A 57,671-nucleotide genomic window follows, 5' to 3' on the forward strand; every position below is an offset into this window, starting at 1 on the left:
GTAAAGCCGTTCACACGGCCTACCCCTTCTCCGTCATGACCTAATCCGACGATATCCGCTATATATTCGCCGTTCTTCTCGACCGGCAGGTCGAGTCTGTCCGCGACGGCAGCCGGTGTTTGAGCGTTTCTTTCGCGCGCCGCACCTGCTGCAGACGCAGATACGCGCTGCCCGCTTCGGCGGGAACCCGCATGATTTCCGCCGGCTTGACGGTTCGCTTGATTTCCTTGCCCGTTCGGCTTCCCTCTAAATCCTTGCTTGCTCATCGAATCACTCCATGTTTGCTGCGGTAGGAGGAGTTGCCGGACTCGTCCACGATAATGTTGAGATGCGACGGAAGTACGGAGAACACGCAAGGCAGCGTGCCACCGAACTCGCCGTCGAGGTTGATTTGGACGTAATCCGGCGACGTCACCTGGATATGGTCGGTTTTGAAATGAATGATGTTCGGGTCGTTCAGATGCTCGCCGCGCAGCGCTGCGGAGACGACGCGGATGAGCTCGACGAGGTTGCATTTCTTCAGAATAAACACGTCGAACAATCCGTCGTCGATGCTCGCGTCGGGCGCAAGCTTCTCGAAGCCCGCCACGGAGTTGCTGTTGGCGATCAGGAACACCATAACCTCCTCGTGCAGGTCGTGCTCCTTCGACTTGATGAACAGCTCGATCGGCCGCAGGCGTGGCAGCTTCTCAAGCCCTTTCATATAATAAGCGAGCTGGCCTAGAACGGTCTTCAGCTTGCTCGGCACTTCGTAGGTGAGCTCTGTGAGCGAGCCGCCGCCCGCAATATTGATAAAATAGCGCTGATTCACTTTGCCGAGGTCGATCGGCCGCGTGTAGCCCTTGACGATAAGATCGCATGCCGCTTCCCAGTTGCGGGGAATGGCCATAGCCCGGGCAAAATCGTTCGTCGTCCCGAGCGGCAGCAGGCCAAGCGGCGGCCGTACCGCTTTCTCCGCCATGCCGTTGATGACCTCGTACAAAGTGCCGTCGCCGCCGGCCGCGATGATGAGGTCGAAGCCGCGCTCCACGGCGTCCGCCGCCGCGAGCGTGGCGTCGCCCTCGCCGATTGTGGCGTGGGTCGACGTTTCGAGTCCGCCGCGTTCAAGCCGCTGCAAAATGTCGTGCAGCCGCCTTTTCATCTCCTCCCGTCCGGAGGTCGGATTGTATATCAGTCTTGCTCGTTTGGCCATTCCTTAATCACCTGTCCGTTCGTAATTGGGCGCGCCCGCCGATGTCAAGAGTGCCGCGATCTGCTTCTCCATCCACCGGGAGACAAGCGGACTAGGCAGCAGCGCCCTGCCGTTATATCGATAATCGAATCCCTGCAGCCGGGATGGGATGACGTTCCGTGTAAAGTATCCTTCGCTCAGAAAAAAAGGCGCGATCACAACCGCAGCTTCCGGATTTCGGCTCTGCAATTGCTCCATGCGCTGCTTCAGCTGGTCGGGCAGCAGCATCGCCGTCCCGGCCTCCCTATACCCGCCAAGTGCGCAAATACGCTCAGCCAGAAGGTTCAGCCCCTGCTGCCACTTCTCGTGAAAGCCGGGCTCCACGCTGCCGTGGCCGACGACCAGCACGGCGTCCTCTGCAGGATTCGCCGACAGCGGTGCAATGTTCGCATAGATCAAGGAGGCCGTATCCGGATCGTCGTCGATCGGCCACCCCCAGTGCAGCTTCGCGCGAACGCGAAACGGCTCAAGCTCAGTCGGCAGCATCGGCTCAGCTTGCAAGCCTAGCGCATAACGAATTTCGTCGAGATGGGTGCTGCCCGAGGACAGAAACAGCGGGACGACCGCAATGTCCGTAACGCCCTGCTCCTCCAGCGCCGTTATGCCGTCCTGAATGAGCCGTCCGTCGACGAGCTCCAGATACGAGGCGAAGACAGGCACGCCGTACGGCGCCTGCACCGCAGCGACCGCATCGTCGACGAGCCTCACCCAGTCCGCGCTGCGCGAGCCGTGGCTAATGATGAGAACGCCGTAGGTAGACGAAGACGAATGATCCGACATGATTATTCTCCTGCTCTGCTGAGGTTCTAACAAGCGCCGGAAATCGACGCGCCAAAAACCGCGGATCGCTGTCCCGGCAATCCGGTTTGCTATATTTTTCATGCTATCCAAACGAAAGTAGAAAGTCAATTGAACGACAAAATCCTACCCCGCAAGCGGAGGAGGATTTCGTCACAGGCGATGGCCCGGAAAGGCCGGCAGGTTCGCCGAATTATGTGGAAAATACGGTAGCGTCGCGGCGTCGGCAGCTCGCTCGGATATTTCTTACATTTATGTGACGTGGCCGTCCGTTCCGGCGGCAAGCCGACGCTCGCCGTCCTTCGGGGGCTAGCGGTTCAATCGCTCGAGCGCCAGCTTGTAGCCGTCGTTGCCGTAGTTCAAGCAGCGCTTGACGCGGGAGATTGTCGCCGTGCTGGCGCCGGTCTCCGCTTCGATCTGATTGTACGTGCATCCCTTGCGAAGCATGCGCGCTACCTCCAGACGCTGAGACAACGATTGAATTTCGTTTACCGTGCACAAATCGTCGAAGAAGACGTAGCATTCCTCGACGCTCTTAAGCGTCAATATTGACTCAAACAGTTGGTCGATCGCTTTATCGTTTAACTTCTTAAGCTGCAATTTTTTCAACCCCTGACCGTACATCCATTTGTTTGGTTGTTGTTTTCGACATGCACGATGCAAATCCCTGCTTATGTTTGCAGATCTGTAAAATTTTCATGCGGTAGTGAGTTAAAACGGATCTCCACGAAAATCCCAAAAACCGTGACATGCGTCCAATCCAACCACTAGACTAACACATAAATTATATAAAAAATACCCCGCAAAGTGAAGTCAAGCCAAAGCTTGCTGCTTTCCGCTGTGTCCGAACGCGATTCCGGCAGCCATAAGTTCGTTCGACGACCCCAACGGCCACTAGTGCATCACGGCATTCTCTTCACGCGGGCTTTAAACGGCTGCTTCCTATATGCCGATTACTTGAGAAAAAGGATGTGAGTCCAGTGAAACCCAAACAACGGGCGCAAACGGTCGTGTACCAGCCGCAGCCGCAACCTCAGCCACAATCGCCACCTCAACCCCAGCCCCAGGCCTACGTCCAACAGCAGCCGCATTACGGCGGCGACAACCTGTTTGGCTACCCGCAGCAGCAGCCTCAGCATTTTGATGGCCGGCCGCAAGGAGGCGGCGGTTTTTTTGGCGGCGGCCATGGGGGCGGAAGCCCTCTAGGCAACGGTTATTCCGGCGGCTTTCCTGGCGGACGGCCGGACGGTCTTTTCTCGCCGAACGCACCTTCTCCCTACTCGCCTCACGCGATGGTGCCCGGCAATATATCGGCTCCCGCTTCTTCCGATACGGATTCGGGATCGGGTTTCAACATGAGCCAGATCCGAGGACTGATCGACAGGGTCGGCGGCATCGACGGCATCGTCGGCACGATCGGCAAGGTTCAGAAGGTGTTTCAGGGCATTCAGCAGGTTTCTCCAATGCTGAAGCTGCTTATGGGCGGTCTCGGCGGCCTTGGCGGCAAAGCCGCCACAGCGACGGCGGACGACGGCTTGCTTGCGCCGCGGCGCCGTAAACGCAGACGGACCTCCTCGACAAACGGCAAACGCAGAAAAAACGGCGGCCGTTCCGGCAGATACTCCCCGTCAAGACGGTAGCCGAACTTGGCGGGGCCGGTTTGTGCAATCGTCGTTATCCACAGACATGCAGGCTGAAAAATAATATCTTCCAAATAACTCACCAGAACCGGAACGAGATCCGCCGTCCTTTCCGTCGAAGCTACCCATCCGTTCATCCGGAGCTAGCCTGCATGCTGTGGATAAATAAATAAAACGGGCGATTTTATCCACAGCGTTATCCACATTATACCCAAACTTATCAACAAATTGTTCACAAGTCTGTGTACGATTCTTTTTTCTTGTTATTTACAAAACATCCGGACCGATCACGGCTTCGGGCTGACCGTAGACTATGCGAACGGTGGCTAAGCGCTTCAGGCGTTCGAACGAGACAAGCCGGATATCGAACCGTTCAACGGCAACAGGGAATACCGAAATTCACACAAAAAAGCCCAAGCCGCATACAAGATGCGGTTTTGGGCTTTTCGCTTTATTGGTTTATGCCAGTAGACATGCATGCAGTCCGTTATTCCCCGTATACGTTTTCCCCGACGGACGGCCCCTTTGTAGGAGTTGGAGTCGGCTTCGGCGTTGCCTTTGGCGTCGGTTTAGGAGTCGCTTTCCCGCCTGTTCCGGTTCCCGTACCAGTGCTGCCGCCAGTGCCCGTACCGGTCGCTCCGCCGCCGCTTGTTGGATTTCCGCTCGGCGATGGCGATGGCGTCAGGGCAGGAAGATCAAGCTGCTGCCGGAGCGCGCTGCGGGCGTTGTCCAGATCTTCGTCGGAAACTTCGATATAAGGGCTGACCCAGTCTCCTTCGAGATGGACGAAATTGATATTTTCGCGATTGATGTTGAAATATGTCGTCAGCAGATCCCGGATTTGGACGCTCGGAATATCGGTTTTGATGCCGTCGCCGACCGCTTGCATAATTTCCGTCATTTTCAGCACGCCGCCGAACGATTTCAGCTTTTCCAGCGTCTTGTCGATGACCTGCTGCTGGCGCATATTCCGCTCCGTATCGCTCGACTCCTCCGTGTTCCGGTTCGATTTGCGGTAGCGGACGAAATCGAGCGCCTGCTTGCCGTTCAGCAGCTGCGTTCCTTTTTTGAGGTTGATGTCGGTGCCGTCTTCATTGTCGACATAGCGCATATCCATGTCTACGTCGATCGTCAGCCCACCCAGAGCGTCTACCGTTTGCTCGAAGGCATGAAAGTCGATCGTCGCCATGTAGTCGAAATTGAAGCCGAAGAAATCGCCGAACGTTTTCTTCGTTTCCGTGAACGCCGTATTTTTGTCTTGGTTATAAAAATACGGATAATAATAATTCGCTTTGCGTTCGGGCAACCCTCTCGGGTCCATATGCAAATCCCGCGGCAGCGATACGATGGTCGCAGACTTGCGTTCCGGGTTCACGGTTACCGCCATGATGACGTCGGAGTTCATGCTCGCCGTTTCCTTCCGGAAATCGACGCCGAGCAGCAGGAAAGAAAGCGGCTTCGTACGCGCCATAGAAGCCTCCGGCACAACCTCGGGCGTACCGATCTGATCGATCACTTCGTTCGCTTTATCGTACACGGTATATAGGTAGCCGCCTATAACGGCTAGAATGACGAACAAGACAGCTGCCGCAATCAGCCACCCTTTACGGCGGCTCGCATTTCCGCGGGGGGGAAGGGGCGAAATGGGCAGGGTTGTTTGGGACATAGGAACCCTCTTTTCTGGCAAACGTTTATGCCGATCGTTCAAAAAGCGGCCTATGGTCACGCATACAATAGGTCCTTTTGTCGAAAATTGGCTTTTTGAACAAAGCGATTTTTGAGTAGATTCCTCCATCTTACATCCTAAACCTTAAAAATAAATTACAAAAAGGTTAAAATCTTATGACTAAACGCCGCCAATTTTACCCAATATTCGCCGCATTCCCCGTTTTTCCGCCAAAAACACCCCTGTTTCAGCTTCTTTGCTATTACCGAAACTCTCGAAATAGGCGCAAATACCCGCCGTTATTTCAAGTCGATTTGTGTCCCTTCGGGTACGATTTGAACCCAAGTGCGCCCCGGCACAAGCGGCTGCTCCTCGCCTCCCGCGTAAGCGCGAATGAGGCCTCCCTTGCGTTCCCATACGACGTCCTGCCGTCTGCCCTGCTGCAGGAGCACGCCTTTACCCGGGCCGAATACGTCGACATCCCGCCGTCCTTCGCTATCCAGCACCCGATGCTTCGCTTCGACGATCAGTACGTTCGCCGCCGTCAGCTGCTTCCGCGTAGCCGCATCAAGATGCGGTTCGCCTTCCATCGAACGATTGTACAGGCCAGTCTCGGCGTCGTAGTCGTAGGAAACGTTGTATCCGCGCAAATACGGAATCGTAACATGCGAAGCGGCGAAACCAGGCGCCTGCTCTCCGGGGGCGAGAAACTCGAGGATCGGCCCGTTCCAGTCGTTCCTCAGCTTCTTGTTCGCGATGCCCCGCCGTATTTTGTCGATGCCCGTATACAAATTATGCGGCATTTTGCGTTCGCCCGAGCGCCAGTAATACGTACCGTCACCGTATACCTCGTCGAAATGCGCCAGATTGCGCTTCGCAATCATATTGATCGCATCCTGGCTCCAGCCGGCGTGAACCAGCACCGCATCCAGTCCGTCACCGATTTCCACGAAGTACGGACGAATGCTGCGCACAGGCCCGATTTCCTCCGGCGACTGGCCTTGAAACACCGCCAAAAACCGGGTGATTTCGCCTTCGGCCAGAACCTCGTAGACAATATCGGCTTGATTCAAGCCGGACTGCGGCCGCGCTTGCGGCGAATTTTCGATCATGACCATGACGGGGCGGTCCTTTACCTCGCCATCCGACGGCAGGCCCGTCAGCGGCTGGGTATAGGGCTTCTTGACTTTGCCTTCGGACGAAGTCTCCTCCGCTTTCCCGCTGCCACCGCCTTGCGGCACTGTGCCTGCCGGCGGCTTTTCACTTGCATGCGGTTTGCCTGCAGCGGGCATGTCTTCGCCATTACCGGAGCACCCTGCCGTAATAACCGCCCCGCACAACAAAATGACGGCAGTTAGCGCCAGCCGGTTCGGAGCCTTTTTCCCCTTATTGCCGCTACTATTATCCACATTAAGCTTGCTTTGCCAAATCGGCATGTCGCATATACTCCCCTTCCAGGTTGTCATATCCAAAATGTTGACTACAGGAAACGTAAAAGGCTTCATTGCGCCCGCCGTTTCCCCGCCGCCCGCAGCTCTAGTTTATAAGGACTCAAACGGCGCCCTTTTCTATGAACCTATCCTATGTGAAATCGCGTTCACATATACGTCATTTGTCGTGACAACCTCCATTTGCTACAATAAATCGGGAGGGAGGCCGCACAAATGAAATGGAAAGCCCTGCTTATTGTTACCGCCATGGTCGTATTGTCCGTTGGCGCCGTTTTTCTGCTGCTGTACGGCTTCGGCCGGGACGATCAATCGGTTAAAGCGGCGATGCTGCCGTCCGATGAAGAAGCGAAACAATATGTACTTGACAATAAACTGCTGGCCGATGTCCGCGAGCTCCAAAAAATTCGCGTAGGCGGTCCGACATTTAAGATGGTTACCGGCTTCGACGAAAAGGGACAGGAGAAAATCGTTTGGCTGACGCTTGAGAAAAAAGCGATCAAATCTTACGGCTCCGTCTTCCCGAAGGACGGCGTGGCGAAGGAGCAAATCATCGCCCAAGTGAAAGAGAAGGGCATAGAGCAAGAAAACATCAGAGACATATTCATTGCGCCCTACGACTATATTTCGGATAAAATCGTCTGGTTCGTTCTCAAGAAAGGTGAGAAGGGACATATGATCTGGTACGATTTCAAAACCGGCGCCCCTGTTTGGGAAGCCTATCAGGAACCGACTTCCTGGAGTCTTAAAAATCATGAATAATACGATCATGCTTAGCCGTCCGGCACCGTGCCGGGCGGTTTTTTCAACCCCGGGCCTTACATAAGCGGCACGCCGAACGGGAACCCTTTTCATAGCAGCACGCGATAATGAAACCCGCATTCGGTTTCGATTGTCGCAACGGGAAAGGGGGCAACGCCATGAAGGAAGTATTCGCCTATGTGCGCGATCATTGGCTGCCGCTAACGCTAATCGTTGTGGCCGCCTACGCGGTCGTCTGGGTATACCGAAACAGAGACAAACTGCAGCTGATCAAAAAAAATAACGATTGATTCCTCGCCCCACGTTACTTACAATGGGCTTGAGTATTTGAGCAAGCTCATTGGAGAGGCGAATGCCGACTAAGGGAGGAATCAGGACACGATGGAATTAAAGGTATTCAAAGCTTTGTGGGGAATGGAAGGCACGCTTGAGCAGCAAGTTAAGCGCATAGCCGCCGCAGGTTATGGCGGAATCGAGGCGGGTTTGCCGGCCCCGGACCAGAGACAAGCTTTCAAGGAGCTGCTGGCCGAGCATAAGCTTGATTATATTTCGATGATCTACACGCAAGGCCCGGACCATCTGGAATCCTTCTCGCAGCAGCTCGACGCCATCGCCGAATTCCGCCCATTGAAGATCACGTCGCACAGTGCGCGGGATTCAATGGATTATGCGGATCAGACGGCCTTTTTCGCCAAAGCTCTGGAGCTGGAGAAACAATACGGCATCCCGGTCGGACATGAAACGCACCGGATGCGTGCGATGTTCACCCCGTGGACGACAGCCAGGCTGCTTCGCGAGTTTCCCGATCTGAAAATTGCGGCGGATTTCAGCCACTGGTGCTGCGTCTGCGAATCGCTGCTCGGTGATCAAGCGGAAAACTTGGCGCTCGCGTTCGAACGCACGATACATATCCACGGCCGCGTCGGCTATGCGGAAGGACCGCAGGTGCCTCATCCGGCCGCACCTGAATATGCCAAGGAGCTTGCGGCTCACGAAAGCTGGTGGACGGAAATCATCCGTCTCCAGGAAGCCAAAGGCGCTCCGCTCGTGACGTTCACGCCGGAATTCGGCCCTCCGGGCTACATGCATACGCTGCCGTTTACAAACCAGCCTGTATCGGATCTGTGGGACGTTTGCTTATGGATGGCCAAACGGTTCGAAACCGCCGTATGGGAGCCGGCTCTGGCGAAATAATTACCGGGAGGCCGATGCTTTCCCCGTCTTTGACGGCTGCGTTACGAATGCACAGAGCGGCTTTAACGTTACACGTTCTTGTTATATGGAGAAAAAAGACCGTTCCTGTCTCTCAACGAGATGGAGAAACGGTCTTTTTTTGTATGCATATTTGCGATCCGGCTGCGCCGCATGTGATCGACCGTCCGCAACACCAGACACTGGGAGCTGCGGGCGACGCGAAACAGCTGCCATGCTAAGCGGCTTGCCGAGTGAACTAGCGCAAGCCGGAGCCGTCCCCCGCCAACCGCTTCAAAGCGATGCCCGCGAACATGGCGGCGCCGAGTGTTATACAGCTTTCGTCCGGGTTAAAGCGCGGGCTGTGCAAGCCCGGAGCCAGCTCGGCCTGCTCCTGCGGTCCGGAGCCGAGCCAATAAAAGCCGCCCTTGGCAAACGCCAAAAACTCCGCGAAATCTTCGCCGTACGTCATCGGCAGAGGCAGCGTACGATTATGCCTGCCGACAAGCGAGTCGGCGACCTCGGCAAGATATTCGGCGCATGACTCGTCATTGATGACCGGAGCTACCTGCTCGATATACGTCACGGTGCCCTCGCAGCGGTACGCCCGGCAAATGTCGCCGACGATTCTCGTTATCCGCTCCGGCATCGTCTTCCGCCATTCCGCGTCCAGATGCCGCACCGTACCCGTCATTTCCACAAAGTCGGGAATAATGTTGTTCGCCGTCCCGGCTTGAATCGTCCCGATCGTGACGACCGCCCCCGTCGTAGGCGGAATTTCCCGGCTTATTGCCGATTGCAGCCCCATAATGACGGCGGAGGCGGCGACGATCGGATCGATGCAAGCCTCCGGATAGCCGCCATGCCCGCCTCGGCCTTCGACGCGAATCTCGATGCGGTCGATCGAGCCCATGACGACGCCCGGCTTCACGCCGATTTTGCCGGCCGGGAGGCTAGGCAAATTATGTACCCCGTAAACCTCCGCGATCCCTTCCATCGCGCCTTCCTGAATCATCGCTTTAGCGCCCGCGAGAATTTCTTCGGCCGATTGAAACAGGAAGCGCACCGTCCCGTGAAGCTCTTCGCGCCGCTTGGCGAGCAGCATGGCCGCACCGAGTAAAACGGTCGTATGAATATCATGCCCGCAAGCATGCATAACTCCTGCCCGCTCCGACGCATAGTCAAGTCCCGTTTCCTCGGTTATCGGAAGTGCATCCATATCCGCGCGAAAAGCGATCGCCGGCCCGGGATAACGTCCTCTCAGCTCGGCCACGACGCCGTGTCCGCCGATTCCGCTTTGCACCTCGAGCCCGAGCTTTTGCAGCTCCTCCGTCACCCGGCTCGCCGTGCGGAATTCCTGAAAGCTCAGCTCGGGAAACCGGTGCAGCTCCCTGCGCAGCGCGATAAGCGACTCCTCCAGCTGCTGCGCCTGCTCCCTTAACTCGTTCATCATCGGTAAACGTCCCTCTCTTTATTCAGCTATTGGCTGCGGTCCATAACCATCAAATATTGCTCGTAACGCGTTTCGAAGCCGGCCGCTTTCAGCATATCGATCACTTCCGGATTCGCGGTAGACAAGTTGGCCGTGCTGCGCGAGCATTCCCGGTCAAACGGCCCGTAAATGTCCCTTAAAGCGAAAGCGAACAGCGCGTCGCGATCCTCTCTTCCCGGGGCGGCCTCGCATTGGAATAAGGTTGCGGACTCCATATTTCCTTGCTTGTCGAAGGTTCGGCTAAACAAGGCATATGCCGCCGCTTCGCCAAACTGATCGCGGACGATCAGCGCTTCCCCGTTCTTGATGTTATGCCACATGCATTCCCAAGCGGCCACCTCCCGGTAAAAATCGAGCGCCGCCGCAGCCGAAGCTTTGCCGTAATCCGCCTGCAATCCCCAGGCCGAATCCGGTACCCGGAAGCATTGTTCGTCAAGCATGCCCTTATGCGCAAGTCCCGCTATTCGGTCCGTTTTGTGAAAGCCGCCGCTCTCGTAGGCCGAAATCGCATGCTCATTCTTGCAAACGACCTCCAGAATCGCGCAATCCACGTCTTCCTCCGCAAAAATCCGCTGCGCCTCCCGCATCAGCGCCTTCGCGATTCCCTTGCCGCGGTATTCCGGCGCTACGCCGGTGCCTCCGTTCCAGGCCCATTTGCGGCCGTCGACGATTTTCGTGGCGATAAATACGAAGCCGGCGGGATCGTCGTCCACGAACGCGGCCACCGACAGCTCGGGCTTGATGGAGCTCGCCGCAAAGCTGTTTATCAATTGCTCCATGTTCCTTGTCATATCCGAATAATAGCCGGTAAAGCCGCGATTCCACAGCGATAAGGCCTCGTCAAACGTACAAGCGTTCAGCCGCCCGAAGCGGACAGTCCCGTTCTCCATAGGAACACCTCAATTTTTAAGGAATGTGCTATGACATGCAATCTACATACGTTATTCGGCCTGCTCGCCGTTTATCCTGCTCAGCAGCTCCGCCGCATGCTGCACGAACTGCTCGCCTATTCCTGCAGGCAGGCGGCTGTTTGATGTGATCTTCGGCTCATAGCTGCCGTTAGCGAACGCTTCGCGGGTGCAAACATAGCCGGTGGCGGATCCGTTGCTCAGCTCGTTGACCGCGGTGTATGGGAACGGAGATGCCGCTTTGATCGCCAGCCCCAGTTCGACGAAAAGCTCGCCGGGACAACCGACGACGGCAAGAGGTCCGAGCTTGATCGCTTGAATCTCGATGTCCGCGACCGTATCGCCATTCGTTTCCGCCAACAGAACCTCCGCAGCGAACGCCTTCCTTACTTCGCTTTCCGTATCGGAGGCGACGCGCTGCCTCGCTTTTTCCACTTCCTCATCAGTAGGGCGCCTGCAGGCCGTCTGGAAAAACAGCTGCGCTCCGCCGATTTCAACGTCATCCGTTAACGCCGCTTTTTCCCTTGTCTTCAGCACCTCGCCTGCAAGAATACGCCCCAATACCCGATGATGCTCACGCTGTATGGGCCACTTGCCGCTGACGTCGATATGGTTGATATTGCCGCTGGCACCCATCAGGAAGAGGCTGACGACATGCTCCCCAAGCGAACGTTTAAGCGACGCGCTCAGCTCTCCGGGATAATCCGCGCTGTACAGCGTGCCTCCGACCGTATCGGTATGGCAGGCGTAATTGGTCACGACCCCGATCGGCTTACCGTCAAGCTCGTCGATCCGGACGACAAGCACCTGCGGGTCGATCGGTCCCTCCGTCCGCTCGATATCGGGATTGCCGATTCCCGGGTTCATCCGTACTCTGCCGTCCTTCATCCAAAACCGCCGGTTAAATGCGATGTCCGCTTCCTCGCCGGAGGCGAAACCGATTCGCGCCGCTTTCCTTGTCCGGTAGGCGATGATGGCCGCGTCCGCCGCCTTCTCCGTCATCAGCTTCAAATACGTCTCATCGGCCGTCATAAACGAACATGTGACAACCGGAGGGCCTGTATGCGTATGCGTCGCGGACACCATGATGCTGGATGCCGGTATGCCCGTTTCTTTATGTATTCGCTCCCTGATACCGAGCACGACACGGCGGGGCAGGTCGATGCAGTCCAAGGCGACCCATGCCGCTGCCCCTTTATCGGTCTCGACGACAAGCGATTTCGCGTATAACGCATCCAGAACGCCGGTCGATTTGCGGTCGTGAAAATAACCCGGCATCGAGCTGTCAAGCGGCGGCGTAATATCCGTTTCCGCCATTCCACATGTAAGCACAATCCATCATCCTTTCCGTAGCTAACGATTAACGTGCATGATTATTAACGCCGTTCCGGTCAGAACGTCTAAGATGAAAGGCTTTTGCAAGAACGGTGGCCTGAAACCGGTTACCTTTATTATAATAGATAACGCATTCGAAATATCGGCGGCGCTCAATAATTTTATGCTTCAATTTCGTGCCGCTTCGGCATTCGATGCAAGCTTTCACCGGCACCCGGAAAGCGTTCCGGTATACGATGCATGCCGTCGTTCGAAACCGCAGCCGTCATAAGCATCGGACCAGTTTCTTGCCTATTTTAGCATGCCGGAAATTCGCGCGGTTTGTCCGTTTGCACAAAAAAACGGCTCTTTTTTCATGTTTTGGGATAAAGACGGATTCATTCATTTTTTTGTATACTGGAAACAACTTTTTTGGCAGGAAGGAAGACGCTCTTGGATATGGCGGACACTTTACATCATTCGAACGGTACCAAACGCGAACAGCAATATCGGCATACATGGGCCGATATTTCGCTCGACGCCATCCGGCACAACGTGCGCGCGTTTCAATCGCTGCTGCAGGACGGCTGCCTGCTGATGGCAGTCGTCAAAGCGGACGGCTACGGACACGGCTCCGTTCAGACGGCATCGGCCGCATTGTCGGCGGGAGCCGCGTATTTGGCGGTTGCGTTCGCGGATGAAGCGTTCGCGCTCCGCCATGCGGGGATTACCGCGCCGATCCTTATCCTCGGCTATACGGCGCCGGAATTTGCCGCAGAGACGGTGGATCAAGGCGTCGCCGTTACGGTTTTTGAGCGCGATACGCTGCAAGCCGTTATCGAAAGTGCAGCACGCTTCGGCAAGCAAGCTCGCGTGCATTTGAAAATCGACACCGGCATGACCAGACTCGGGGTGCGTACGGCTGAAGAGGCCTTGGAGCTGGCGCGGATGGCGGCCGCTTCTCCGCATGTCGTATTGGAAGGCGTCTTTACGCATTTTGCCGATGCAGACCGTTCCGGCTCCGGTTATACCGAGCAGCAATTTGCGCGCTTTATGCAAATCGTCCGCCTCCTGGAGGCGAACGGTATAAGCATTCCGCTGAAGCATTGCTGCAATACGGCCGGAACGATCCATTATCCGCATATGCATTTGGATATGGTCAGAGTGGGCATCGGCCTGTACGGCTTGAACCCTTGCGAAGACCGTTCGCTGCAGGTTTTGCCTTTGCGAAAAGCCATGCACTTGAAGAGCCGGATCGCGGCGCTAAAGCAGATTCCCGCCGGACAGCATGTCAGCTACGGCTGCACGTACCGGGCGGAGAGCGAAAGGCTGCTGGCCGTTCTCCCCATCGGGTACGCGGACGGCCTGCCCCGGGCGCTCTCGAACATCGGCGCCGTACTGATCAACGGCCGTAAAGCGCCGATCGCCGGCAATGTCTGCATGGATCAGACCATGGCGGACGTTACGGGCATCCCCCATATCGCGCTCGGCCACGAGGCAATCCTGCTTGGGGACTGCGAGAGCGGCAATGCCATATCGGCCGACGACATCGCGGCGCTGGCGAGCACGATCGGCTATGAGGTGCTTTGCGGGATAAGCAAAAGAGTGCCGCGTTTTTACGGCTAAAACAAGGGTAAACGGCTTGCGGCGTCCTTGACGTAAGATATGCGTTCGCGCTTCCGCTCGAACAAACGGTTTCCGCACCGCGCGACCCCGGTGGGCGCACGGTACCCGATCGCACGGCGGCTGTTACCCTCGTTTTTCCTGACGTCCTCTTCGTTCGTCGCTTCCGTGCGCTGCAGTCCGATATGGCCCTATTGGAATCGAGTCCGCCCCCCTTTCCTCGCCTACAGTCCGAAAATGCCCGCTTGCAGCGGCTATTTGGCTCGGCACTCCAGAAAATCCATTCTCCAAGCAGGCAAATTCGGATTCCAGCGTAAAGCGAATCTGGATTCCTTGCTCCAAACGGGCAAATTCGGGCTACAGCGTACGAAGGAGCCTCCATGGCACTGGTTTTCGATCTTTAATCGTAAGAACAAAAAAACCGTCCGGAATGAAATCTCCGAACGGTCTTTTTTGTGCCGCAAATTCTCGCTTAGTCCCTCGAAAGGCCAAACAGCCGCAGAACATACAAGAACAGGTTGATGAAATTCAGGTACAGGCTCAGCACCGCGAGCGGAATCGCTTCGTCCGGCAGGCCGTGCTTGTACTGCGAGATGTCGTACAAGATGAACCCCGAGAAGACGAGGACGCCGACGACTGCAATCCCCAGACCGAGCGGACCGCTGAAACCGCCGACGAACAAACCGACGAGGCTGAATCCGATCAGCGTCAAAAGCCCGACCATCAGCATGCCGCCCAAGAAGCTGAAATCCCGCTTGGAGAAGTAGGCGTAGGCCGTCAAACCGGCGAAAATAACCGTCGTCACGATGAAAGCCGAATTCACCATTTTGGCGCCGCCGACCGAAGCGTAATTGGCGATTACCGGATACAGCGTCACCCCGCTAAGAAACGTAAAAGCGTACACGAACAAATAACCGATCGATCTCTTGCTGCGGCGAATGAAGAAGGCGCCGATCAGCATCGCGAATTCCAGAATGATCAGCGGCAGGAACAATGCCGGAGGCACTTGCGTACCGACCACCGTACCGATGAACGAAATCAAAATCGAAAGCGTAAACATACGCATCAGCTTATGGAACGAAGCGTTGTATTCCCTTGACACCCCATATGCCGATTGCTGCTGCATATCCATGAACATCCCGCCTTTTTGGGAAATGAACTTCTTCATCTAGTATATCATAATTGATGGGCAGGCTATGACAGCTTGGCAAAATTTCCTTCCTCGCCCCGGCTATGATATACGGGCATCGCGCAAGGCGGGTCTATCTATGGAGAAAATGGCGCGGTCCAGCTTCGACGTCCCGTCGCACGCAAGCTGGCTCAGCATCTCGCCGACCGCGCTCGCGAACTTGAAGCCGTGGCCCGAAAAGCCTGCGGCGATCCATACATGCGGATGCTCCGGATGACTGTCGACGATAAAATGCTCATCCGGCGTCATCGTATATTTGCAAACCGCGCTCTTGAGCAGCTTGCTTGACGAAGCTTGCGGAAAATACGTCTGCAGCAAACGGGCAAGATCGCCCGCATCCTCCTCGTAAAAGCCGAACGGAAGCAGCGGCGAATCCGGCGATATCGGCTGCCCGCCGTCATGGCGTCCCGCTTTCAGACCGCTCCCTTTTATGCTGGGAAACCCATAATAGTCGCCTGACGGCCCGTTCAAAATAAAGGCGGGAAACGAATCGGCGCGATAAAGCGTTTCGTCCGCTTCAAACCAGCCGACCGTTTGCCGCAGCACGCGAAGCGGCAGCCTCAGCTCGGCGAGCAGCCGGTTGGTCCACGCACCGGCGCAGACAATAAGACGTTCGGCGGTATATTCGCCGGCCGACGTCACGACGGTCGCCTCGCGCTTGCCGATACGGATATCTCGGACTGCCGTATTCATCAGCAAATCCGCGCCATGCACCTCCGCCATCATCCGATACGCGCAAAGACAGCACTCCGGCGACAGCACCCCTGCTTCCGGCTCGAAATTGCCTGCCATCGATTCGGGCAAGCGAATGCCGGGCCATCGCCTTGCGATCTCGTTGGCAGAAAGGGATTCGACTGGAACGCCAAACCGCATGGCAGCCTCCGTCTGGCCGCTCAAATAGGCAGAGCCGGCCGGTCCCATGCGCAAAACACCGGTTTTCGTAAACAGTCTGGCCGTCTCCCGCTCCAACTGCTCCCAAAGCTGCTGCGCCCTAAGCGCCAAGGGGACGTAAGCATCCGCCATGCTGTAAGCATGACGGATAATGCGCGTTTCCCCGTGATGGCTTCCTTCGGTATGCGGCGGATCGAAGGCATCGATGAGCAGCGGGTCCGCTCCCCGCAAAGTCAAGTAATAGCCGGCCGCCATCCCCATAGCGCCGGCGCCGATCACAATCGTACCGTAATGCCGTCGTTTCAACGCCGCTCTTCCTCTCCCCGAATTGCTAACCGTCATAAGCTTCAAATGCCCGATCGGCCAACATGTTCAACGTAATTTCATCGGCTGGCGGATTATGCAGCCCCGCCCTGACATCGCGGTAATACCGCTCAAGCGGCGATGACCGGTGCAGGCTGTGACCGCCTGCGACCCGCATGGCCATATCGACGACCGATACCGCCGTATTGGTGACGACATGCTTCGCCGCCGCAAGCTCCGCGCCGAGTCCGCTTCTCGCATCCGGCTCCGTATCCCACCGCTTGGCCACCGCATGCAGCAAATGCCTTGCCGTCAGCAGCTCCAGATCGATGCGGCCGATTAATTGGCGGACGTTCGGCAAATGCCGAATCGGCCCGTTCGTGCTGCTCGTGCTGTAAGTCGCTGCGAATCGTACGGCATAGTCGCGCGCCGCCTGGGCAATGCCCAGGTAGCAGGACGGAATATGCAGGTACCAGCCTCCAAGCGTCTTTAACCCCGTTTTCTTATGGATACGATGTACCAGTTGTTCGTCCGATACCTCGACATTGTCCATATACATATCGTCGCTGCGCGTTCCGCGCATCCCGAGCGTATCCCAAGTCGCCTCGAAGCGAATGCCCGGAGTACCTTTGCGAATTAGAAACTCGCCGATCGCTTCTTCGCCTTCGATCGCTGCGGTAATGATCAAATAATCGAGCTCCGTTCCCATTGTCGAGAACGTTTTATGGCCGTTCAGCAGCCATCCGTTTTCCGTCCGCGTCGCAGTAGATTGCGGCCGCCCGCCCCGTGCGGGGCTGCCCGTGGAAGGCTCCGTTGCAAGCTTGTTGACCAAGCTGCCGGACTCCACGACATCCTTGCACAACTTAGCGAACGTCTCCTCCTCCCATAACCTGCGGACATTCAGCTCCATTATGGTTGTCAGATGCCAGCCGAGCGATAAAGCCGTCGCCCCGTCTCCGCGGGCAATCCGTTCCTGCAGCACGACGAGTTCGTAAAGCGAGGCTTCCAAACCGCCGTAACGAGCCGGAACGGTTAACGCCAAATATCCGGCTTCCCGCAAATCCGCTATATTTTGAACCGGAAACAATGCTTCCTTGTCATACCGTTCGGCTCGGCCGGCAAACCGGTCAGCCAGCTTGCCGATTGTTTCGAGCAGCGCATCCAGCCGGCCACCGCTTCCTGTGGGTCCATTCGTCATCTGTCCACCTGCTTTCCCAGTGTAACGATAAGCATGCTAACGCCATCGATAATATTATCTTCCATCATAACCTAATACGGGATCAAGTCTAAATCCAGGGATTGAAAAAGACCTGGTTACTGGTTTCTGCTACAGCTTACTGCTACTGCTTACTGCTACTGCTACTGCTTACTGCTACTGCTACTGCTTACTGCTACTGCTTACTGCTACTGCTTACTGCTACTGCTACTGCTTACTGCTACTGCTACTGCTTACTGCTACTGCTACTGCTACCGCTACCGCTACTGCTACTGCTACTGCTACTGCTTACTGCTTACTGCTTACTGCTTACTGCTTACTGCTTACTGGTTACTGCTTACTGGTTACTGCTTACTGATTACTGGTTACGAATGCAAACACGGGTATACGAATTGTTATTCGCGGACCATGCGCTTAGTGTAGAAAACCTTATTGTTCATGAGGCTGGCCTCACTATTTCGCAGGTAAACTGCTCGTTCTCGCCCCTTAGTGAGGCAAACGAAACTATCAATTTCGTTTGCCTCACTAATAATTGCGTTTGCCTCATTAACTCGTCCGAACACGGGTTTTCGGCTAGAAATAGTAAGGCTTGCCTCACGAATAGTTGCCTTTTCCTCATTATGCCTCTAGAACACGGGGGGTTCGGCGAGAGATAGTGAGACTTGCCTTACAAATAGTTGCCTTTTCCTCGTTATGCCTCCAGAACACAGATTTTCGGCGAGAGATAGTGAGACTTGCCTTACAAGTAGTAGCCATTACCTAACTAGTTTTCTAGGACACAACTCATCTGCGACATGGAGGTTGCATCTAAAGCTCTGAAGGACAGGCGGCGACTATCTGTTGCACGATCAAACGCCCTACATCCCTTATAAAATCTATAGTAGAAGAGTTAAAATGCTACTAACCTCCATAGCTATATGAACTTTTTCCCGATTCGGTTCATTTCGCCTTTCCACCGAATTCCGATTGAAACAGTATGGATTATAGTTCATGTCTATGATACCGATTGGATTTTCAAACGTCAACTACTTTTGGAAAGTAATTACATTATTAAGTATTTTACAAGACGGCGAACAAGCAAAAAAACACCCCGTATAAGAAACGGCTGCAAGCGAATGCCCGCTCCGATTTTATACAGGGTGCCCTTTTTCTTTTAGTATGTGAAACATTATCTATTGCTATATTCTCAAAAAAACGATCGCTCCGGCTACACCAGCGCTTTGTTCGCGATATCCGTCCGGTTGTGCTTGCCTTCGAATTGAATGACATCCGCGCCGGCGTAAGCTTGCGCGCGAGCCTCGGCAATGCCGCTGCCAAGTCCGACAACGCCAAGCACGCGCCCGCCGTTCGTTACGATTTGGCCGTCTTTGGCCGATGTGCCCGCATGGAACACGATCGCGTCCTTCACGTCGCGCAGGCCGTCGATCTGCAAACCTTTCGGATAGTTACCCGGATAACCCGGCGAAGCGAGCACTACGCATACAGCCGCTTGGTCGCTCCATTGGATGTCCATTTCTTCAAGCCGTCCATTGATTGTGGCCAGGAAAATGTCCAGCAAATCCGTTTCCAGCCGCGGCAAAATAACCTGCGTCTCCGGATCGCCGAAGCGCGCGTTGAACTCGATCGTTTTCGGCCCTTGCGCCGTCAGCATCAAGCCTGCGTACAATACGCCGCGGAACGGGCGCCCTTCCTTGACCATCGCCTCCGCCGTCGGCTTCACGATCGTACGGATCGCTTCGTCGACGATCGATTGCGGAATGTGAGGTACCGGTGAATACGTGCCCATACCGCCCGTATTCGGGCCTTTATCGTTGTCGAACACCGGCTTATGATCCTGCGAAGGAACCATCGGACGTACGACATTGCCGTCTACGAACGACAGCAGCGACATTTCCTGCCCCTGCAAAAACTCTTCGACCACGACATTCGATTCGCCGAAGATTTTATCGAGCATGATATCCTTCAGCGCTTTCTCCGCTTCCTCCAGCGTCTGCGCTACGACGACGCCTTTGCCCGCTGCCAGTCCGTCAGCCTTGATTACGATAGGCGCGCCCATTTGGCGCACATAAGCAAGCGCATCCTCGTAACGCTCGAAAGACTCGTAAGCGGCCGTAGGGATGCCGTATTTTTTCATCAGGTTTTTCGTGAACACCTTGCTGCCTTCGATAATCGCCGCATTGCTGCGCGGGCCGTATACCGGAATTTGCTTCGCTTCAAGGAAATCGACGATTCCGTCCGCCAATGGATCCTCAGGACCGACGACGACGAGATCGATGCTGTTATCGCAAGCGAACTGGCTGATTTCCTCGAACTGGTTTTCCTGAATCGGCACGCATTCGGCTAGCTCGGCGATACCGCCGTTACCTGGCGCACAGTAAATTTTTTCAGCCTTAGGGCTCTTCGAAAGCGCCCAAATGATTGCATGCTCGCGGCCGCCCCGGCCGATGACCAAAATACGCAAGTGAGAGTCCTCCTCAGTCCTTGTTGATGATTTTCATTTCCGTTTGGCCGTTGTCGCGGCGGATCGTTTTGACAAGGAGGGATACTTTGTTCTCCCCGTCAAGCAGGTCCCAGTAGAAACGCGCGGTCGCTTCGATGTCATCCTGCAAAGGCACCAGCGCAGGCTCTCCGTTAAAAGACGGAAGCGGGTTGCCGTCTCCCGCATACGTGTGGATTAAATGGCCGTAACCGGCAATCGGCTGCTCGTAGTGATAGTAATAACGCTGCGTTTGCGCCTCATCGTTCGAGTTCGATTTGAGAATCGACAGCTTGTACGCGTTGTTCTCGTCCTTCAAATCGACCAGTCCGGAAATCCGCGGCGTGAAGTTCGGCGCATCCGGCTCGTACGTGCGGGTCGCGAGCGCTTGCTCGAACGTGCCGCCGTTTTGGAGCGCTTCGTAGATCGTATCCGTTTGGTCGCCATTAGTTACGATGTGCGCCTGTCCTTCGTAACGGACCGGATAGTAGATGATGAGCGACGGATCGGTCAGCTTAGCCGGATCGCGCGCTTCCGTGCGGAGAAAACCGTTCTCTTCCGCGACAAATACACGGTTCCTGCTGTTCTCGCTGCGCCCCATGATCCAATAAACCTGCATAAGCCGCGTACCGTCCGGCGTGAGGCCGATGACGATCCCGCGTCCGGGATAAACGTTTTGCTTCAAGGCTGCGATGTTGCCGTCGGCAATCTCGCTCCATTTCGTAGTCGTTGTCACGTTCGCAATCTTCCTTTCGTTTCGTACTATCATTCAAAAATAACGGGAATGGTACAGGCTGTTTAGAAACGCCGATTTTCCTAACTATCGATTCCGAAAACCCAGTGTTATGCGGGTTTCCCGAAGATCATTTAGTTATAAAAAGCAGGTTCTAAGCAGCCTGGGTTTTACAGTTAGCGAACAATAAGCCCGCTAAATAATTAGTGGTGGAACAACCGAACGCCGGAGTAGACCATTACCATGTTGTAATCGTCGGCCGCTTGCACGACTTCCTCGTCGCGCATCGAGCTGCCTGCTTGTACGACGTATTTGACGCCGCTGCGGCTTGCGCGGTCGAGGTTGTCGCGGAACGGCAGGAATGCGTCGGAGCCGTACGATACGCCCTGCAAACCACTCAGCCATTCGCGCTTCTCCTCTTTCGTCAGACGGCGGGGAACTTCCTCGAAGCATTGCTCCCATGCCGCTTGCTCGAAAGGCGTCACGTCCTCTTCCAGCCACAGGTCGATCGCGTTGTTTTGCTCGGCGCGCGAGATGCCTTGACGGAACTTCATGCCAAGCGCCATCGGATGCTGACGCAGGAACCAGCGGTCCGCTTTATCTCCCGCCAGCCGCGTACAGTGAATACGGGACTGTTGGCCGGCTCCGATCCCGATCGTTTGACCGTCAAGCGCATAACAGATCGAGTTGGATTGCGTATATTTAAGCGTGATGAGCGCCACGAGCAGGTCGCGTTTGGCATCATCCGTCAGATCTTTGTTCTTCGTCGCGATTCTTTCGAACGAAGCTTCCGTAATAACCGCGTCGTTGCGCTGCTGCTCCAGCTTCAAGCCGAACAACAGACGCATTTCCTGCGGGTCCGCCACGTAATCCGGATCGATTTGAAGAACCAGATATTTTCCGCCTTTTTTCGCTTTCAAAATCTCCAGCGCCTCATCGGTATAACCGGGTGCCACGACAAGGTCGGATACTTCGCGCTTCAGCAAGTTTGCCGTCGAAGCGTCTACCGTATCGCTAAGCGCCGCAGCGTCGCCGAACGAAGACATCCGGTCCGCTCCGCGAGCGCGGGCATAAGCGGTTGCCAGCGGCGACAGCTCAAGCCCTTCGACGAAATAAGCTTTCTTCAGCGTATCGCTAAGCGGCGCGTAAACCGCTGCGCCTGCCGGGCTGACGTGTTTGAACGATGCTGCAGCCGGAAGTCCGGTCGCATTGCGCAGCTCGCGTACGAGCTGGAACGCGTTAAGCGCGTCGAGCAAATTGATATAACCCGGATCACCGTTAACAACCTTGATCGGAAGCGGCTTCCCGCCATTCGACAGCTTCGCATCCTTCTGATGCGGATTCATCCCGTAACGAAGCGAAAGTTCATAAATGTCGCTCATGTGTACCCCCAAAATTAATAAATTCCCCGAGGAATTTTCCTCTTTAAAGCAATTTTCAAACCTTAAACCTTTTCAATTCCCCACCTAAAAGCGTTCCGATTCCCACCTAAAACCTTTTCGATCCCCACCTAAAGCGTTCCGATTCCCACCTAAAACCTTTTCGATCCCCACCTAAATCCTCCCCTTCCAAGGGGAGGACCCCCAGGCGTTTCACCCCGGGACCCCGAAACTCTGCGCACTAACTACGGGGCCGTCTTCGATGATAATATTGTTACAAACTCGCTTACGTCCCCTCGAGATCGCCTATAGCGCGATCTCTCTTGTACCGGACACGCTCACGATTCCGTTCTCCCTACACTTTTGCCTGCTGGAGGGAACCACTACTTCAGTCCGCAACGCCCCAGCCCCGCTAAGAACCGCGTCACGACTACCGTCATGAAGCTCCCTTTCACCCAAAAACCATACCCAAAACCTCAAACCCCAAGATCTCAAACCAAGATCTCAACCAGGATCTCAAGACCTACTCCTGACCTTCCAGGCGACGTTTAAGTAACTTTAAGCTTAAGCAAGTTAACGGCTTATGCCGTTAACTGCGGTCGGGTTAAACGCGCGCGATGTATACGCGGCGGTCTTCGAGGCGGACGCGGCCGGCGCTGATCAAGCCGACGGTATACGGGAGCAGCTCATGCTCGACCGCATGGATCGCCGTCTCAAGCGTTTCGAGCGTGTCTTCCTCGCGCACCTCGACCGGGCGCTGGGTAATGATCGGACCGCTGTCAAGACCGCCGTCCACGTAATGAACCGTTACGCCTGTCGTTTTGACGCCATGCTCCCACGCCTGCTCGATTGCCCGTACGCCCGGAAACGACGGAAGCAGCGAAGGATGAATGTTGATCATCCGCCCGTAATACGGGTTGACGATCGTTTCCGTCAAAATACGCATATAACCCGCCAATACGATCAAGTCGATGCCGCGGCGGTCCAGCTCTCGGACGATTTCCGTTTCATACGCCTCACGCGATGCGTATTCTTTAGGCCGGAAGGCAAAAACATCAATGCCCGCTTTTTGCGCGCGCTGGATTACCGCCGCTTGCGGCCGGTCGCAGACGAGCAGCTCGATCGTCACGTTTAGCTTGCCCGCGGCAACCGCATCGACAAGCGCTTGAAAATTGCTCCCGTTACCGGAAGCGAACACGGCGATGCGGAACGAATCTGCGACCCGCTCCGTATTCACCGCTTCTTGCTTTCCTTCTTCAGCCCTCATCACACTTCTGCTCCGTTAAACGTAACGATGCTCTCGCCGGGCGTAATCGTTCCGATGCGATATACGCTCTCGCCAAGACCATTCAAAATAGCTTCCGCTTCGCTGGCTTGCTCCGCCGAAACGACGATCACCATGCCGATGCCCATGTTAAAGGTGCGGAACATATCGTTGTTGCTGATTGCGCCGTCACGCTGCATCAACTGGAAAATCGGCAAAATCGGCCACGAGCCGTACTCGATATGCGCGTTTACATTTTCCGGAAGGACACGCGGGATGTTTTCCAAAAACCCTCCGCCGGTAATATGCGCCATTCCTTTTACCTGCACCTTCTCAAGCAGCGCAAGCACCTGTTTCACATAAATGCGCGTCGGTGTAAGCAGCACGTCGCCGAGCTTGCCGCCCAGTTCGTCGATCGTTTGGTCCAGTTGGTACCCTTTGTCTTCCAGCAAAAGCTTGCGCACGAGCGAAAAACCATTGCTGTGAACGCCGCTCGAAGCGAGCCCGAGTACAACGTCGCCGGCTTGAATCGAAGAGCCGTCGATAATTTTCTTTTTGTCCGCAATGCCGACCGTGAATCCGGCGATATCGTATTCGCCATCCGTGTACATGCCCGGCATTTCCGCCGTTTCGCCGCCGATCAGAGCGCAGCCCGCTTGCACGCAGCCCTCCGAAATGCCCGCTACGATCGCTTCGATTTTCTCGGGAAGTATTTTGCCCGTCGCCAGGTAGTCAAGGAAGAACAGCGGCTCCGCACCGGCCACGACTACGTCATTGACGCACATCGCTACGGCGTCGATGCCGATCGTATCGTGCTTATCCATCGCAAAAGCAAGCTTCAGCTTCGTACCCACGCCGTCCGTTCCGGAAACGAGCACAGGCTCCTCGTATTTATCCTTGTTCAGCCCGAACAAAGCGCCGAAGCCGCCCAATTCGGTCAATACCTCGGGACGAAACGTCCGCTTCACATGCTTTTTCATCCGCTCAACCGCTTCGTTGCCGGCCGCGATGTCGACGCCTGCCTTTTTGTACGCTTCTGACACCGAATCCACACTCCTCCAAATAATCGTCCACCATAAATGTACCTATTTCTTATACCGTATGCCAATCGCACACCCGTTCATCCTGTTCCTTAGAATCCCGGTCATGCCGATCCTTTAAAAGCCCCTGCAGACCGCTAACCGTCGTCCGGCTTCCAGGCCTGCCCGGCTCCTCACCTGCCGTCCGCAGCCTTAACGACGGCCTCGGCCTCGATTTCCACAAGCAAAGCCGGATCGATGAGCGCCTTCACTTCCACCATCGTCGCCACGGGACGCACATCTTTGAAAAACTCGCCATGCGCCCGGCCGATTTGCTCCCATTGCGAAATGTCGGTTACGTACATCCGGGTGCGGACAACGTCCGCCATCGAAGCGCCGAGTTGCTCCAGCGACTCTTTAATGATCGTTAGCGCCGCCTTCGCCTGCTCGTACGCATCGCTGCCGCCGATCACTCGGCCGTCGCGCATAGCCGTCGTTCCGGCTACCTCGACCCGATCGCCGATCCGGATCGCCCGCGAATAGCCGACCAGCGGCTCCCATGGAGAACCTGTCGATACCGTTTTGCGCTCGTTCATCGTTCCAGCCTCCCGCGGTTATCTTCAGCAGTCAAGAGTCCGCCGTCAGTAATTGCCGTGCCGGTACGCACTCGTTCATCGTTCCAGCCTCCCGCAGTCATCTTCAGCAGTCAAGAGTCCGCCGTCAGTAACTGCCGCGCCGGTACGCATTCCCTTTGCACGGCTCGGCTTGCCGTTACCCTTGACTCGTATGTCCCGGCAACACCCGCCTCGGACCGGTCGGATCAATTCCTCCCGATCATCAGCCAGGTCCGATCCATTACCCGCAGCCGCAGCCGGCTTCCTCTTCGTCGAATACCTTAGTCGGATAATCGTTGTCGAAGCAGCCCATGCACATGCCGCGATTGTACTCATCCTTCGTACGGCCGACAGCCTCGAGCAGCCCTTCCTTCGTCAGGAAGTGGAGCGAATCGGCGTTGATCGCCTTGCGAATCTCCTCGATCGACTTGCTGGAGGCGATCAGCTCCTTACGGCTTGGCGTATCGATGCCGTAGAAGCAAGGATTTTTGTATGGCGGCGAAGTAATTCGCACATGCACTTCAGCGGCACCGGCTTCGCGCAGCATATTGACGATACGAAGCGATGTCGTGCCGCGTACGATCGAATCGTCGATCATGACGACACGTTTGCCTTCGACCACTTTGCGAACGGCGCTCAGCTTCATTTTGACGCCGCGCTCGCGAAGCTCTTGGCTCGGCTGAATGAACGTCCGGCCGGTGTAGCGGTTTTTGATCAGCCCGATTTCATACGGGATGCCGGTTTGCTCGGCAAAGCCGATCGCTGCGGAAATACTCGAGTCCGGAACCCCGGTGATGACATCGGCATCGACGAACGATTCCTGCGCCAGCACCTGACCCATTCTTTTACGGGCCATATGAATGTTGATTTCATCCAAATCGCTGTCGGGGCGGGAGAAATAAATGAACTCCATCGCGCAGATCGCCCGCCGCTCCATTTCGGCGAAGCGTTCTTCCCGCAACCCGTTCTTGTCGACAATAAGCATCTCGCCAGGCTTAATATCGCGAAGATAAACGGCGCCGATCGTTTCGAACGCGCAGGTTTCGGAAGCGAACGTATAGGCGTCACCCAGCTTGCCGATAACGAGCGGCCGCAAAGCGTTCTTGTCTTGGGCGACGAACAGCTTGTCGTGCACCATGATCAAGAAAGCGAAGCCGCCTTCGACACGCTTAAGCGCATCCTTGACCGCGTCCTCGATGTTGTCGCGCTTCGAGCGGGCTATCAGATGGATGACGACTTCCGTATCGCTTGTCGTTTGGAAGATCGAGCCTTCCTCTTCCAGCTCCCGGCGAATTTCCGCCGCGTTGACGAGATTCCCGTTCGTCGCGATCGCAATGTCGCCGCCGCGGTACTTGAATACGAGCGGCTGCGCGTTCTGCAGCTTGCTTTCGCCCGAAGTCGAGTAACGGACGTGTCCGATCGCCATCGAGCCTTTCAAATATTGAATTTTATCATTGTCGAACACTTCTTTGACGAGCCCCATGCCGCGGTGATAAAAAAATTCGTTACCGTCCGTCGTGCAAAGCCCCGCGCTTTCCTCGCCGCGGTGCTGCAGCGCATGCAGGCCGAAAAAGCTGAGAGCGGACGCCTCGGGATGACCGAACACCCCGAAAACGCCGCACTCCTCTTTCAATTTATCGAAAACGTCGCTGTCCATTCCTTCGTTGTAATAGCTGCCTGCCCAAAGCGGTACCGATGTACCGTTCGCTTGCGCCGCCGCTGCCTGGGAAGCGTCATCCGCGGAGAGAGCGGCTGCCGAAGCAGCCGTCGCCACGGCATTCGCACGATCCGCAAGGCGCGTCGGCTCGGAGCAGAAAGCTAACCCCGAACCGCCGGGTATCAGGATTTCATGAGACATGGAATCGCGTCCTTCCAAACCTTTTCTAGTTTCGCTACAGGTGACTGAACCGCCGATTTTCCATTAACTTGAATGCTCAGATCGCTGCCGCCGACCGTGCCCAGCACTTGTGCAGGCACGCCGTTTGCGCTCGTAAGCGCGAGCAGCGTATCCTTCTTGCCGGCCGGAACGCTAAGCAAAATACGCGATTGGCTTTCGCTGAACAGCGCGAAGTCGCTGCGCAATTCGGTTGTGAAGTTGACGCTTGCGCCAAGACGGCCGCTAATGCAGGACTCTGCAAGTGCTGTCGCCAGTCCGCCGTCGGACAAGTCGTGCGCCGAAGCGACGAAGCCTTTGCGGATTGCGTCCAGAACGGTGCCGAGCAGCGCTTTTTCTACGTCGAGATCGATTTGCGGAGGACGTCCTTCCGTTACGCCGTGAATGACGTATTGGAATTCGCTGCCGCCGAGCTCAGCTTTCGTATCGCCAAGCAGGACGATGACGTCGCCTTCGTTTTTGAAGCCTTGCGTCGTCAAATGGTTGTCGATATCCGCAACCAAGCCGACCATGCCGACTACAGGCGTAGGGTAAATCGCGCCTTTGGCGTTCTCATTGTACAAGCTGACGTTGCCGCCGATAACCGGCGTGTCCAGCTTGCGGCAAGCCTCGGACATCCCGTCGACCGCTTTCTCGAGCTGCCAGAAAATTTCCGGCTTCTCGGGGCTGCCGAAGTTCAAGTTATCCGTAATCGCAAGCGGTTCCGCGCCCGAGCAGACGACGTTACGCGCCGCTTCCGCAAGCGCGATTTTGCCGCCCACTTCCGGGTCAAGATACACATAACGGCCGTTGCAGTCCGTCGTCATCGCAAGACCTTTGCGCGTGCCCGGCACTTGAACGACTGCCGCGTCCGAACCCGGACGAACGACCGTGCTCGTGCGAACCATGTAGTCGTATTGGTTGTAAACCCATTCCTTGCTCGCCACCGTCGGGGAAGCAAGCACTTTCTCCAGCGCTTCGTTCAGATCCGTCACTTCCGCATAGCGGGTCGTGTCGATTTGGCCTTGCTCCGCGTAATAAGCAGGCTCCTTGGAAGGCTTGTTGTACTGCGGACACTCGTCGACAAGGGCCGTTACCGGCATGTTGCCGACTTCCTCGCCTTTATGGATAAGACGAAGACGTCCGTCGTTCGTCACTTTGCCGACTTTATAGCATTGCAGTCCCCAACGGGCGAAAATAGCGTTTGCTTGCTCTTCATGCTCCGGCTTCACGACGAAAAGCATCCGTTCCTGAGACTCCGAAAGCATCATTTCGTAAGGCGTCATGCCTTCTTCCCGCTGCGGCACTTCGTCAAGGTAAAGCTCGATGCCGTTGCCCGCTTTGCTCGCCATTTCAGAGCTGGAGCAGGTAAGACCGGCTGCGCCCATATCTTGAATCCCGACGACGATGCCGGAATTGATCAGGTCGAGGCAAGCTTCAAGCACGAGCTTCTCCATGAACGGATCGCCGACTTGCACCGCCGAGCGTCTTTCTTCGGACTCTTCGCTGATCTCTTCCGATGCGAACGTTGCGCCGTGAATGCCGTCGCGTCCAGTTGCCGGACCGACGTAGAAAACCGGGTTGCCGATCCCTTGCGCGACGCCGCGCTGGATTTTATCATGATCGATAATGCCTACGCACATCGCGTTGACGAGCGGATTGCCTTCGTAGCTTTCGTCGAACATGATTTCGCCGCCGACCGTCGGGATTCCGATGCAGTTGCCATAGCCGGCGATGCCGGAAACGACGTTTTCGAACAAATATTTAACCCGGTCGTTCGTCAGCTTGCCGAAACGAAGCGAGTTGAGCGAAGCTACCGGACGTGCGCCCATCGAGAAAATATCGCGGATAATGCCGCCTACGCCTGTCGCCGCGCCTTGGTACGGCTCGACAGCCGAAGGGTGGTTATGACTTTCGATTTTAAATACGACAGCCTGATTGTCGCCGATATCGACGATTCCGGCGCCTTCTCCCGGTCCCATCAGGACGCGCGGTCCGCTTGTCGGGAAACGGCGAAGCACCGGCTTGGAGTTTTTGTAGGAGCAGTGCTCCGACCACATGACGCTGAATACGCCGATTTCCACGTAGTTCGGCTTGCGTCCGAGAAAGCCGCAAACTTTTGCATACTCCTCGTCGGTTACGCCCATCTGCTTATAGATTTGTTGATCGGCAATCTGATCTGCCGTCGGCTCCTTAGCGGCTAACTGCTGCGTCATGTTTCTCCCTCCAGGTCTGTAAAATTGATGTAAACATCCGCTTGCCGTCCGCAGAACCGAGCAGCTCGTTAACCGCGCGCTCCGGATGCGGCATCATGCCGACAACATTCCCCGCTTTGTTGCTGATACCGGCAATGTCGTCCACCGAACCGTTCGGGTTGTCGACCGCGTAACGGAACACGATCTGGTTATTAGCCTTCAGCTCGGCCAGCATGGCGTCGTCGCAATAATAATTGCCTTCCCCATGAGCGATCGGGATATCGATCACTTCGCCCTCTTTATAATCCACCGTAAACGGATTTTGGTTGTTCTCAACGCGCAGGAGCGTGCTGTGGCAGCGGAATTTTAGCGTTTTGTTGCGCAGCATCGCGCCCGGCAGAAGACCCGCCTCAAGCAAAATTTGGAATCCGTTGCAAATGCCGAGAATAAATTTGCCTTGCTCTGCAGCCTGCACAAGCGCAGTCATAACCGGCGCAAAGCGCGCGATCGCGCCGCAGCGCAGGTAGTCTCCATAGGAGAAGCCGCCTGGCACGAGAATGGCATCGTATTTGGACAAATCCGTTTCCGTATGCCATACGTATTCGACCTTCTGACCAATCGTTTCCTCTACCGCCTTATAGCAATCCAGGTCGCAGTTGGAACCCGGGAATACCAGTACCGCGAAATTCATTACGCACCCTCCAGTTCGAAGCGGTAATCTTCGATAACCGTATTCGCCAGCAGCTTTTCGCACATAGCGCGCACGCGTTTTTCCGCCTCGCTGCGGTCAGTCGTGTTCAGCGTCATTTCCATGTATTTCCCTACGCGCACTTTATCCACTTCCTGAAAGCCCATCGAGTGAAGCGCGCCTTGAACGGCTGTTCCTTGAACATCCAATACGCTTTGCTTAATCGTTACATAGACGGTTGCTTTGATCATTAAGGGTTGGCCTCCTAAAGTTTTACGAAGCGTAAATCCGCTCCGAAAGCGTATGTTTGCGTTCCGCCGGGAAACGCATTATATAAGCAAGAAACAGCTTTCGCGCAGCCAAAATGTTTCTTGTGCGACGGCAGTCTGTCCTGCATCTTACTAATAACGTCTTCTAAGCTACCGCCTTATGCGAAATGCCGGCAACTCGTTATGAGCCGCCTTACTTCGACAAACGGTTCAAAATGTCTCTGTACCGCAGCGACGTCGCTTCCACCACATCGGCCGGCAGCGGATCGGGTGTGCTGTTTTTGTCCCAGCCGGAGCCCGCGAGGTACGTGCGTACCGGTTCTTTGTCCATGCCGTCGATCTCGATATCGAGCGCGTAGTTCTCCTTCGCCCAGAAGCGCGACGAATCCGGCGTAAAAATTTCGTCGATCAGGATGATTTCCCCGTCGATCAGCCCGAATTCGAACTTCGTATCCGCCAAAATGATGCCGTTCCGCTCGCAATAATCGCGCGCGAATTCGTACAGCCGGATGCTTTTTTCCTTAAGCGCTTCGGCAATATCCGCTCCGACAAGCTCTTTCATCCGTTCGAATGGAATATCCTCGTCGTGGCCGACATCGTTCTTAGCAGCCGGCGTGAAGATCGGCTCGGGGAACCGCTCGTTTTTGCGCATGCCTTCCGGCAGCTTGATCCCGTTCACTTCGCCCGTTTTCTGGTATTGTCTCCAGCCGCCGCCGGTAATATAGCCGCGAACGACACATTCGATATCGATGCGTTCCGCCTTCTTGGTTACCATGATGCGGTCCTTGAGCAGCTCCGGAGCCGTAACGAGATCCCCCAGCTTCTCCACGTCGGTATGCACCACATGATTCGGTTGAATCGCCGCCGTTTGCTCGAACCAGAAGCGGCTGAGCTGATTCAGAACGTTTCCTTTATCAGGCACGGCAGGCTCCAGCACATAGTCGAATGCGGAGATCCGGTCGGTAACGACGATCAGAAAATGCTCGCCAAGGTCGTACAGCTCGCGCACCTTGCCTTTGTACAAAAGCGGCGCTTTCACATAAGGAGCGGCTGTCGAAATCGCGGTCGTTGACAAGTGAATTCCTCCTACTCTTTTTCCAAAAAAGTGAATACAGTACATTGGGAGTCCGTCCATTGCATTCCGAAAGGGATTGCCTTGCCGCTTCAAACATCTTGTTTTGCATTTCTCTCATTGGATGGGCCTTCGGAAGGTCGAAACGCAAAACCAAAACTCGCTGCAAGACAATTCCCTTTCTCCATTACATTTAGTCTCCCGCGAAGTTTCTGTCGTTCAACTTTTATAATACCTTAACTACATTCGCCTGGCGGCCTACGCCAGCCCTAACCGGTCGAAAATCGTATCGACATGCTTCAGATGCCAGCTTGGATCGAAGCAATCGGCGATTTCCTCCATGCTCAGCTGCTCGCGGATGACGCTGTCGTTCTCGACGATGTCGCGGAACGAGCGCTGCTCTTCCCATGCCTGCATCGCTTTAGGCTGCACGGTATCGTATGCCTGCTCGCGGCTGAAGCCTTTGTCGATCAGCTTCGTCAAGACGCGGCCTGAAAACGGCACGTCGTACGTGCTTCTCATGTTGCGCTTCATATTTTCCGGGAACACGGTCAAGTTTTTGATGATGTTGCCGAGACGGTTCAGCATGTAGTTCAGCAAAATCGTCGCATCCGGCAAAATGACGCGCTCGACCGAGGAGTGCGAAATATCGCGCTCATGCCAAAGCGTCACGTTCTCGTAAGCGGAAATCATATGGCCGCGAATGACGCGCGACAAACCGCTGATGCTTTCGCAGCCGATCGGATTGCGCTTGTGCGGCATTGCCGACGAGCCTTTTTGCCCTTTGGCGAACGGCTCTTCCACCTCGCGGAACTCGCTCTTCTGCAGCGCGCGAATTTCGGTTGCGAACTTGTCGAGCGAAGTAGCCACGAGCGCCAGCGTCGCCATATATTCGGCGTGACGGTCGCGCTGCAGCGTTTGCGTCGAGATCGGCGCCGATTTCGTGCCCAGCTTGCCGCACACGTACTGCTCGATGAACGGATCGATGTTCGCGTACGTGCCTACCGCGCCGGACATTTTGCCGTATTGAACGCCGTCAGCCGCAAAACGGAACCGCTCCAGGTTGCGTTTCATTTCTTCGTACCAAAGCGCCATCTTCAAGCCAAAGGTTGTCGGCTCCGCATGAACGCCGTGCGTCCGTCCCATCATCGGCGTATGCTTGTAAGCAATCGCTTTGTCTTTCAGAATAGCGATAAAGTTGTTGATGTCGCGGTCAAGAATATCGTTAGCCTGCTTCAGCAAATATCCGAGCGCCGTGTCGACGACATCCGTCGAAGTCAAGCCGTAGTGCACCCATTTGCGTTCCGCGCCAAGCGATTCGGAAACCGCGCGCGTAAACGCGATGACGTCGTGGCGCGTTTCCTGCTCGATTTCATAAATGCGGTCGATGTTGAATGTCGCTTTCTCTCTTAGCAGCGCGACATCTTCTTTAGGAATAACGCCAAGCTCGGACCAAGCTTCGCAAGAAAGAATCTCGACTTCGAGCCAAGCCTGGAACTTGTTCTGCTCCGTCCAAATGGCCGCCATTTCCGGCCTGCTGTAACGATCGATCATGGATGAACCTCCTCAAAATATATAAACTTAAGCCTGCCAAATCCCCGTCCGCGCGATCCAATCGAGCGCGCGGCCGACATCGTCCGTCAGGACGTTGACATGACCCATTTTTCTTTTGTGCTTCGCCTCATGCTTCCCGTACAGATGCACCTTTACGGCAAGCGACTCCGGTTCTTCCTTCTCCGCGGCAAGCAGATCCAGCAGCGGCTGCACGTGCTCACCGAGCACGTTGACCATAACGACCGGTGTCAGCAGCTCCGTCGAGCCCAGCGGCAAATTGCAAATCGAGCGGACATGCTGCTCGAACTGCGACGTCCGGCACGCTTCCATCGTATAGTGCCCGGAATTATGCGGCCTTGGCGCCAGCTCGTTGACGAACAGCTCGCCCTCCGGCGTAAGAAACATCTCGACCGCGATCAGCCCGATCACGTCGAGCCCTTCGGCTATACGAACCGCCAGCTCCTCCGCTTTGCGGATAACCGCTTCGTTCGTCCGTGCCGGCACGATGGACAAGTGCAAAATATTGTCCACATGAATATTTTCCGCAACGGGGAACGTCTTCACCTCGCCGCGCGGGCTGCGCGCCGCAATGACCGACAGCTCGCGCTCGAAGCGGATGAATTTCTCCAGGACAAGCTCCGTCCGCGCGCGGCTAAGCGTTTCGAACGCCTCGGCGATCTCGCTCTCCGAGCGGATGACCCACTGGCCTTTGCCGTCGTAGCCGCCTGTCGCCGTCTTGAGCACGCACGGCGTGCCGAAGCGCGCCACCGCAGCCTGCAATTGCTCGACGCTGGCGATTTCCTCGTACGGCGCCACCTGGACGCCCGCCGCCTCGATCGCGCGCTTCTCGCGCAGCCGGTGCTGCGTCGTATAGAGCAGCTCGCTGCCCTGCGGCACATACGATTCGTTCATGAGCATCGCCGCCACATCGGCGTCGACGTTCTCGAACTCGTATGTAATGACGTCGGACAGCCGCGCCAGCTCCCGCGCCGCTTCGGCATCGTCGTACTTGGCGACGAGCTGCTTGCCCGCCACTTGGCCGCACGGCGAATCTTCCGTCGGATCAAGGGTGGCGAACCGGTAGCCCATATGGCTTCCGGCTAGCGCCAGCATTCTGCCGAGCTGTCCGCCTCCGAGCACCCCGATCGTTGCGCCCGGCAAAATCGTCTTGGCGGGATCGTACCGTTTCGTTCCATCGCGAACGATGTCGTTCTGCATGCTGCTTGTCTCCTTACATTTGCGAGATTTCACCAAAATATTCGCCTATCGGCCGATCGTTTCCTCACTCTATTCCAGCGAACCGCTGTCGATAACCTGCTGCTTGATCCGTTCGCGGCGCTCGCGCACCTTTTGCTGAATATTCTTGTCGAATGCGCCCAAAATTTGCGCCGCCAGCAGCCCCGCATTCGTAGCTCCGGCATTGCCGATCGCTACCGTCGCCACAGGAATGCCGCCCGGCATTTGCACGATCGAAAGCAGCGAATCGAGGCCGTTCAAATTCGACGATTTGACCGGAACGCCGATGACCGGCAGCTCCGTCTTCGACGCCACCATGCCCGGCAAGTGAGCCGCTCCTCCCGCGCCTGCGATGATCACCTGCAAGCCGCGCTCGATCGCCGTCTCCGCATATTCGAACATCAAATCCGGCGTACGGTGCGCCGAAACCACTTTCTTCTCATACGGAATATTTAGCTCCTCAAGCACCGCGCAGGCAAGCTTCATCGTTTCCCAATCCGACTGGCTGCCCATAATGACTCCGACTTTAGCCGACATATTCTGCTCTCCTTCAAAAACCATTCTATAGTTAGCTGGCGTTAAACAACATCATCCAAATTCCCGTTCGGCAAAGCGTCCGCTTCGCCTTATCCATTCTATCTTTTCCAAAAATACAAAAAGTCCTTGAGACAGGCTGTCTAGAACCTGTCCGAAGGACGACAAGGCGGCTCGAATGCTGCGCTGTCCGCTTCAACCACCTCAGCGGCCCGCACAAACAGACAAGGGCGCCAAGCTGCTTAGCCTGCCGTCCCTATACATTCGCTTACTCGTAGTCCAAAAATTCATGGTTTCTGGGTAGATACTTTCGGGCCATATTCCCGACTTTATACGAGATGCGATTCATTACTTCTCATGTTAACTTTCACTTTTAAGTTTACCTGACCGCAACTGCCGCTGTCAACCCGAAAAGCCGAACATTAAAAAAGAAAAACGCGAGTAAAGTTCGCTTTTGTCACATCATTTTCAAAACTTGCCAGCCAAGTTGCACCTGAAACCGTACATTTCACAAAATGGTTATGTAAGCACTTTCTTTGCGGTGACGTTCCCGGAAGTTACGAACCCTGCCTGAAGGCGGCTTTGGTATTCGATATACGTTTGTTCGTTCACGAGGCAATGAGTACAGGCTTTCAGCCGCTTTTGAAATCGTGTTTCTTTGAACTTATTACGAGGGAGAAACACGATTTCAAAGGCGGCCCATAGCGAAGCTCCTTGCTTGCCCCTATACCCATTACCTCTTGTTCGCCTACGGCGCTTTCTTTCACGTCCTCCAACCGGTATTCCTTCCAGCTTACCAATCCCGTCACTTGCAGTCCGATTTTGCCTACTTGGAATCGAGTACGGCTTCCTTTCCCAGCCTGCAGTCCGAAAACGCCTACTTGCAGCAGGTATTTTGCTCGTCACACCGGTGAATCCGTTCTCCAAGCCGGCAAAATCGGACTCCAGCGTAAGTCAAACCTCGATCCCTTGCTCCATGTGGGTTATTTCGGACTACAGCATTTAAAGGAGCCTTAATAGCAGCGTAGAAATGAACGGCTTTGCCGGTCCTTTAAAGGACTGGCGTGTTTAGCGGGAAATTTGAACAATCTAACGAAAGACATGCTTCCTGTTGAGACAAGTAAGGCATACCCCAACATCATATAAATTGTTTATCTCCAAGGATAGATGGCTTCGCCAACCTAAACGCTTCGAAGAAACCTTAAAGATAAAAAACGGCATCCCCGCGCCGAAGCCCGGAAACGCCGTTGATCCCAATATGTAACGCACCGCAGGGCGGTACGGAAAAACCTTTAGCCTTGGCTTCCGATCAGCGCATAGCGCAGTACGATCAGGATGGCGAGCAGCCACATCAGCCAGTGAACGCTGTACTTGCCTTTTTTGCCGAGGTTCGCGACTGTGGCCAAAATAACGTAAGTGACGATACCGAACGAAATGCCGTTCGCGATATTGTAAGTGAAAGGCATGATCGCGATCGTCAGGAACGCCGGAATGGCGACTACGAAATCCTGGAAGTCGATCTCCTTGACCGATTGCATCATCAGAACGCCTACGATAATCAATGCCGCAGCGGTTGCAGAGCCCGGAATGAGCGCTACGACCGGAGCGAGGAACAAGGCGAGCAGGAAGAAAACGCCCGTCGTAACGGCGGTAAGACCCGTCCGTCCGCCTTCCGCGACGCCTGCGGAGCTTTCCACGTAAGCTGTTACTGTACTGGTACCGACGAGTGCTCCGCCCGTAACTGCGAACGAGTCGACGAGCATCGCTTTACCGACTTTTCTCTTGCCTTCTTCCGGATTTTTCATAATTCCGGCGCGGTTTGCCGTACCTACGAGCGTACCGAACGTATCGAACAACTCAACGAACGTGAACGTCGCGATGATCGAAATGATGCCGGCATGCATAACGCCCTCGAAGTCGAATGAAGCGAACTGCAGCTTGCTGAAGTCAGGCACCCACGGCGTTTTGTCTGCGTTAATGGAATCGAAGGATACGTAACCGAGCAGCAGCGCGACCACCGTCGTACCGAGAATACCGAACAGAATTGCGCCCCGGACGCGAAGCACCATCAGAATCGCGATCAGGATAAGACCTACCAGCGCAAGCTGAACGTTCTGGTTTTCGAGGCTTCCCATGTGGAAAACCGTTTCAAAGCCGAGTACATCTGTAAAAACGCCTTTTGGCACATCCGTTACGGAGTATTCTACCCCAACCGTCAAAAGGCCGCTGTTTTTCAAGCCGATAATCGTGATGAACAACCCGATCCCGACCGTAATCGCATGCTTCAGGTTATCCGGAATCGCCACCAGCAGAAGCTGGCGCACCTTCGTAACCGTTAAGATGATAAAGATAATCCCCGAGACAAATACGGCGGTTAACGCCATCTCCCATGTTATCGGCTTGTCCGTCGCCGCGGAAGCCAAAATAACGGTGGCAAAATACGCGTTAAGTCCCATCCCCGGCGCAAGCGCTACCGGAAAATTGACGAACAGCCCCATCGCGATCGTAAAGATACCCGCCGCCAAAGCCGTTGCAAGAAACACCGCATACCAATCCATGCCGGTTTTCCCGAAACCGCTGAGCACGTCCGGATTGACCGCAAGAATGTAGGCCATCGTCATAAATGTCGTGATGCCGGCCATAATTTCCGTTCTTACGTTGGTACCGTTCGCTTTCAATTTGAAAAAACGATCCATTGCTGCTACTTCCCCCTAAACAAAATTAATTTTGTTTTGGACAACAAGAAAGCCTAAGGCACATCGACCTTAGGCTCCCTCTGCGCAGAAAAAATATTCCATAGCCATGGTTCTACGGAACATTCACGTGCACATTTTCGTAGCCAGATCATTTGCGGTGACCTCGTAGAGACTCCCAGGCCGATTCCCGGGATTATACGAAAAATTGTTTTCCTTCCTACATTCTATGAGCACTGTCGAATCGTGTCAATACAAAACACGAACATTGCAAGGGGGAAATCTCATATATTGTTCGGAGACTCGGTGCACTGTTTTTTTGTATCCCTTTACATTCCGAATATTCGCTTCAAAAGATACAAGAAAAGGATTTTTTGCGCATATTATTCAAAAATCCGATGCAGCAAATCCCGAGAAACGATACCGGTCCTATCACATATTTGCACGGATTAAAACTGCGAGCAAAATCCATACAACCCCCAAGCCCGCATTTACATAGCTGTCAGGGTATCTCTTCCTCAATTGTTCGACCAAGAATATGCAAACAATTGCGATAACCGGCAGAAGAAAGCTTGGTATCGTAATTCCTCCCTGGATCTCCTTGTTTAGCTTTGTATAAATGCCTCCTTTTGTTAAGAAGGCTCCTGCGATGGACGTGATTGCTATAAATATCCACATTCCATGCTTGACGCTTATTTTCTTCACAGACCGTCACCCGCCCTTTTCATTTGCGTGCTTTTGCCTATTGGACGCTTACGCAGAAAGGACTGCGTTTCAATGAACAAGCCGTTCAAAGGATAACGCATACTGAATTCTCCATAATGCTTGCGTCTCCTCCCGGAGAGCAGCGAATTTTTGGATATAATTTCAAAAAAGTAACGCTAATCTTCAGTAAACTTGGTAATATAAGGTAAGGGTTGCAGGAGGGTGATGAAATGGAAGCCACGCTTCCGTATTTGTTGTGCTTTTTAATCGCGGCCTTTATTGCAATTTTGATCTTAACGCCCTTGAAGCGTATGGAGATCTTATATCGGGTCATTTTCAAAATGATACCCGCGGCGATCGCTCTATTTTTGACATATTCGCTTGTCCGGTTGATTCGCGAGTTTATTACCGATCCTAGCACAGCTTTAAGCGATCTCGCCGCTTCCTTTAATTTCGGAAACTTTATTATCCATTCATTGATTGCGGTCGTTATCCTACTTTGGCAGGCTCGGAAAGCATATAGGACTCGCAGGAAAAAATCGAAGGAATAACAAGTATTGCCTCTCTGCTTGCGATTTCAAGTCCCTGCGGTTCGCATAGTTGTGGCGCTTCTCTCCAAGGCTAATCGGCTGCGCCGTCCTTGGCCCGCCAGAAAAAAGACCTCCCTTTCCACCTGACAGGTGAAAACGAAGGTCTTTTTACCGTTACCACTGCCCTCCAAGGGCAGCCTAAGGCCTTACTCCCACTCGATCGTAGCCGGCGGCTTCGATGTGACGTCGTACACGATGCGGTTGACGTTATCAACTTCGTTGACGATACGTACCGAGATCTTCTCCAATACGTCCCACGGAATACGCGCCCAGTCGGCGGTCATACCGTCGATGGATGTCACGGCGCGGATGCCGACCGTGTACGAATACGTACGGGCGTCGCCCATGACGCCGACGCTCTTCATGTTCGGAAGCGCCGTGAAGTATTGCCAAATTTCGCGGTCGAGTCCGGCTTTAATGATTTCCTCGCGCAAAATCCAATCGGAGTCGCGCACGATTTTGAGCTTGTCTTCCGTCACTTCGCCGAGCACGCGAATCGCAAGACCCGGACCCGGGAACGGCTGACGCCATACGATTTCTTCCGGCAAGCCGCATTCCGATCCGACTTTGCGCACTTCGTCCTTGAACAGCGCTTTAAGCGGTTCGACGAGCTTGAACTTCATATCCTCCGGCAAACCGCCGACGTTATGGTGCGACTTGATCGTTTGCGCTGTCGCAGTGCCGCTCTCGACGATATCCGTGTACAACGTGCCTTGTGCAAGGAACGCGAAATCGTCGAACTTCGCCGATTCCTCTTCAAATACGCGAATAAATTCCGTCCCTATAATTTTCCGTTTTTGCTCCGGATCGTCCACGCCCGCCAGCTTGCCAAGGAACCGTTCGCGCGCGTCGATCTTGACAACCTTCATGTCGAACTTGCCGACGAACGTCTCCATTACGCTTTCGGCTTCGCCCTTGCGCAGCAGCCCGTGATCGATGAACATGCACGTCAGCTGATCGCCGATCGCCTTATGGATCAGCATCGCCACGACGGAGGAATCGACGCCGCCGCTTAGCGCGCACAGCACTTTCTCGCTTCCGACCTGCTCGCGGATATCGCGCACCGTATCCTCGATGAACGATTCCATGCTCCAGTTGCCTTCGCAGCCGCAAATGTTGTACAGGAAGTTGCGGATCATTTCATTGCCGTATACGGAATGACGCACTTCCGGGTGGAATTGAACCGCGAACATGTTCTTGTCCGGATTCCGCATGCCCGCTACCGGCGCGTGCTCCGTGCTCGCATCCAGGATGAAGCCTTCCGGCAGCTCGGATACCATGTCGCCATGGCTCATCCATACCGTTTGCTTGCTGTCGAGACCTTGCACAAGCGGTCCGCCGGAAACGAACTCCACGTCCGCTTTCCCGTATTCCCGCTTATCCGCGCGCTGCACCTTGCCTTTGAGCTGGTGGGCCATCAGCTGCATGCCGTAGCAAATGCCGAAAATCGGCACGCCCAGATCGTAGATCGCCGGATCGACATGAGGCGCATTTTCCTCGTAAACGCTGGAAGGGCCTCCCGAGAACACAATGCCTTTCGGCGACAAAGCGCGAAGCTTGTCCACCGGCGTGTTGAACGGCAGCAATTCGCTGTAGACGCCCAAATCGCGGATACGACGGGCAATCAGCTGGTTATACTGTCCGCCGAAGTCGAGCACAACAATGATTTCATTTGGTTTGTTCATCGCAGAATCCGTACCTACTTCCTTCAGGTTGTATGAATAGTGATTATTATATAAAACCGCACAGAAGCGGTCAAGGAAAGGAAAGCGGCAATCCTCCCAAGTTTCCTCAACTCGCCCAATTACCCGGTTTGCAAATCGCTCCTCTCCCTCCGTTTACTTCTTTCGACATTGGTAAATCCTACCCTAACAGAGTTCGCGTACATGGAGGAGGTGCAGGGTTGCTCGAGCATGGAAAAATCAGCATACGGCAATTTACATTGCTCGTCACTATTTTTACGATAGGCAGCTCCATTCTGGTAGTCCCCTCGGGCCTCGCCGCCGAAGCGAAGCAAGATGCCTGGATCGCCGCGATCGTCGGGCTCCTGCTGTCCATGCCGCTCATTTATTTATATAACGCCTTAGGTTGCCGCTTTCCCAAGCTGACTTTGGCCGAATACAGCGAGCAGATTCTCGGCAAATGGCTGGGCAAGCTCGTATCGCTCTTGTTTATGGGTTACTTTTTTGTGGTTACCGCTCTTTTACTTCGCGAAATAGGCGATTTTATGACCACGCAAATATACCCGGAGACGCCGATTGCGTTTATTCATATTTTATTTTTAGCCGTCGTCATAATGGCCGTTCGTTACGGACTCGAGCCGTTAACGCGCGCCTGCGAAATATTTTTGCCGTGGATTTTGCTGTTGTGCGTCGTGCTTTTCGTCTTTCTTTCCCCTAACATGAAGTTCCATAACATGCAGCCCGTTCTCGAAAACGGCATAAAGCCGCTGCTGCGGGCCGTTTACTCGCTTATGGGTCTGCCCTTCCTGGAGTTGGCCGTTTTTTTGATGATATTTCCTTACGTGAACCGGCCTCGCGCAGTCAAAAAAGCTTTTTATGGCGGTACGCTTGCGGGAGGCATTGTGATCGTCCTGATTACGCTGCTGAGCATTCTTGTAATCGGCGCCGATTTGACGCATAGGCAGCTGTATCCGAGTTACGCGCTCGCTCAAACCATCAATGTCGGAGGATTTTTTCAGCGGGTTGAAGCGATGATGGCCGCGATTTGGCTGCTGACGATTTTTTTCAAGCTTACGGTTTGCTTCTATGCCTCGCTGCTGGGCTTCGCCCAAACGCTCCGGCTGAAGGATTACCGCTTTCTGACGCTTCCGTACGCTATGCTCACGCTCGTTCTATCGATTGCCGCGATTCCGAGCACCACCTATTTCAATAATTTCGTGGCCCGAATGTGGACGCCTTTTTCGCTGACATTCGGCCTCGTTCTTCCTCTTGTATTGCTTGGGGTTCACTCGCTGCAAAAAAATTTCAAGCGCTCCTCCTGACCCGGCTCGTACGGATTCCGTTTTAAGTTTATAAACCCATAAGCAGGAAATAATAAAGCTAGCCTACGACAGATGAGGGAGCCAACTACAACCATGAAGTTTATCAGAAAAATATTAGACCCCGGTCACGGTTCGGCAAGCAAGGCTCAGCGCCAAGAGTCCGCGCCAAAGGCTCCTTTACATGCGAGCCTCGCGGAAAACATCCGATTTATGAAAGAAAAATTAGGCAATAGCGGCGATATTGTCATAAGGGAAATCCGTATCGGCACGGAAACGCCTATACAAGCGGGCATCGTTTATGCCTCCGGGCTCGTAGACACGCATTCGGCGAATTCCTTTATCATGGAAACGCTGATGCTCGACATTCAAAAAACAAGCGTCGGCCATGATCTCTCCTCCGGGCACAATCTTTTAAACCAATTGAAAGACTCCGTCCTTACGGTCGGAGACGTTCAACAAGTAACGGATTTTACTCCGCTGTTTACATCCCTTTTAGCAGGATGCGTCATCCTCCTGTTGGAAGGCTACGAGCAAGCGCTCAGCATCGATATGAGCGGGTGGGAAGGGCGAAGCGTGACGGAGCCGGTCAACGAGGCCGTCGTCCGCGGACCCCGCGAAAGCTTTACGGAAAACCTGCGCACCAATACGACATTGATACGCCGAAAAATAAACGATCCGAACCTTTGGCTCGAAAGCAGAAAAATCGGCAGAATAACCAAAACGGAAGTCGCCGTCATGCACATCAACGGAATCGCGAACGACAAGATCGTTCAAGAAGTACGCACGCGTCTGGACCGGATCGACATCGACGCCATACTGGAAAGCGGAAATATCGAGGAGCTTATACAGGAAAGCACGCTCTCGCCGTTCCCAACCGTTTACAATACGGAACGTCCGGACGTCATCGCTGCGGAGCTGCTTGAAGGAAAAGTGGTAATTATTGTCGACGGAACACCGTTCGTGCTTGTCGTTCCGGCCTTGTTTATTTCCTTCTTTCACTCGGCTGAGGACTATTACCAACGCGCCGATATTAGCAGCCTCATCCGCATTCTTCGTTTTATCGGCATCTTTATCGCGCTTCTCGGACCGTCGCTGTACATCGCCATCACGACGTTCCATCAGGAGATGCTGCCGACCCAGCTGCTGATCGGCTTGGCCGCGCAAAGGGAGGGCGTTCCGTTCCCCGCCTTTATCGAGGCGCTTATGATGGAAATTACATTTGAAATATTGCGCGAGGCCGGCATCCGGATGCCGCGGACCATCGGGCAGGCGGTCTCGATCGTCGGAACGCTCGTTATCGGGCAAGCGGCGGTGGAAGCGGGCATCGTTTCGGCCGCGATGGTTATCGTCGTGTCGATTACGGCGATATCGAACTTTGTTTTTCCGTCCATCAATATGTCCATATCGATCCGCATGCTCCGTTTTCCTTTAATGGGACTCGCAGCTTCGTTCGGCATTTTCGGGATTATCGTAGGAATTATCGCAATGGTTCTCCACCTATGCAGCTTGCGTTCGTTCGGAGTGCCTTACATGAGTCCGCTCGCCCCGATTATTGTCGACGATCTGAAGGACACGCTGTTCCGGCTGCCGCAGTGGGCCATGTTTTCGCGCCCCCGGCTGGTCAGTCAAAAAAATGTCATTCGCGAACAAAATCCTCCGACTACGAAGCCGCATCCCAGAGAATAAAGTGAGGTTCGAGACATGCCGCGAAAATGGTTTACGTCGTTCCTTATCGCCGTCCTGCTTTGTACCGCTACCGGCTGCTGGAACCGCCGGGAATTAAATACGCTCGGAATCGCCGTCGGATACGGTATGGATAAAGCGGGCGACCAGATTCAATTGTCCGTACAAGTCGTCGATGCGGGAGAAGCGGCTCCGAGAAAAGGCGGAAGCAGCCTTTCCCCGGTTACCATGTATCGCGCAACGGGAAATACCGTATTCGAGGCCTTGCGCAAAATGACGAAAGAAAGCCCGCGTAAAATTTACTCGTCCCACGTCCGCATCCTCGTCATCGGCGAAGCGCTAGCCCGAGAAGGCATTTCGGATGTGCTCGATTTTCTTTCGAGAGATCACGAGCTTCGCAACGATTTTTACATTGTAGTGGCCAAAAACACGAAAGCTGAAAACATCCTGAAAGTGATGACGTCGCTTGAAAAGATACCTTCCATCAATATTTTCGATTCTCTGGAAGCGTCGGAGAGAGCATGGGCGCCTACGCGCAAGGTAACGTTGAACGAGCTTATAGCCGACCTGACCGGCCAAGGCAAACAAGCGGTGCTGACAGGCGTCGAGTCGAAGGGGGATAAAGAAGCGGGCAACACGAGAAAAAATGTCGAGACGATTGACTCTCCTAGTCGTGTATATTACTCCAGCCTGGCTGTGTTTGACGGCGATAAGCTGATCGGTTGGCTCACCGAGGAAGAGAGCAAAGCCTATAACTATTTGACCGATCATGTGAAAAGCACGATCGGCATTATGGATTGCCCGAAAGGAGGCCAACTGGCTTTCGAGGTCATCCGTTCGAAGACGGTTGTCAAAGGCAAGCTTACCGAAGGCAAGCCCGCGATCGATGTCAACCTGAAAATGGAGATGAACGTAGGGGAAGTCGCCTGCCGCATCGATCTGACAAAACCGCAAACGATTGCTGAAATAAAAAAAATTTCGGATCAAACGGTGAAAAAATTTATTGAAGAAGCGATCGCCAAGATGCAAAAGCAATACAAAGTGGATATTTTCGGATTCGGGCAAGCGATTCACCGTGCGGAGCCGAAGCTTTGGAAAAAAATCGGCAAGGATTGGGACGCCCATTTCGTCAATCTTCCCGTAAACGTTAATGTGGACACAAGAATACGCCGACTGGGAACCGTGAGCAACTCGTTCATCGAGGAAATGAAAAAATAAAGGAGCGAAGCCGATGTGGGGCATTGCCGGAATCGCCGTCGTAACGGCTGCGATCGCGATGATCGAAGCGCCTTCTCTTTGGCGAAAAAAATGGAAAAAGGAGCTGTTCGTATTCGCCGTTCTTCTCGCCGCCGGAGCGGCGCTCAGCATTGCGCTCAGCTTGCATGTCGACATCCCGAACCTGCTCGATTTGATTACATTCGTGTACAAACCGATCAGTAAAGCTTTATCAAGCCTGTTGGAATAACATGCATAGCGTGGGAGGAGGCGAGAATACTGGAATCCGGAAAAATTAGCGTACGTCAATTTACGATACTTGTCTTTCTTATTGCCGTCGGCGATTCGATTCTTATTTTGCCTGCCATTCCTGCCGCCGAGGCGAAGCAAGACGCCTGGTTATCCGGCATTCTCGGATTGCTCACAGGATTGCTTGTCGTTTATTTGATCGGAACGGTGGGCCGGCTTTATCCCCGTTTGAACCTGATTGAATGCAACGCCAAAATTTTCGGAGCCTGGTTTGGAACAATCGCTTCCTTGCTCTTCTTGGGGTACATTTACTACAATGCCGTAGGTCTCGTCAGAATCATCAGCGATTTTATGGCTACGCAGATCATGCCGGAAACCCCCATCGACGCCGTACACATCTTGTTTCTAAGCATTATCTTTATGAGTCTGAGGCTTGGACTGGAAACCATCGCACGGGCCAGCGAAATTTTTCTGCCCTGGTTCGTTCTGCTCTTCCTTGGGCTCGTGCTTTTTCTGGTGCCCCAAGTGGACATCGAGCAGCTTCATCCTTTTTTCGCCAACGGGATCAAACCGGTACTGCGGGGATCGATCTTCTCGGCAACCAATCCGTATATAGAGCTGGTCCCCTTGCTGATGATTTTCCCGTATGTCAATAGAACGGAAAAGCTTCGCAAACACCTGGTAGCGGGCGCGCTTTTTGCCGGAATTGTATTGGTCATCATGATCGCGCTGTCCATCCTCGTGCTCGGCGCCGATTTTACATCCAGAAACATGTACCCCAGCTATACGCTGGCCAAACAAATAAGCATCGGCCATTTTATTGAAAGACTAGAAGTGATTATGGCCATCATGTGGATTATAACGGTTTTTGTAAAAGCTTCTATTTTCACATACCTGCTGCAGCTTGGCCTTGCACAACTGCTCAAACTGAGAGATACCCGCGTGCTGGCTCTGCCGCTGGTCTTTATTTTAGCCGGCTCCGCCACCGCTTTTGCTCCGAATATTACGAGCTTTAATTACGCGACAACGTCCTATTGGCCTTTTTTCGATATGACATTCGGCCTGGCCTTACCTGTCCTGCTTATAGGCGTGCATGCTCTTCGCAGAAGGGGAGGAGCGTAAGATGCTCGAAAAAGGCAAAATCAGCGTCCGGCAATTCTCCATGATGGTCGCGTTTTTTATCGTCGGCAGCGCCATTCTGATCATTCCTTCGATCCTTGCCGCCAAGGCCAAACAGGATGCCTGGATCGCGGCCCTGCTGTCGATCAGCCTCGGCCTCTTGATCATTCCGCTGTACCATGCGCTCGGCAAACGATTTCCTGACAAGAACTTCGCCCAATACTGCGAAGTGATTTTAGGGCGATGGCCGGGAAAAACGGCTTTTTTTCTGTTTCTTACGTATCCTTTGATCGGCGCTGCGTTAACGCTCCGCAACATCGGGGACTTCATGTCGACACAAATTTTGCGGGAAACGCCGATCCAAGCCATACATATTCTTTTTATTGCCGTTGTCGTCATGGGAGTCAGACTGGGGCTGGAGCCGCTCGCCCGCGCTGCGGAGCTGTTTTTTCCGTGGATTTCCATGTTATCTATCGTTCTGATCGTGCTCGTGTCTCCGCAAATGAAGGCGGCCAACATGCTGCCGGTTCTCGAGAACGGCTTCATGCCGGTCGTGAAAGGTTCGATCCCGTTTATCACGTTTCCTTTTCTTGGAACCGTCGTATTTTTGATGCTTTATCCGGCGGTCAACCGAATCGAAAAAGCGGGAAAAGCGATGTTTGTGGGAGAGCTTGTCGGAGGGTTGTTACTGATTGTCATTACCGTACTGGGGATCACCGTGATCGGCCCCGAGCAGTTGGTGCGGAGCAGCTTTCCCAGCTACGAGATAGCACAAAGAATCAGTATCGGCGACTTCCTGGAACGAATTGAAGCGATCATGGCCATCATCTGGGTTCTATCGATCTTCTTCAGATTAAGCGTGCTGATCTATGTGCTGGCGCTTGGTCTTGCACAAGTCTTCAACTTTCGGGAACACAGATTTTTGGTGGTTCCGGTAGGCTTCTTGATCGTCCCCTGCTCCATATTGTTCGTGCCGAGCAGCACCTACTTGTCCAATTTCAATCAAACCATCCTGCCGGTATATTTGCCTACGTTCGGCTTGTTTCTGCCTCTGTTGCTGCTGGTTGTTGCCGTCATTCGCAAGAAAGGGTCCCGAAGAGTAAACGGTTAACCAAAGAAAGCTTCCGGATTCATGCTTTTGTTTCCCGGTCGGCATGGCTTTACAGTTCGAATTTCCCATGTTTTTGGAGGTGAACGGAGATGCTCGAAAAAGGCAAAATAAACATTCGTCAATTTACGATACTCGTTACTTTATATATGGTCGGCAGCGCCATTCTGATCATTCCTTCGCTTCTTGCCTCCAAGGCTAAACAGGATGCCTGGATTGCCGGTATTGCCGCAGTATGTCTCAGCTTGCTTATCGTCCCTCTCTACATCGCTCTCGGGAAGCGATTTCCGAACAAGACAATCGCCGAATACAGCGAACTGATTTTAGGCCGTTGGCTGGGGAAAGCGGCCTTTGCGCTGTTTCTCCTTTATGTGTTTGTCAGCGCGGTATTAACGCTTCGTAACATCGGAGATTTTATGACATCACAAATCATGCAGGCTACTCCGATTCAAGCCGTTCACATTCTCTTTATGTTCGTTGTCGTGATGGGGGTCAGGCTCGGTCTGGAGCCTTTGGCGCGCGCAGCGGAGCTTTTCTTCCCTTGGACCGTCCTGCTCATTATCGCCTTGGTCGTGATGCTGGCGCCGGAGATGAAGGCGGCCAACATGCAGCCCGTCTTGGCGGAAGGGTTCTTTCCCGTGCTGAAGGCGATCGTCTCCTTTTCCACCTTTCCGTTTCTCGGGTCCGTCACATTCCTAATGATTGTTCCTATGGCGAACCGAGTCGAGAAAGTCGGGGAGGCTTTTTTTGCGGGCGTCCTTCTCGGAGGGGTCATATTAACGGTCATCGCAGTTGTGGGCATTGCTGTGATGGGGGTCGACCAGGCGTCCCGTCAAAATTTTCCGAGTTACGAAATAGCAAGAAGAATCAGCATTGGCGATTTCTTGGAACGCATCGAAGCGATTATGGCCATTATCTGGTTTGTTACGATCTATTTTAGACTGAGCATCATGCATTACGTGCTTTCTCTAGGCATCGCGCAAACGCTGCGCTTACGCGACTACCGGGTTCTGGCAGTCCCTTTGGGCTTCATTATCATCGTATTTTCCATCATTTCAGTGCCGAACTCCACTTATTTGTCCACATTTAATAAGATCACTTTGCCATTATTCATCTTTACCCTCGCCCTGCTTCTGCCTTTGCTGCTGCTGGTTGTCGCCGCTATTCGAAAAGTCAGATCCGGAGCTTGAAGCATGGAGCGGCGGCAGTAAGGCTCAAGGATAAGCTTAGGGCAATGCGGCGTTTAGGGGGAAATCGAACAATGCGATTCTCTCGACATACGGATTTTGCGCTAAGCCTTTAGAATGTCTTTTAAATGAAAGCGTGCTGCGAATGAATCCGCAGCACGCCGTTCACTACGGCTTGCGGCTCTCCGCACCGCCGCCGTTAAGCTTGTTCCACAGCTCCTCGATTCGCGGCTTCGGCAGCGTGCGAGCCGGACGCGCATCGTAACGGACCGCCTCGTACAGCCTTGCGAGCTCGAACAGCGCCTCGCGCCGATCGTTTTCAAGACCTGTTCGCGACAATACGTACTCGCGAATCGTTTCATCGGGTCTGCGGCCGCCGAATTTACGGAACAGCCGCAGCCACAGCTTGTCGAGCGTACGCTGCAAATGTTCCGGGCCCCTCTGATTGCGCCGGAGACTGCGAAGCAGCAGCCAGACCGCCAGCCGTTTCCGCAGCAGCCAAACAAGCAGTGCCAGCGCCGCGAGCAAAGCCAGCCCTGCGGCGATCAGCTTCGCACGATCGCGAAGAAAGCCGGCCAGGGGAGCGGTTTCGAGCGATGCGCGCTTTTCGAGCCCGGAGCCGAAACGCTGCAAGCGTTCGAGCCATGTACCCGGCTCGGCGCTGCCCGTCTCCGGCGCAACGGAAACGGGTTTCATATCGCTAACGTCGTTCCCTTGCGAGGCGGCCCCGGCAAAGCCGGGCGTAGGCTCGAACGGAACCCAGCCGCTCTCCGGAAAATAAACCTCTACCCAGGAATGGGCGTTCCGGTTGCGTACCGTCGCTTGGTAGAAGGTACGGCCTGCCGCGGCGTCCGCCGTCAAAGCCGCCTCCATCGCGTTTGACGCTGCGGCATGCTGCATCAGCGGCATATCGCCTGCCGGCGACAGCTCGCCGGGCGCATAACCCTTCACCCAGCGCGCCGGAATGCCGATCGAGCGCAGCATGACGACCATCGCCGTCGAAAAATGATCGCAGTAGCCGACCTTCTGCTCGAACAGGAAGCTGTCTACGAAATCTTCGCGCCCCGCCGGTACTTTCGGCTTATCCAAGCTATAGGTGTAGTGAGTCTTCAAATACGCCGAAATGGCGGATGCCCGGTCGTAAGCGTTGCCGGCAGACGCGGCGGCTGCGGACGCCAGTTCGGACACTCGCTTCGGCAGCGAGTCCGGCAGCTGCAAATATGCGGCGCGAATGTCCGGGGGATAGTCCGCCGTTTCGCTGCGCAGACGCTGCGCGTCCGATATGGGCGGCGCGACCTCCAGCTTATAATAAGCAAGCGGGTCGACGCCGTTTCGGGTCACATAACGGCCCGACCGCATGTTCATAAACAGCGAGTCCGCTTTGATGATTTTACCGCTGTCCGCGATCATAGGCCCGACGCTTGCGATCGATCCGCCGGCGAACAGCTGGTCGCTGCGGCTCCCCCGGTTCAGCAGCACTTCTTGGAGAATCGTCCCCGCCCCGCCGCCGTTCGTTTGCGACGCTGCCGTTAAGCGCTCTTCAGCGGAGCCGGCAGCGGCGACTTCCGGCTGAGCCTGGTTTTGATAAGGCTGCAGCTCCGTTTCGTCGTCAAGCCCAATCCAGCCTTGCCCCGTATACACGCTTTTGGATTCGCCGCGCCAATAGGTCGGCTGCGTCGTCCGCGCAATGAACGCGATGCCGTCGTCCGTGCGCAGCGGATAACCCAGCCGCGTATCGTCATTCCCGTAGCCGGCTTTCGCCGCGATCGCCGCGCCGGAGTCGGTGAACGCCGATAGCGCTCGCCCGGCCGCGCCATGACCGATTCGATCAAACAATCGTTCCCAGCTCTCCATGCTAAGCGGTTCCACCGTTCGCTGCTCCGTACCCGCCGCCGACATGCCGATTCCTGCAGAGACGCCGGCAAGCACGACGGCGATGGCGATCCAGCCGAACGGCCAGCCCGCCGTTCCGCTTCCGGCCCCAAACATGCGCTCGATGCGAGGCAGCTGAAGCAGCGCCGTCAGCAGAAGCCCGAGCAGAAGCGCCCTTACGATCGCCGCCGTCGTGTCAAGCCCCGGCCACAGCTGCAGCACAATCAAATAAAGAAGCGTCAGAAGGACGAACCAAAGCGATTGCTTCCTATATGTAAATACCGATTGAATGACGCCCGCGAGCAGCGCCCAGCCACCCAGAAAAAGCAGCGTCCGGTTTTCTCCGCCGATCGAGCCCGGGTCGCCGCGCAGCGCCGCTTCGAAGTCCTGCAAGCTTGCTGCAGCGTAGTCTGCCGGCCACCGGAACGAAATGACGGCTCCCCAATCGTACAACCAGCCGACGCACAGCCATGCGGCGAGCAGCTTAAGGACGGCTCCGGGGAGCCAATGCAGCCGCAGCCAATCCGCCAGCAAAAATATGCCTATGGCCGTTAACAGCGGGCCGATCACCTGCTGCGTGTTCGCTTCCGACAGCTCGGCGATCGGCAGCAGCCATTCCCGCAGCAGCATAAACAGCAGCAGCGCTGCAGCCCCTTCGCGCAGCCAGGAGCGTTCGCCTGCCGGCGAAGCGCAAGCTGCACGGGGCTCTGCCTCGGCTGCCTGCGTCGCGCCCGCTGCGCGGGCAGCCGCGATACCGGAGGCGCTGCGTTCAAGCTCCGTCCGCCGCATAAGCGCTCACCTCCGTCCCGCCGTGCGTGCAAGCCACCGGCGCGAAGGCGCAGCCTGCGCCTTCGAAGCGGCTGCGCCATTGGCGCACGTCATTCGGCAGCACCGCATGCGTATGCACGTAGAGTACCTGCACCTTGCGCCGCCGCGCGCTCAGCTGCTGCGCCGCCGCAAGCAGCCCGTCGCTCAGCGCTGACGTCACGCAGACGACGGTGTACGCCGGCGGCAGCGTCCGCGCGTGCCGCAGCAGCTCGTCGGCGTAAACGTTGCGCCCCGCGGCGGCGGGCTCAAGGGCCGCCAGCTGCGCATAACCCCATGCGAGGTTGTCGGCGCGCACATGTGCCGTCACCTCGCGGCTGCCTGCGCGGCAAACGAGCCCTGCCGGGCAACGCGCCTCCGCGGCATAGCGGAGCAACCCCGCCGCCAGCTGCACGGCTGACTCGAACGGCTCCGCACGCTGCCCGGCCGCCCCGCTGCCTGCAGCTCCCGCCGCCGCCGCGTCCAAATAAACCATAAGCGATTCGGAAGGATACGCTTCCTCCTCGCGCGATTTGAGCGACCCGCAACGCGCGGTCGCTTTCCAATGGATGCGCCGCGGCGGATCGCTTTCCGCGTAATCGCGCACCGTTCCCCCCAACCGCGTATTGCCGGCCGGCGGAAACAGCATGATGCGGCCCTCTTCGCCATGGCCGCCGCGAACTCGCCAGCGGCGTATATCGTACGGCCGCGGATAAACGGTCAGCGTCTCCTCTGCAGACGCGCGCCGCACGGATTGAAGCAGTCCGAACATATCGCCGGTCACCGCTGCGACCGGCTGCGCGCGGTACACACCGCGGTTCAGCCGCTTCATCGTGTACGTGCATGTCAACCTGCGGCGAAACCACGGAAACAGCACACGGCTGAAACGAATACCGTCCGTTCTGCCCTCGGCGAGCCATTCCTCGCGAACGACGAGCCAAACGAGCGGCAGCCACGACTTATGCGTCAAACGCAGCGTTACCTGCACGTCGCCGCCCGAAAGCGCGACGCTTTGCGACAGCGTGCGCTCCGCCCGCAGTCCGCGCAAGCTGAGCAGCTGAACGCAGACCGCATAAAGCAGCAGCGCGCCGAAGCTGTATACGAGAAGCCATGCGCTGTGCCCGCCGCGGGCTGCGGCCAGCGCCAGCGAGAAGCCCCACAGGGCGGCCATGCCGGCAAATGATCTCCATCGCATGATCATCCGCCCCCTCAACCGTACGACGCGGTACGCAAGGCGGGAACGGGCTGCTGCGCAACGATTTGCCGCATGATCTGCTCGCCGTTCCTGCCCGACATCCGGGCGTCTCCCGTTAATACAAGCCGATGCGAAAGCGCGGCGACCGCCATCGCCTTGATGTCGTCGGGTACGACGAAGCTGCGGCCGCTGACGACCGCCTTTGCCTGCGCCGCCTGCATAAGCGCGAGCGAAGCCCGCGGACTCACCCCCAGCTCGACTTCCTTATGACTGCGCGTCGCGTTCGTCAGCTGCACGATATAATGCCGCAGCGATTCATCCACATGCGTCATCCTAACCTGCCGCTGAAGATCGAGCAGCTCGTCGGCGAGCAGCACCGGCTTCAAGTGTTCGATCGGGTGGCGCTCCTGCAGCCTGCCTAACATCGCGGCCTCCTGGACCGGCTCCGGATATCCGATCCGAATCCGCAGCAAAAAACGGTCCAGCTGCGCTTCCGGCAGGCCGAACGTCCCCTCGTAATCAAGCGGGTTTTGCGTCGCGAGCAGCATGAACGGCTCCGGCAGCCTGTACGTCGTCCCGTCCGCCGTCACATGCTTCTCCTCCATCGCTTCCAGCAGCGCCGCCTGCGTTTTGGGCGACGTCCGGTTCAACTCGTCGGCCAGCACGATGTTCGCAAACAAAGGGCCGGGGCGGAATTCGAATTCCCCGTTCCTCGCGTTATAGACGGCGACACCCGTTACGTCGGACGGCAGAAGATCCGGCGTAAACTGGATACGCTTGAAGCCGCAGTCAACCGTTCGCGCGAGCGCGCGCACAAGCATCGTTTTGCCGACGCCGGGCACATCCTCAAGCAGCAAATGGCCGCCGCAAAGCAAGGCGATGACGGCTTGCTCGATCGGCTCTCTTTTACCTATTATGATTCTTTCCACATTCGCAATGACGCGTTCGATCACGTCCTGCGGCAGTTCAAATCGTATATTGCTCGTTCCCGGTGGCATATCGGGCTGTCCTCCTAGCACGCTACCAAAAGCGTGTCATCTCTATTACTAGAGGTAGTTTAAAAAGCCCCCTTTTGATAACGAAGCAGAACGGAGGGGAATTCGACATCGAATCTTGAATTCATCCGGCAACTGCGGTACTAACGTAGGTTTTGCCTACGCTCCGTGTCCTCGTTTCTCGGTTTCATCCAACCTTCTCGGTTCTGAAAAGGGGCCTTTTTAAACACACTATTACTAGAAGCTTTCCCATCTCTCTATGATTTTACACATCCGGCTGCGAGAATCGGGATATGCCATCAACCGTTTGCTTTCATAACGCCGATGCTAGAGTCCGGTTCGAATCGGCCGATGCAAAAAGCGCATCGCCGCCGTCTTCTCTCATCGAAACCGTTACGAATCGCGCGTCCCGCTCCAAACGGTAATCTGCGATCCGTCCGCCGAACAACTCGACAGCCGCTCGCAGCGGCACGTACAGCTCCCCATTCGCGAACCGGACATCCGCAAGCGCACGAACGAGCGGCTTTCGATCGGGCGCGGGTGCGGGTACGAGTGAGTACTCCGTAATCGCCCGTTCCGCCGCTTCGTAAACAAGCAAACGCTGCCCGAGCCGAACGGCGGCCGTTCCCGGAGAGCCGTCGGCATAAGCGCCGCCGAGCTTTTCCGCCAAGCCGCGAAGCGGTACGGCAAAGCTTCCCCGCTCGAAAACATACTCGCCGCCCTCCAGTGTCCAATCGCCGCGATCGAACGTTATCTTAAGCGGAACGCTTGCCTGAAGCTGCTCAAGCGCGTACGCCGACTCCTTCACGGCCACCTCCGTTTGATGCCGCAGCACGGCTTCTTTCTCCCTATCCAGCAGAGCCTGAGAAGCTTCGTCCGTTTTTTTCGACCCGCCGGCCTCCTCAGCCTCGTTCGAGCCGCTGGAATCATTCGCCTCATGCGGCTTGCTTGGTTCGTTCGCCTCGCGTTTGAGCGCCGCCGAACGGCGCGCCTCCTTATCCGCTTTAACAAATTGCTCGTAGCTGGTGGCTCGGCTCCATTTGGGCTTGTGCAGCGTAAATTGAACGGGCTTCGTTTCCGGCGTCAACACGGCGAACTTCACACCCTTATCCTTGTAGAAGCGAATTATTTCGGGCAGCGCTTTGGCGGTCTCCGCGTGCCCCGCCCCGTCATGCATCAGCACGACGGTCTGTCCGCGAATCGGACTGTCCTTGACCGTCCGTACGATTTCCGCAACGGGAACGCCCGAGCGCTTCGAATCGCCGCTGTCTACATTCCAGTCATGCACCTGATAGCCCGCCGTCTCCAAATAGTAGAAATAGAAGGCGTCGAAGTTGGTCGCCGTCCCTCCCGGGGCGCGGACGAGCGTAGGCCGCAAGCCGGCGATCCGCTCAAGCGCATCCTCCGTCTTCTGCAGCTGCTTCCAAAACACGCCGAAATCGCCGTAAAGCTCTTTATATACATGATTGTACGAATGATTGCCCAGCGAATGCCCTTCAGCCAAAATACGCTTCACCATATCCGGCTGCCGTTCCGCCATTTCCCCTAGCACGAAAAAGGTCGCCGGCACCTCTTCCTCCCGCAATATATCGAGAACCTCCGGCGTATTCACGCTCGGCCCGTCATCGAACGTCAAATAAACGGTCGTTTCCGTCGGCGCCGCTGCCGTCACCCCCTTTTCACCCGCCTCTATTCTTTGACCCGACGACAGCTTCTCGTAGGCTTTCACGCGCGCGGCTTCCAAGCCCGCATCCTCATCCCCGTCCGCGAAAATGCGGTTCCCGATCGCATATCCTTGCAGCAGCCCGCAGCATAGCAGTGTTATCATCATTTTCCGAACGAATGCTTTTCTCATCATGCGGATATCCCTCCGAAGGTTCTATGGATATTGCGCAGCCCTTATCGCAATCTGATAGAGTATATGGGATGCTAGACATCCGTATGCCTATGAAAATGAAGGACATTGCAACCGGAGAAATACTCATGTCTACTTTTATACACCTTGTTTATTATTAAACACATTAAGCGCCGCTTTTCTTGAATGCGACTACGGAATGCTATATAGTTAGAAGAGGTTCGCGTATGGCGCTTCTGCCTGCGGCGGCCTTTGAAGATGAACGTTACCCTTTGTGACAAATCCTGATAAAAGGAGCGATTTCAACGTGGATTCGATGACTTTAATGATGAAGGAGCTTTCCGAAGCGGAGGGCGTACCCGGCTACGAGAAAGAAGTCCGCGCCCATATGCGCAAGCTGATCGAGCCGCTTACCGAAGAAGTGCTGACGGACCGGCTGGGCAGCATCGTCGGACGCAAAACCGGCGACGCGAACGGACCGCGCATTTTGCTTGCCGGCCATTTGGATGAAGTCGGCTTCATGGTGACCGCGGTAACGCCGAAAGGCTTCATCCGCTTTCAAGCGTTAGGCGGCTGGTGGCCGCATAACATGCTTTCGCACCGCGTCAAAATCAAATCGAGCAAAGGCGACCATATCGGCATTATCGGCTCGAAGCCTCCGCACGCTCTTACCGCGGATGAACGCAATAAAGTGATGCAGCTGAAGGACCTCTACATAGACGTAGGCGCCAAAAGCGCGGAAGACGCAGCGGATATGGGCATCCGCCCAGGCGATATGATCGTGCCTGTGGCCGAATTCATGACGATGCGCGAAGGCGACTTGTGGGTCGGCAAAGCGCTCGACAACCGGGCGGGCTGCGCGCTTGCGGTGGAAGTGCTGAAGCGGCTTGAGAACGAAGCGCATCCGAACGTCGTCTTTTCCGGCGCTACGGTGCAAGAGGAAGTCGGCCTTCGCGGCGCGGGCACGTTGGCCAATTTGGTGAAGCCGGACATCGCGTTCGCGCTGGACGTAGGACTTGCCTACGACACGCCGGGCTCCGAGTCGAACCCGATCACCTGCAACGTCGGCGACGGTCCGATCATCTCGCTGATGGACGCGACGATGATCGCGCATAAGGGCTTGCGCGAGCTGGTCATGGATACCGCGACCGAGCTCGGCATCAAATACCAGGTCGACGCGCTCACCGGCGGCGGCACCGACGGCGGCCGCTTCCACACGAGCGGCATCGGCGTGCCGACATTGTACGTCGGCTTTGCGACGCGGTACATCCACAGCCATAACGCGATCATGTCGAAAACCGACTTCGATCACGCGGCGACGATTCTAACCGCCGTCATCAAGAAGCTCGATAGCGCCAAGCTGGCCGAGCTGCTCGAATAGCTCTTTCAAGGAACCTCCGGGAGCCGTTTGGCACACCGATTGCGCTCCGCGTAGCGCGCGCAAAAAGCCTGCAGATCCGCTTAATTGCGGATTTGCAGGCTTTTTAAGGCATTCCAATCACAGTCTACGGTAGAGGCTAGCCCATAGCAGGGACGAAAGTCGGGCTTAGTGATCCGGTGGTACCGAATGGAAGAGCCATCGCTCAACGGATAAAAGCTACCCTGGGGATAACAGGCTTATCTCCCTCGAGAGTCCACATCGACGGGGAGCCGCGGGCCCATTCCGTTAACCGATTTATGGCGCTGTTGCGCCCGCATACCTCGCATACGAACCCGCGTTTTGACTCCGCACCGCGCGCGACTCCCGGCACGCGGTGCTCGGTCACACGTCAGCTGTCAAACCGCGGCTGCGGACTCTTTCATGATAAGCGGGAGTAACTCTTTAGCGGTCAAGGCAATAGTGTAGAAAACCTCACTGGTAATGAGGCGATGTCCACTATTCAACCAGTAGAAGGTACGTTTTCGCCGATTAGTGAGGGAAACGAAACTATCAATTTGCTTTTCCTCACTAATAATATCCTTTCCCTTATTAGCTTCCCCGAACGCGGGTTTTTGGCGTAAACTAATAACGTTTGCTTCACGAATAATAAACTTTTCCTCATTATTTCTCACCGACTGCAACTAGACAGGTACGATCGGCGAGGAGTAAGGTTCAGCCGTTGTATTTTAGCGCGGAATCGTTTATGCTATAACTGACCGGACGTTCAGTTTATCATCAAGGAGGTGCACCGATGGCACGCCGCAAGGAAGAAGCCGAGCATTCCAAACGACTTATCGCGACCAAAGCGAAGGAGCTGTTTTGCCAGAAGGGGTACGCAGCCACTTCTATGGAGGATATCCGCACGGCGACGGGCATGAGCAAAGGCAGCATCTACTATCATTTCAAAAGCAAGGAGACGCTTTTTCTCCATTTGATTGAGGCCAACATGCAGGAATGGCTGGATACCTGGAATGAGCTCGAGTCTACGCTGACGACATCCACCGATAAGCTGTATCGGCTCGCGCAGCATTACGTAGAGGATTTTCAAAATCCGCTGTTGAAGGCGGCGGAAGAGTTTGCCGGCAGCCGTTCCTCCGATCCGGCGATCATGGAGCAGCTGCTGACTTTCACGAAGGCGCACTACCCCGCCTTTATGAAGCTTCTTGCCGATGGGATGCGGAACGGGGAATTCCGTGAAGACGACACCGAGGATTTGATGTACATCCTGTTTGCTTTAATGAGCGGGCTCAGCGTCGCATTTTACGATCTCCCGTACGAGAAATTAGGACCTTTGTACAAAAAAGCCGTCGACGTATTTCTGGATGGCATCCGCCTTTCGAAGCCGCGCGCTTAATCGGTTGTGCTTAGTATGTGAAACAAAAATTCCTTTACTCCCCTC

At 55.2% G+C, this 57,671-nt stretch carries 47 protein-coding genes and 2 riboswitches (1 of these 49 only partly in view); of the genes, 14 read left to right on the plus strand and 33 right to left on the minus strand.

Translation table 11 applies throughout. From position 1 onward, the window contains the following. From rlmD to DQG23_RS31985, 4 genes are all read right to left on the minus strand, one after another. A protein-coding gene (gene rlmD / locus DQG23_RS31970) for a 23S rRNA (uracil(1939)-C(5))-methyltransferase RlmD (protein WP_113035100.1) crosses the window boundary here: on the minus strand, nucleotides 1-266 show its start. Its footprint begins 1,318 nt before the window's first position; 266 of the gene's 1,584 nt are visible here — the first part of the coding sequence; the start codon lies at nucleotides 264-266; its stop codon lies beyond the left edge, outside the window. Further along, nucleotides 263-1,192, minus strand: coding sequence for a diacylglycerol kinase (locus DQG23_RS31975; RefSeq protein ID WP_113035101.1), 930 nt, complete (start codon nucleotides 1,190-1,192; stop codon nucleotides 263-265). Before DQG23_RS31975 ends, rlmD begins: the two co-directional genes overlap by 4 nt. Nucleotides 1,193-1,195: 3 nt before the next feature. Further along, nucleotides 1,196-2,011 carry a sirohydrochlorin chelatase gene (locus tag DQG23_RS31980; RefSeq protein ID WP_113035102.1) on the minus strand — a complete coding sequence of 272 codons (816 nt, stop codon included), beginning with the start codon at nucleotides 2,009-2,011 and terminating at the stop codon, nucleotides 1,196-1,198. A 327-nt stretch (nucleotides 2,012-2,338) separates the two neighbouring features. Then, a complete protein-coding gene (locus tag DQG23_RS31985; RefSeq protein ID WP_113035103.1) occupies nucleotides 2,339-2,629 on the minus strand; it encodes a YerC/YecD family TrpR-related protein in 291 nt (96 codons plus the stop codon). Nucleotides 2,630-3,009: 380 nt separating this feature from the next. Between DQG23_RS31985 and DQG23_RS31990 the strand changes: the two genes are divergently transcribed. After that, nucleotides 3,010-3,669: an aminotransferase gene (locus DQG23_RS31990; protein WP_113035104.1), complete on the plus strand. Its 660-nt coding sequence runs from the start codon at nucleotides 3,010-3,012 to the stop codon at nucleotides 3,667-3,669. Nucleotides 3,670-4,156: 487 nt separating this feature from the next. Here the strand turns inward: DQG23_RS31990 and DQG23_RS31995 are convergent, their stop codons facing one another. After that, nucleotides 4,157-5,335, minus strand: coding sequence for an LCP family protein (locus DQG23_RS31995; RefSeq protein WP_158560801.1), 1,179 nt, complete (start codon nucleotides 5,333-5,335; stop codon nucleotides 4,157-4,159). Nucleotides 5,336-5,634: 299 nt separating this feature from the next. Continuing rightward, nucleotides 5,635-6,771 (minus strand): DUF3048 domain-containing protein, encoded by a 1,137-nt coding sequence (locus tag DQG23_RS32000; protein WP_158560802.1) that lies wholly within the window; start codon nucleotides 6,769-6,771, stop codon nucleotides 5,635-5,637. A gap of 228 nt (nucleotides 6,772-6,999) precedes the next feature. Here DQG23_RS32000 and DQG23_RS32005 point away from each other — a divergent pair, with 228 nt between their 5' ends. The 3 genes from DQG23_RS32005 (at nucleotide 7,000) to DQG23_RS32010 (ending at nucleotide 8,739) form a co-directional block, all read left to right on the plus strand. Continuing rightward, nucleotides 7,000-7,545, plus strand: a complete 546-nt coding sequence (locus DQG23_RS32005; protein ID WP_113035107.1) for a hypothetical protein — start codon at nucleotides 7,000-7,002, stop codon at nucleotides 7,543-7,545. Between the two features lie 158 nt (nucleotides 7,546-7,703). Next, the gene (locus DQG23_RS43510) at nucleotides 7,704-7,835 is read left to right on the plus strand and encodes a hypothetical protein (protein ID WP_272949079.1); all 132 of its coding nucleotides are present in this window, start codon (nucleotides 7,704-7,706) and stop codon (nucleotides 7,833-7,835) included. 91 nt (nucleotides 7,836-7,926) lie between these two features. Continuing rightward, on the plus strand, nucleotides 7,927-8,739 hold the full coding sequence (locus DQG23_RS32010) for a sugar phosphate isomerase/epimerase family protein (protein WP_113035108.1): 813 nt from the start codon (nucleotides 7,927-7,929) through the stop codon (nucleotides 8,737-8,739). A 256-nt stretch (nucleotides 8,740-8,995) separates the two neighbouring features. Here the strand turns inward: DQG23_RS32010 and DQG23_RS32015 are convergent, their stop codons facing one another. The 3 genes from DQG23_RS32015 to DQG23_RS32025 are packed head-to-tail and all read right to left on the minus strand — an operon-like array spanning nucleotide 8,996 to nucleotide 12,468. Continuing rightward, nucleotides 8,996-10,189, minus strand: coding sequence for a M20 metallopeptidase family protein (locus DQG23_RS32015; protein ID WP_238178141.1), 1,194 nt, complete (start codon nucleotides 10,187-10,189; stop codon nucleotides 8,996-8,998). Nucleotides 10,190-10,215: 26 nt separating this feature from the next. Then, entirely contained in the window at nucleotides 10,216-11,118 is a 903-nt protein-coding gene (locus DQG23_RS32020; protein WP_113035109.1) for a GNAT family N-acetyltransferase, read from the minus strand. A gap of 51 nt (nucleotides 11,119-11,169) precedes the next feature. After that, nucleotides 11,170-12,468, minus strand: a complete 1,299-nt coding sequence (locus DQG23_RS32025; RefSeq protein WP_146762422.1) for a neutral/alkaline non-lysosomal ceramidase N-terminal domain-containing protein — start codon at nucleotides 12,466-12,468, stop codon at nucleotides 11,170-11,172. Between the two features lie 441 nt (nucleotides 12,469-12,909). On the opposite strand from DQG23_RS32025, the gene alr reads away from it, so the two are divergent. Continuing rightward, nucleotides 12,910-14,076, plus strand: a complete 1,167-nt coding sequence (gene alr / locus DQG23_RS32035) for an alanine racemase (protein ID WP_192894661.1) — start codon at nucleotides 12,910-12,912, stop codon at nucleotides 14,074-14,076. Between the two features lie 469 nt (nucleotides 14,077-14,545). On the opposite strand, the gene DQG23_RS32040 is transcribed toward alr, so the two are convergent. The 20 genes from DQG23_RS32040 to guaA form a co-directional block, all read right to left on the minus strand. Continuing rightward, nucleotides 14,546-15,205 carry a Bax inhibitor-1/YccA family protein gene (locus DQG23_RS32040; protein WP_337589422.1) on the minus strand — a complete coding sequence of 220 codons (660 nt, stop codon included), beginning with the start codon at nucleotides 15,203-15,205 and terminating at the stop codon, nucleotides 14,546-14,548. 99 nt (nucleotides 15,206-15,304) lie between these two features. Further along, nucleotides 15,305-16,459 (minus strand): N-methyl-L-tryptophan oxidase, encoded by a 1,155-nt coding sequence (solA, locus tag DQG23_RS32045; RefSeq protein ID WP_272949080.1) that lies wholly within the window; start codon nucleotides 16,457-16,459, stop codon nucleotides 15,305-15,307. 25 nt (nucleotides 16,460-16,484) lie between these two features. After that, nucleotides 16,485-17,654, minus strand: a complete 1,170-nt coding sequence (locus DQG23_RS32050) for an acyl-CoA dehydrogenase family protein (protein ID WP_113035113.1) — start codon at nucleotides 17,652-17,654, stop codon at nucleotides 16,485-16,487. A gap of 1,225 nt (nucleotides 17,655-18,879) precedes the next feature. Beyond that, nucleotides 18,880-20,133: a phosphoribosylamine--glycine ligase gene (purD, locus tag DQG23_RS32055; protein ID WP_113035114.1), complete on the minus strand. Its 1,254-nt coding sequence runs from the start codon at nucleotides 20,131-20,133 to the stop codon at nucleotides 18,880-18,882. A 13-nt stretch (nucleotides 20,134-20,146) separates the two neighbouring features. Then, nucleotides 20,147-20,884 carry an IMP cyclohydrolase gene (locus DQG23_RS32060; protein WP_238178142.1) on the minus strand — a complete coding sequence of 246 codons (738 nt, stop codon included), beginning with the start codon at nucleotides 20,882-20,884 and terminating at the stop codon, nucleotides 20,147-20,149. Between the two features lie 200 nt (nucleotides 20,885-21,084). Then, a complete protein-coding gene (locus DQG23_RS32065) occupies nucleotides 21,085-22,263 on the minus strand; it encodes a phosphoribosylaminoimidazolecarboxamide formyltransferase (RefSeq protein ID WP_113035116.1) in 1,179 nt (392 codons plus the stop codon). Between the two features lie 601 nt (nucleotides 22,264-22,864). After that, the gene (gene purN, locus DQG23_RS32070; RefSeq protein ID WP_113035117.1) at nucleotides 22,865-23,527 is read right to left on the minus strand and encodes a phosphoribosylglycinamide formyltransferase; all 663 of its coding nucleotides are present in this window, start codon (nucleotides 23,525-23,527) and stop codon (nucleotides 22,865-22,867) included. Next, nucleotides 23,527-24,567 carry a phosphoribosylformylglycinamidine cyclo-ligase gene (purM, locus tag DQG23_RS32075; protein WP_113035118.1) on the minus strand — a complete coding sequence of 347 codons (1,041 nt, stop codon included), beginning with the start codon at nucleotides 24,565-24,567 and terminating at the stop codon, nucleotides 23,527-23,529. Before purM ends, purN begins: the two co-directional genes overlap by 1 nt. A 170-nt stretch (nucleotides 24,568-24,737) precedes the next feature. Further along, nucleotides 24,738-25,139, minus strand: coding sequence for a RidA family protein (locus DQG23_RS32080; RefSeq protein ID WP_113035119.1), 402 nt, complete (start codon nucleotides 25,137-25,139; stop codon nucleotides 24,738-24,740). 259 nt (nucleotides 25,140-25,398) lie between these two features. Continuing rightward, nucleotides 25,399-26,814: an amidophosphoribosyltransferase gene (purF, locus tag DQG23_RS32085; protein WP_238178149.1), complete on the minus strand. Its 1,416-nt coding sequence runs from the start codon at nucleotides 26,812-26,814 to the stop codon at nucleotides 25,399-25,401. A 182-nt stretch (nucleotides 26,815-26,996) separates the two neighbouring features. Continuing rightward, a complete protein-coding gene (gene purL / locus DQG23_RS32090; RefSeq protein WP_113035121.1) occupies nucleotides 26,997-29,246 on the minus strand; it encodes a phosphoribosylformylglycinamidine synthase subunit PurL in 2,250 nt (749 codons plus the stop codon). Then, a complete protein-coding gene (gene purQ, locus DQG23_RS32095) occupies nucleotides 29,224-29,916 on the minus strand; it encodes a phosphoribosylformylglycinamidine synthase subunit PurQ (RefSeq protein WP_113035122.1) in 693 nt (230 codons plus the stop codon). Before purQ ends, purL begins: the two co-directional genes overlap by 23 nt. Next, the gene (purS, locus tag DQG23_RS32100) at nucleotides 29,916-30,164 is read right to left on the minus strand and encodes a phosphoribosylformylglycinamidine synthase subunit PurS (protein WP_113035123.1); all 249 of its coding nucleotides are present in this window, start codon (nucleotides 30,162-30,164) and stop codon (nucleotides 29,916-29,918) included. The genes purQ and purS overlap by 1 nt, the downstream gene beginning before the upstream one ends. 211 nt (nucleotides 30,165-30,375) lie before the next feature. Beyond that, complete coding sequence (locus DQG23_RS32105; RefSeq protein WP_238178143.1) at nucleotides 30,376-31,257, minus strand: phosphoribosylaminoimidazolesuccinocarboxamide synthase; 882 nt, start codon at nucleotides 31,255-31,257, stop codon at nucleotides 30,376-30,378. Nucleotides 31,258-31,512: 255 nt separating this feature from the next. Continuing rightward, nucleotides 31,513-32,808: an adenylosuccinate lyase gene (gene purB / locus DQG23_RS32110; protein WP_113035125.1), complete on the minus strand. Its 1,296-nt coding sequence runs from the start codon at nucleotides 32,806-32,808 to the stop codon at nucleotides 31,513-31,515. Between the two features lie 27 nt (nucleotides 32,809-32,835). After that, nucleotides 32,836-34,026 (minus strand): 5-(carboxyamino)imidazole ribonucleotide synthase, encoded by a 1,191-nt coding sequence (gene purK / locus DQG23_RS32115; protein ID WP_113035126.1) that lies wholly within the window; start codon nucleotides 34,024-34,026, stop codon nucleotides 32,836-32,838. 69 nt (nucleotides 34,027-34,095) lie between these two features. Then, on the minus strand, nucleotides 34,096-34,581 hold the full coding sequence (gene purE, locus DQG23_RS32120) for a 5-(carboxyamino)imidazole ribonucleotide mutase (RefSeq protein ID WP_113035127.1): 486 nt from the start codon (nucleotides 34,579-34,581) through the stop codon (nucleotides 34,096-34,098). A 252-nt stretch (nucleotides 34,582-34,833) separates the two neighbouring features. Continuing rightward, nucleotides 34,834-34,935: riboswitch (purine riboswitch) on the minus strand. Between the two features lie 935 nt (nucleotides 34,936-35,870). Further along, nucleotides 35,871-37,274 carry an NCS2 family permease gene (locus DQG23_RS32125; RefSeq protein WP_113035128.1) on the minus strand — a complete coding sequence of 468 codons (1,404 nt, stop codon included), beginning with the start codon at nucleotides 37,272-37,274 and terminating at the stop codon, nucleotides 35,871-35,873. A gap of 120 nt (nucleotides 37,275-37,394) precedes the next feature. Then, nucleotides 37,395-37,495, minus strand: a riboswitch (purine riboswitch). 208 nt (nucleotides 37,496-37,703) lie between these two features. Then, nucleotides 37,704-37,976: a hypothetical protein gene (locus DQG23_RS32130; protein ID WP_113035129.1), complete on the minus strand. Its 273-nt coding sequence runs from the start codon at nucleotides 37,974-37,976 to the stop codon at nucleotides 37,704-37,706. A gap of 736 nt (nucleotides 37,977-38,712) precedes the next feature. Further along, nucleotides 38,713-40,251, minus strand: a complete 1,539-nt coding sequence (guaA, locus tag DQG23_RS32140) for a glutamine-hydrolyzing GMP synthase (RefSeq protein ID WP_113035131.1) — start codon at nucleotides 40,249-40,251, stop codon at nucleotides 38,713-38,715. A gap of 218 nt (nucleotides 40,252-40,469) precedes the next feature. On the opposite strand from guaA, the gene DQG23_RS32145 reads away from it, so the two are divergent. The 7 genes from DQG23_RS32145 to DQG23_RS32175 all read left to right on the plus strand — a co-directional run bounded on the left by DQG23_RS32145 (nucleotide 40,470) and on the right by DQG23_RS32175 (nucleotide 48,134). Further along, on the plus strand, nucleotides 40,470-41,570 hold the full coding sequence (locus DQG23_RS32145) for a GerAB/ArcD/ProY family transporter (RefSeq protein ID WP_113035132.1): 1,101 nt from the start codon (nucleotides 40,470-40,472) through the stop codon (nucleotides 41,568-41,570). A 93-nt stretch (nucleotides 41,571-41,663) separates the two neighbouring features. Then, on the plus strand, nucleotides 41,664-43,256 hold the full coding sequence (locus DQG23_RS32150; protein ID WP_113035133.1) for a spore germination protein: 1,593 nt from the start codon (nucleotides 41,664-41,666) through the stop codon (nucleotides 43,254-43,256). Nucleotides 43,257-43,271: 15 nt separating this feature from the next. Continuing rightward, complete coding sequence (locus DQG23_RS32155) at nucleotides 43,272-44,471, plus strand: Ger(x)C family spore germination protein (protein ID WP_113035134.1); 1,200 nt, start codon at nucleotides 43,272-43,274, stop codon at nucleotides 44,469-44,471. Between the two features lie 13 nt (nucleotides 44,472-44,484). After that, on the plus strand, nucleotides 44,485-44,718 hold the full coding sequence (locus DQG23_RS32160) for a hypothetical protein (RefSeq protein WP_113035135.1): 234 nt from the start codon (nucleotides 44,485-44,487) through the stop codon (nucleotides 44,716-44,718). A 44-nt stretch (nucleotides 44,719-44,762) separates the two neighbouring features. Beyond that, on the plus strand, nucleotides 44,763-45,839 hold the full coding sequence (locus DQG23_RS32165; protein ID WP_272949081.1) for a GerAB/ArcD/ProY family transporter: 1,077 nt from the start codon (nucleotides 44,763-44,765) through the stop codon (nucleotides 45,837-45,839). Between the two features lies 1 nt (nucleotide 45,840). Continuing rightward, the gene (locus tag DQG23_RS32170; protein WP_113035137.1) at nucleotides 45,841-46,947 is read left to right on the plus strand and encodes a GerAB/ArcD/ProY family transporter; all 1,107 of its coding nucleotides are present in this window, start codon (nucleotides 45,841-45,843) and stop codon (nucleotides 46,945-46,947) included. 89 nt (nucleotides 46,948-47,036) lie between these two features. Continuing rightward, entirely contained in the window at nucleotides 47,037-48,134 is a 1,098-nt protein-coding gene (locus DQG23_RS32175) for a GerAB/ArcD/ProY family transporter (protein ID WP_113035138.1), read from the plus strand. Nucleotides 48,135-48,299: 165 nt separating this feature from the next. Here the strand turns inward: DQG23_RS32175 and DQG23_RS32180 are convergent, their stop codons facing one another. The 4 genes from DQG23_RS32180 to DQG23_RS32195 form a co-directional block, all read right to left on the minus strand. Beyond that, nucleotides 48,300-50,792: a transglutaminase-like domain-containing protein gene (locus DQG23_RS32180; protein ID WP_113035139.1), complete on the minus strand. Its 2,493-nt coding sequence runs from the start codon at nucleotides 50,790-50,792 to the stop codon at nucleotides 48,300-48,302. Then, the gene (locus DQG23_RS32185) at nucleotides 50,773-52,002 is read right to left on the minus strand and encodes a DUF58 domain-containing protein (protein ID WP_158560803.1); all 1,230 of its coding nucleotides are present in this window, start codon (nucleotides 52,000-52,002) and stop codon (nucleotides 50,773-50,775) included. Before DQG23_RS32185 ends, DQG23_RS32180 begins: the two co-directional genes overlap by 20 nt. A 14-nt stretch (nucleotides 52,003-52,016) precedes the next feature. Further along, on the minus strand, nucleotides 52,017-53,000 hold the full coding sequence (locus tag DQG23_RS32190) for an AAA family ATPase (RefSeq protein WP_113035141.1): 984 nt from the start codon (nucleotides 52,998-53,000) through the stop codon (nucleotides 52,017-52,019). A 310-nt stretch (nucleotides 53,001-53,310) separates the two neighbouring features. Continuing rightward, nucleotides 53,311-54,855: a polysaccharide deacetylase family protein gene (locus tag DQG23_RS32195; RefSeq protein ID WP_238178145.1), complete on the minus strand. Its 1,545-nt coding sequence runs from the start codon at nucleotides 54,853-54,855 to the stop codon at nucleotides 53,311-53,313. Between the two features lie 313 nt (nucleotides 54,856-55,168). On the opposite strand from DQG23_RS32195, the gene DQG23_RS32200 reads away from it, so the two are divergent. Together DQG23_RS32200 and DQG23_RS32210 are read left to right on the plus strand one after the other, a co-directional pair. Further along, nucleotides 55,169-56,233: a M42 family metallopeptidase gene (locus DQG23_RS32200; protein ID WP_113035157.1), complete on the plus strand. Its 1,065-nt coding sequence runs from the start codon at nucleotides 55,169-55,171 to the stop codon at nucleotides 56,231-56,233. Between the two features lie 790 nt (nucleotides 56,234-57,023). Further along, nucleotides 57,024-57,626 (plus strand): TetR/AcrR family transcriptional regulator, encoded by a 603-nt coding sequence (locus DQG23_RS32210; protein ID WP_113035143.1) that lies wholly within the window; start codon nucleotides 57,024-57,026, stop codon nucleotides 57,624-57,626. The last annotated feature ends 45 nt before the right edge of the window (nucleotides 57,627-57,671 follow it).

This window comes from Paenibacillus contaminans, assembly GCF_003285015.1.
Lineage (GTDB): Bacteria > Bacillota > Bacilli > Paenibacillales > NBRC-103111 > Paenibacillus_V > Paenibacillus_V contaminans.

Excerpts from the sequence above, each read along its gene's own strand:
- DQG23_RS32010 (WP_113035108.1), top strand. The coding sequence starts at position 7,927 with ATGGAATTAAAGGTATTCAAAGCTTTGTGGGGAATGGAAGGCACGCTT.
- purB (WP_113035125.1), bottom strand. The coding sequence starts at position 32,808 with ATGATCGATCGTTACAGCAGGCCGGAAATGGCGGCCATTTGGACGGAG.
- DQG23_RS32180 (WP_113035139.1), bottom strand. The coding sequence starts at position 50,792 with ATGCGGCGGACGGAGCTTGAACGCAGCGCCTCCGGTATCGCGGCTGCC.
- DQG23_RS32160 (WP_113035135.1), top strand. The coding sequence starts at position 44,485 with ATGTGGGGCATTGCCGGAATCGCCGTCGTAACGGCTGCGATCGCGATG.
- DQG23_RS32190 (WP_113035141.1), bottom strand. The coding sequence starts at position 53,000 with ATGCCACCGGGAACGAGCAATATACGATTTGAACTGCCGCAGGACGTG.
- DQG23_RS32020 (WP_113035109.1), bottom strand. The coding sequence starts at position 11,118 with ATGGAGAACGGGACTGTCCGCTTCGGGCGGCTGAACGCTTGTACGTTT.
- DQG23_RS43510 (WP_272949079.1), top strand. The coding sequence starts at position 7,704 with ATGAAGGAAGTATTCGCCTATGTGCGCGATCATTGGCTGCCGCTAACG.
- purK (WP_113035126.1), bottom strand. The coding sequence starts at position 34,026 with ATGCAGAACGACATCGTTCGCGATGGAACGAAACGGTACGATCCCGCC.
- DQG23_RS32200 (WP_113035157.1), top strand. The coding sequence starts at position 55,169 with ATGACTTTAATGATGAAGGAGCTTTCCGAAGCGGAGGGCGTACCCGGC.
- purF (WP_238178149.1), bottom strand. The coding sequence starts at position 26,814 with ATGGACAGCGACGTTTTCGATAAATTGAAAGAGGAGTGCGGCGTTTTC.
- DQG23_RS32050 (WP_113035113.1), bottom strand. The coding sequence starts at position 17,654 with ATGACGAATGGACCCACAGGAAGCGGTGGCCGGCTGGATGCGCTGCTC.
- DQG23_RS31975 (WP_113035101.1), bottom strand. The coding sequence starts at position 1,192 with ATGGCCAAACGAGCAAGACTGATATACAATCCGACCTCCGGACGGGAG.
- DQG23_RS32015 (WP_238178141.1), bottom strand. The coding sequence starts at position 10,189 with ATGATGAACGAGTTAAGGGAGCAGGCGCAGCAGCTGGAGGAGTCGCTT.
- DQG23_RS32080 (WP_113035119.1), bottom strand. The coding sequence starts at position 25,139 with ATGAACGAGCGCAAAACGGTATCGACAGGTTCTCCATGGGAGCCGCTG.
- DQG23_RS31980 (WP_113035102.1), bottom strand. The coding sequence starts at position 2,011 with ATGTCGGATCATTCGTCTTCGTCTACCTACGGCGTTCTCATCATTAGC.
- purS (WP_113035123.1), bottom strand. The coding sequence starts at position 30,164 with ATGATCAAAGCAACCGTCTATGTAACGATTAAGCAAAGCGTATTGGAT.
- guaA (WP_113035131.1), bottom strand. The coding sequence starts at position 40,251 with ATGAACAAACCAAATGAAATCATTGTTGTGCTCGACTTCGGCGGACAG.
- alr (WP_192894661.1), top strand. The coding sequence starts at position 12,910 with ATGGCGGACACTTTACATCATTCGAACGGTACCAAACGCGAACAGCAA.
- purE (WP_113035127.1), bottom strand. The coding sequence starts at position 34,581 with ATGTCGGCTAAAGTCGGAGTCATTATGGGCAGCCAGTCGGATTGGGAA.
- purL (WP_113035121.1), bottom strand. The coding sequence starts at position 29,246 with ATGACGCAGCAGTTAGCCGCTAAGGAGCCGACGGCAGATCAGATTGCC.
- DQG23_RS32000 (WP_158560802.1), bottom strand. The coding sequence starts at position 6,771 with ATGCCGATTTGGCAAAGCAAGCTTAATGTGGATAATAGTAGCGGCAAT.
- DQG23_RS32150 (WP_113035133.1), top strand. The coding sequence starts at position 41,664 with ATGAAGTTTATCAGAAAAATATTAGACCCCGGTCACGGTTCGGCAAGC.
- DQG23_RS31995 (WP_158560801.1), bottom strand. The coding sequence starts at position 5,335 with ATGTCCCAAACAACCCTGCCCATTTCGCCCCTTCCCCCCCGCGGAAAT.
- DQG23_RS32040 (WP_337589422.1), bottom strand. The coding sequence starts at position 15,205 with ATGGATATGCAGCAGCAATCGGCATATGGGGTGTCAAGGGAATACAAC.
- DQG23_RS32195 (WP_238178145.1), bottom strand. The coding sequence starts at position 54,855 with ATGATGAGAAAAGCATTCGTTCGGAAAATGATGATAACACTGCTATGC.
- DQG23_RS32175 (WP_113035138.1), top strand. The coding sequence starts at position 47,037 with ATGCTCGAAAAAGGCAAAATAAACATTCGTCAATTTACGATACTCGTT.
- purQ (WP_113035122.1), bottom strand. The coding sequence starts at position 29,916 with ATGAATTTCGCGGTACTGGTATTCCCGGGTTCCAACTGCGACCTGGAT.
- DQG23_RS32210 (WP_113035143.1), top strand. The coding sequence starts at position 57,024 with ATGGCACGCCGCAAGGAAGAAGCCGAGCATTCCAAACGACTTATCGCG.
- DQG23_RS32185 (WP_158560803.1), bottom strand. The coding sequence starts at position 52,002 with ATGCGATGGAGATCATTTGCCGGCATGGCCGCCCTGTGGGGCTTCTCG.
- DQG23_RS32125 (WP_113035128.1), bottom strand. The coding sequence starts at position 37,274 with ATGGATCGTTTTTTCAAATTGAAAGCGAACGGTACCAACGTAAGAACG.
- DQG23_RS32005 (WP_113035107.1), top strand. The coding sequence starts at position 7,000 with ATGAAATGGAAAGCCCTGCTTATTGTTACCGCCATGGTCGTATTGTCC.
- DQG23_RS32155 (WP_113035134.1), top strand. The coding sequence starts at position 43,272 with ATGCCGCGAAAATGGTTTACGTCGTTCCTTATCGCCGTCCTGCTTTGT.
- DQG23_RS32170 (WP_113035137.1), top strand. The coding sequence starts at position 45,841 with ATGCTCGAAAAAGGCAAAATCAGCGTCCGGCAATTCTCCATGATGGTC.
- purN (WP_113035117.1), bottom strand. The coding sequence starts at position 23,527 with ATGAGGGCTGAAGAAGGAAAGCAAGAAGCGGTGAATACGGAGCGGGTC.
- DQG23_RS32065 (WP_113035116.1), bottom strand. The coding sequence starts at position 22,263 with ATGAGCGACATTTATGAACTTTCGCTTCGTTACGGGATGAATCCGCAT.